The 57,671-nt window shown below is 41.5% G+C and carries 40 protein-coding genes and 5 pseudogenes (1 of these 45 running past the window's edge); 18 read left to right on the top strand and 27 right to left on the bottom strand.

Annotation, left to right across the window (positions count from 1 at the left end):
• The first annotated feature begins 151 nt into the window (after window positions 1-151).
• Window positions 152-838: a PHP domain-containing protein gene (locus tag ACX27_RS01235; protein ID WP_062287345.1), complete on the top strand. Its 687-nt coding sequence runs from the start codon at window positions 152-154 to the stop codon at window positions 836-838.
• 517 nt (window positions 839-1,355) lie between these two features.
• Window positions 1,356-4,133 (top strand): zinc-dependent metalloprotease, encoded by a 2,778-nt coding sequence (locus tag ACX27_RS01230; protein WP_062287343.1) that lies wholly within the window; start codon window positions 1,356-1,358, stop codon window positions 4,131-4,133.
• Here ACX27_RS01230 and ACX27_RS01225 read toward each other — a convergent pair.
• The 4 genes from ACX27_RS01225 to ACX27_RS01210 form a co-directional block, all read right to left on the bottom strand.
• The gene (locus ACX27_RS01225) at window positions 4,127-10,201 is read right to left on the bottom strand and encodes an nSTAND1 domain-containing NTPase (protein ID WP_062287340.1); all 6,075 of its coding nucleotides are present in this window, start codon (window positions 10,199-10,201) and stop codon (window positions 4,127-4,129) included. The two genes, ACX27_RS01230 and ACX27_RS01225, sit on opposite strands and share 7 nt — an antisense overlap.
• Window positions 10,202-10,460: 259 nt before the next feature.
• Complete coding sequence (locus ACX27_RS01220; protein ID WP_062287338.1) at window positions 10,461-12,140, bottom strand: C25 family cysteine peptidase; 1,680 nt, start codon at window positions 12,138-12,140, stop codon at window positions 10,461-10,463.
• Window positions 12,141-12,171: 31 nt separating this feature from the next.
• Complete coding sequence (locus ACX27_RS01215) at window positions 12,172-13,551, bottom strand: hypothetical protein (protein WP_062287336.1); 1,380 nt, start codon at window positions 13,549-13,551, stop codon at window positions 12,172-12,174.
• A gap of 388 nt (window positions 13,552-13,939) precedes the next feature.
• A complete protein-coding gene (locus ACX27_RS01210) occupies window positions 13,940-14,512 on the bottom strand; it encodes a DUF981 family protein (RefSeq protein WP_083468642.1) in 573 nt (190 codons plus the stop codon).
• A gap of 400 nt (window positions 14,513-14,912) precedes the next feature.
• Between ACX27_RS01210 and glpX the strand changes: the two genes are divergently transcribed.
• Both glpX and ACX27_RS01200 read left to right on the top strand, forming a co-directional pair.
• On the top strand, window positions 14,913-15,950 hold the full coding sequence (gene glpX / locus ACX27_RS01205) for a class II fructose-bisphosphatase (RefSeq protein ID WP_062287330.1): 1,038 nt from the start codon (window positions 14,913-14,915) through the stop codon (window positions 15,948-15,950).
• Window positions 15,951-16,095: 145 nt separating this feature from the next.
• Window positions 16,096-17,382, top strand: coding sequence for a glutamyl-tRNA reductase (locus ACX27_RS01200; protein ID WP_062287327.1), 1,287 nt, complete (start codon window positions 16,096-16,098; stop codon window positions 17,380-17,382).
• 122 nt (window positions 17,383-17,504) lie between these two features.
• On the opposite strand, the gene ACX27_RS01195 is transcribed toward ACX27_RS01200, so the two are convergent.
• Together ACX27_RS01195 and ACX27_RS01190 are read right to left on the bottom strand one after the other, a co-directional pair.
• The gene (locus ACX27_RS01195; RefSeq protein WP_062287324.1) at window positions 17,505-18,152 is read right to left on the bottom strand and encodes a Uma2 family endonuclease; all 648 of its coding nucleotides are present in this window, start codon (window positions 18,150-18,152) and stop codon (window positions 17,505-17,507) included.
• 312 nt (window positions 18,153-18,464) lie between these two features.
• A complete protein-coding gene (locus ACX27_RS01190; protein ID WP_062287321.1) occupies window positions 18,465-18,680 on the bottom strand; it encodes a helix-turn-helix domain-containing protein in 216 nt (71 codons plus the stop codon).
• A gap of 174 nt (window positions 18,681-18,854) precedes the next feature.
• Between ACX27_RS01190 and ACX27_RS01185 the strand changes: the two genes are divergently transcribed.
• On the top strand, window positions 18,855-19,451 hold the full coding sequence (locus ACX27_RS01185) for a DUF2087 domain-containing protein (RefSeq protein ID WP_062287318.1): 597 nt from the start codon (window positions 18,855-18,857) through the stop codon (window positions 19,449-19,451).
• Window positions 19,452-19,513: 62 nt separating this feature from the next.
• Here ACX27_RS01185 and ACX27_RS32720 read toward each other — a convergent pair whose 3' ends face one another.
• From ACX27_RS32720 to menA, 4 genes are all read right to left on the bottom strand, one after another.
• Window positions 19,514-19,768 (bottom strand): hypothetical protein, encoded by a 255-nt coding sequence (locus ACX27_RS32720; RefSeq protein WP_200929894.1) that lies wholly within the window; start codon window positions 19,766-19,768, stop codon window positions 19,514-19,516.
• Between the two features lie 220 nt (window positions 19,769-19,988).
• Window positions 19,989-21,395, bottom strand: coding sequence for a 2-succinylbenzoate--CoA ligase (locus ACX27_RS01175; protein ID WP_062287315.1), 1,407 nt, complete (start codon window positions 21,393-21,395; stop codon window positions 19,989-19,991).
• Window positions 21,380-22,423, bottom strand: a complete 1,044-nt coding sequence (locus tag ACX27_RS01170) for an o-succinylbenzoate synthase (protein ID WP_062287312.1) — start codon at window positions 22,421-22,423, stop codon at window positions 21,380-21,382. Before ACX27_RS01170 ends, ACX27_RS01175 begins: the two co-directional genes overlap by 16 nt.
• Before the next feature lie 52 nt (window positions 22,424-22,475).
• Window positions 22,476-23,375 carry a 2-carboxy-1,4-naphthoquinone phytyltransferase gene (gene menA / locus ACX27_RS01165; RefSeq protein WP_062287308.1) on the bottom strand — a complete coding sequence of 300 codons (900 nt, stop codon included), beginning with the start codon at window positions 23,373-23,375 and terminating at the stop codon, window positions 22,476-22,478.
• Between the two features lie 751 nt (window positions 23,376-24,126).
• Here menA and ACX27_RS01160 point away from each other — a divergent pair.
• A complete protein-coding gene (locus ACX27_RS01160; protein WP_062287306.1) occupies window positions 24,127-25,542 on the top strand; it encodes an isochorismate synthase in 1,416 nt (471 codons plus the stop codon).
• Window positions 25,543-26,018: 476 nt separating this feature from the next.
• Here the strand turns inward: ACX27_RS01160 and ACX27_RS33165 are convergent, their stop codons facing one another.
• Both ACX27_RS33165 and ACX27_RS33160 read right to left on the bottom strand, forming a co-directional pair.
• Window positions 26,019-28,295 (bottom strand): tetratricopeptide repeat protein, encoded by a 2,277-nt coding sequence (locus ACX27_RS33165; RefSeq protein WP_235526444.1) that lies wholly within the window; start codon window positions 28,293-28,295, stop codon window positions 26,019-26,021.
• A gap of 47 nt (window positions 28,296-28,342) precedes the next feature.
• The gene (locus ACX27_RS33160) at window positions 28,343-29,593 is read right to left on the bottom strand and encodes a CHAT domain-containing protein (protein WP_235526443.1); all 1,251 of its coding nucleotides are present in this window, start codon (window positions 29,591-29,593) and stop codon (window positions 28,343-28,345) included.
• A 170-nt stretch (window positions 29,594-29,763) separates the two neighbouring features.
• On the opposite strand from ACX27_RS33160, the gene ACX27_RS01150 reads away from it, so the two are divergent.
• The 3 genes from ACX27_RS01150 to ACX27_RS01145 are packed head-to-tail and all read left to right on the top strand — an operon-like array spanning window position 29,764 to window position 30,564.
• Window positions 29,764-30,021: a type II toxin-antitoxin system HicB family antitoxin gene (locus tag ACX27_RS01150; RefSeq protein ID WP_235526442.1), complete on the top strand. Its 258-nt coding sequence runs from the start codon at window positions 29,764-29,766 to the stop codon at window positions 30,019-30,021.
• Complete coding sequence (locus tag ACX27_RS33155) at window positions 30,005-30,142, top strand: hypothetical protein (protein ID WP_235526441.1); 138 nt, start codon at window positions 30,005-30,007, stop codon at window positions 30,140-30,142. Before ACX27_RS01150 ends, ACX27_RS33155 begins: the two co-directional genes overlap by 17 nt.
• Window positions 30,139-30,564: a type II toxin-antitoxin system VapC family toxin gene (locus tag ACX27_RS01145; protein ID WP_062287301.1), complete on the top strand. Its 426-nt coding sequence runs from the start codon at window positions 30,139-30,141 to the stop codon at window positions 30,562-30,564. Before ACX27_RS33155 ends, ACX27_RS01145 begins: the two co-directional genes overlap by 4 nt.
• A gap of 132 nt (window positions 30,565-30,696) precedes the next feature.
• On the opposite strand, the gene ACX27_RS01140 is transcribed toward ACX27_RS01145, so the two are convergent.
• The 3 genes from ACX27_RS01140 to ACX27_RS01130 form a co-directional block, all read right to left on the bottom strand.
• The gene (locus tag ACX27_RS01140) at window positions 30,697-31,320 is read right to left on the bottom strand and encodes a cytochrome c oxidase subunit 3 (protein ID WP_062287299.1); all 624 of its coding nucleotides are present in this window, start codon (window positions 31,318-31,320) and stop codon (window positions 30,697-30,699) included.
• A gap of 89 nt (window positions 31,321-31,409) precedes the next feature.
• Window positions 31,410-33,170 carry a cytochrome c oxidase subunit I gene (ctaD, locus tag ACX27_RS01135; protein ID WP_062287296.1) on the bottom strand — a complete coding sequence of 587 codons (1,761 nt, stop codon included), beginning with the start codon at window positions 33,168-33,170 and terminating at the stop codon, window positions 31,410-31,412.
• Between the two features lie 78 nt (window positions 33,171-33,248).
• Window positions 33,249-34,319, bottom strand: a complete 1,071-nt coding sequence (locus ACX27_RS01130) for a cytochrome c oxidase subunit II (protein ID WP_062287293.1) — start codon at window positions 34,317-34,319, stop codon at window positions 33,249-33,251.
• Between the two features lie 408 nt (window positions 34,320-34,727).
• On the opposite strand from ACX27_RS01130, the gene ACX27_RS01125 reads away from it, so the two are divergent.
• Window positions 34,728-35,684: a COX15/CtaA family protein gene (locus ACX27_RS01125; RefSeq protein ID WP_062287289.1), complete on the top strand. Its 957-nt coding sequence runs from the start codon at window positions 34,728-34,730 to the stop codon at window positions 35,682-35,684.
• Window positions 35,685-36,094: 410 nt separating this feature from the next.
• Window positions 36,095-37,048, top strand: coding sequence for a heme o synthase (locus tag ACX27_RS01120; protein WP_062287287.1), 954 nt, complete (start codon window positions 36,095-36,097; stop codon window positions 37,046-37,048).
• A 90-nt stretch (window positions 37,049-37,138) separates the two neighbouring features.
• Here the strand turns inward: ACX27_RS01120 and ACX27_RS01115 are convergent, their stop codons facing one another.
• The 4 genes from ACX27_RS01115 to ACX27_RS01100 form a co-directional block, all read right to left on the bottom strand.
• On the bottom strand, window positions 37,139-37,471 hold the full coding sequence (locus ACX27_RS01115) for a type II toxin-antitoxin system RelE/ParE family toxin (RefSeq protein ID WP_062287285.1): 333 nt from the start codon (window positions 37,469-37,471) through the stop codon (window positions 37,139-37,141).
• Window positions 37,455-37,742, bottom strand: a complete 288-nt coding sequence (locus tag ACX27_RS01110; protein WP_062287283.1) for a type II toxin-antitoxin system Phd/YefM family antitoxin — start codon at window positions 37,740-37,742, stop codon at window positions 37,455-37,457. Before ACX27_RS01110 ends, ACX27_RS01115 begins: the two co-directional genes overlap by 17 nt.
• Window positions 37,743-37,825: 83 nt before the next feature.
• The gene (locus tag ACX27_RS01105) at window positions 37,826-38,689 is read right to left on the bottom strand and encodes a CPBP family intramembrane glutamic endopeptidase (RefSeq protein WP_235526440.1); all 864 of its coding nucleotides are present in this window, start codon (window positions 38,687-38,689) and stop codon (window positions 37,826-37,828) included.
• Between the two features lie 170 nt (window positions 38,690-38,859).
• Complete coding sequence (locus tag ACX27_RS01100; RefSeq protein WP_062287281.1) at window positions 38,860-39,291, bottom strand: AbrB family transcriptional regulator; 432 nt, start codon at window positions 39,289-39,291, stop codon at window positions 38,860-38,862.
• A 1,422-nt stretch (window positions 39,292-40,713) separates the two neighbouring features.
• On the opposite strand from ACX27_RS01100, the pseudogene ACX27_RS30530 reads away from it, so the two are divergent.
• The 3 genes and pseudogenes from ACX27_RS30530 to psbC all read left to right on the top strand — a co-directional run.
• Window positions 40,714-40,923: pseudogene (locus tag ACX27_RS30530) on the top strand (2Fe-2S iron-sulfur cluster-binding protein); the annotation flags it as partial.
• Window positions 40,863-41,402 (top strand): annotated as a pseudogene (locus ACX27_RS01095) (photosynthetic reaction center family protein); the annotation flags it as partial. The pseudogenes ACX27_RS30530 and ACX27_RS01095, both read left to right, overlap by 61 nt.
• On the top strand, window positions 41,386-42,774 hold the full coding sequence (gene psbC, locus ACX27_RS01090) for a photosystem II reaction center protein CP43 (RefSeq protein WP_062287279.1): 1,389 nt from the start codon (window positions 41,386-41,388) through the stop codon (window positions 42,772-42,774). The pseudogene ACX27_RS01095 and the gene psbC, both read left to right, overlap by 17 nt.
• Before the next feature lie 178 nt (window positions 42,775-42,952).
• Here psbC and ACX27_RS01085 read toward each other — a convergent pair whose 3' ends face one another.
• From ACX27_RS01085 to ACX27_RS01075, 3 genes are read right to left on the bottom strand one after another with little or no spacing between them, the layout of a single operon-like run.
• Complete coding sequence (locus ACX27_RS01085) at window positions 42,953-43,255, bottom strand: CU044_2847 family protein (protein WP_062287277.1); 303 nt, start codon at window positions 43,253-43,255, stop codon at window positions 42,953-42,955.
• 41 nt (window positions 43,256-43,296) lie between these two features.
• Window positions 43,297-44,133, bottom strand: a complete 837-nt coding sequence (locus tag ACX27_RS01080) for an SWIM zinc finger family protein (protein ID WP_062287273.1) — start codon at window positions 44,131-44,133, stop codon at window positions 43,297-43,299.
• Between the two features lie 38 nt (window positions 44,134-44,171).
• A complete protein-coding gene (locus tag ACX27_RS01075; RefSeq protein WP_062287271.1) occupies window positions 44,172-47,387 on the bottom strand; it encodes a DEAD/DEAH box helicase in 3,216 nt (1,071 codons plus the stop codon).
• 648 nt (window positions 47,388-48,035) lie between these two features.
• On the opposite strand from ACX27_RS01075, the gene ACX27_RS01070 reads away from it, so the two are divergent.
• Window positions 48,036-50,192 carry a polyribonucleotide nucleotidyltransferase gene (locus ACX27_RS01070; protein WP_062287268.1) on the top strand — a complete coding sequence of 719 codons (2,157 nt, stop codon included), beginning with the start codon at window positions 48,036-48,038 and terminating at the stop codon, window positions 50,190-50,192.
• Window positions 50,193-50,407: 215 nt separating this feature from the next.
• On the opposite strand, the pseudogene tnpA reads toward ACX27_RS01070, so the two are convergent.
• Window positions 50,408-50,798 (bottom strand): annotated as a pseudogene (gene tnpA / locus ACX27_RS35960) (IS200/IS605 family transposase).
• A 285-nt stretch (window positions 50,799-51,083) separates the two neighbouring features.
• Here tnpA and ACX27_RS01065 point away from each other — a divergent pair.
• The gene (locus tag ACX27_RS01065) at window positions 51,084-51,347 is read left to right on the top strand and encodes a DUF3146 family protein (RefSeq protein ID WP_062287265.1); all 264 of its coding nucleotides are present in this window, start codon (window positions 51,084-51,086) and stop codon (window positions 51,345-51,347) included.
• Between the two features lie 27 nt (window positions 51,348-51,374).
• On the opposite strand, the gene ACX27_RS01060 is transcribed toward ACX27_RS01065, so the two are convergent.
• The 3 genes and pseudogenes from ACX27_RS01060 to ntcA form a co-directional block, all read right to left on the bottom strand.
• Window positions 51,375-51,827: a pre-16S rRNA-processing nuclease YqgF gene (locus ACX27_RS01060; RefSeq protein WP_062287262.1), complete on the bottom strand. Its 453-nt coding sequence runs from the start codon at window positions 51,825-51,827 to the stop codon at window positions 51,375-51,377.
• Window positions 51,828-51,899: 72 nt separating this feature from the next.
• Window positions 51,900-53,391 (bottom strand): annotated as a pseudogene (locus ACX27_RS01055) (DUF3084 domain-containing protein).
• A gap of 250 nt (window positions 53,392-53,641) precedes the next feature.
• Complete coding sequence (ntcA, locus tag ACX27_RS01045) at window positions 53,642-54,313, bottom strand: global nitrogen regulator NtcA (protein WP_015113299.1); 672 nt, start codon at window positions 54,311-54,313, stop codon at window positions 53,642-53,644.
• 742 nt (window positions 54,314-55,055) lie between these two features.
• Between ntcA and fabI the strand changes: the two genes are divergently transcribed.
• Both fabI and hisB read left to right on the top strand, forming a co-directional pair.
• Entirely contained in the window at window positions 55,056-55,832 is a 777-nt protein-coding gene (gene fabI, locus ACX27_RS01040) for an enoyl-ACP reductase FabI (protein ID WP_062287254.1), read from the top strand.
• Between the two features lie 96 nt (window positions 55,833-55,928).
• Window positions 55,929-56,577: pseudogene (gene hisB / locus ACX27_RS01035) on the top strand (imidazoleglycerol-phosphate dehydratase HisB).
• Between the two features lie 180 nt (window positions 56,578-56,757).
• Here hisB and egtD read toward each other — a convergent pair.
• Window positions 56,758-57,671, bottom strand: partial view of an L-histidine N(alpha)-methyltransferase gene (gene egtD, locus ACX27_RS01030; RefSeq protein WP_062287251.1) — the 3' portion only. The gene runs 124 nt beyond the window's last position; 914 of the gene's 1,038 nt are visible here — the last part of the coding sequence; its start codon lies off the right edge, out of view; it ends in the stop codon at window positions 56,758-56,760.

Below are 57,671 nucleotides of genomic sequence, written 5' to 3'. Positions count from 1 at the left end.
TTGCTAACGTAGTCTTAACATATTGCAAAATTAAGCTGAGTAAGCTAATTGAATACTTGCTAGTACCGATTATCTGGGCTGGTGATTTCTTATCTATAGGTGTGGCGTTTGAGTGTGTGAATAACTGCGTATATTTGTGCAGAGGATATTTATGGTGATGAATTGTACGCGGACATCGACTTCTTGCGAACTTTTAAAACAAGTATTCCAGAGGATTGATGCCCAAAGTTGTCCGAGATTCTTTAATTTTCACATGCACACTGTCTATTCTGACGGGAAGTTAGAGCCGAGTGCATTAATGGAACAAGCGATCGCAATTGGCTTAAAAGGATTAGCGATTACTGATCATCATAATATTGGTGGTTATTTAGCCGCAAAAACTTGGTTAGAAGACTGGAAGTGGAACAATCCTGATAGTAATATTCCTGATTTGTGGAGTGGTACAGAAATTAATGCCAACCTCTTAGATAATGAGGTTCACATTTTGGCTTACGCCTTTGAACCAAATCACTCTAGTATCAAACCTTACTTGCAAAGACATGCTGTCACGGGTAGAGAATATGAAGCAATTAACGTGATTGCGGCGATTCATGAAGCTGGTGGATTAGCGGTTTTAGCACACCCCGCACGTTATCGGCGATCGCATTTTGATTTAATTGCGGCGGCGGCTGAACAAGGAATTGATGGTGTAGAAACTTTCTACGCTTATAATAACCCCAACCCTTGGAAACCAAGTCAAAAAGAATCAGAACAAGTGCAACAGTTAGCTAGTGAATATGGCTTGTTTAATACCTGTGGTACTGATACTCATGGTTTAAATTTACTCCAGCGATTGTAAATGTATATTTAATTGCTTTAACTACTCCTGGTTGAATCAGCCAGGGGACTATACCATTTTGGGTTTTGGATTGTGGAAGTCCAGATTAGTCAGCTTTTCAGGCTTTTATCTGTTGTAATCATTTTTCAAAACGGTGTTCTTCCATAACCAAGTTTTATCAAGCTAATATCTACATCTGCGGTTAATTTTATTCCAAAAAATCTATCAAATTCACTCAAAATAATTCACAGCTTTAAATCCTCGCCTTTTGAATCAAAGGTGGGGATTTTGTTATGGAAATACTGTAGCAAGACATACATTATTGCAACAGCTTTACAATATATAGTTCAAAAAAACATATACCTCTAGCTGTATATAACATCTACCTTAAGATACAATTAATTTCACTGAAACCAGAAAAATTCTTTGCCTGACTACAGTGAATTGACACAACTAGCCAGCCTTAAATATTGAGTAAATATCGGAAAATCACAGATTTTTCTCAGCAAATCACCACTGCACAAACAAAAGCTAAGGAATGAAACACTGGATCGCCAAGTTAGCAATCTGTACAATATTGCTATATAACTTTTTCTGTAATAATAGTTGGGCAATTGCAAATCAACTTTCAGGAAAAAGTCCTCAAGCAATAAACTCAATTCCTGGAGTAGAAAATTTAGCAGCTACTAGTGATTTTGGCGAAAATAAACAAGTAGAAACACAGCAATTCCAGCCCATAGTTAAAGGGATAATAAAACAAGCGGGACTATTCACAACTTATCAAGAAGTAGAATCTGGTAAAGTTTATTTGGCAATTAAGCCAGAACAGCTAAATAAAAGTTATTTGGCTACAATTACTTTAGAATCTGGAATTGGGGAAAGTGGGATTTATAGTGGATTACCTTTAGCTGATTTTCTGTTTTATTTGCGGCGCGTCAAGGATAATTTGCATTTTGTAGTTCAGAATGTCAAATTTCGGATAAAATCAGGTGAAGCCGAACAGCGATCGCTAACTCGTTCCTTTAGTGATTCAGTACTTTATTCTGTGGCAATTGATAGTATTGAACCAAGCACTAACAGTCTAGTTATTGACCTAGAAGAACTGTTAATGCAGGATTTTTCAGGGTTAGCACCTTTATTAAAATACTATTTACAAGCAGAATATCACTTCGATAAAACTAAATCTTATTTTGGTGATGTGCAGAGTTTTCTGAAAAATGTCGAAATTGATTCGATTTATGGTTTTTCCTCACCAGAAGGGGCAAATTTAATAACATTGCCAGACAGTCGCGCCCTGAGTTTAAAAGTACATTATAGTTTTTCCCAACTGCCAGAAAATAACGGCTATATTCCCAGAATTGCCGATGACCGAGTGGGTTATTTTATTACTGCATTTCAAGATTTTTCTCCAGATAATATTCAAGAACCATTTGTCCGGTACATTAATCGTTGGCATTTAGAAACATCTGACCCTAACGCACCTTTATCTCCACCCAAAAAACCGATTGTCTTTTGGATTGAAAATGCTGTTCCACCAATATACCGAGATGCCATTCGAGAAGGCGTTTTAATGTGGAATCAAGCCTTTGAAAAAGCCGGTTTTAAAAATGCTATTGAAGTGCGACAAATGCCAGATGATGCTAAATGGCATCCCGCAGATGTGCGTTACAACACTATTCGCTGGTTCAACTCTTTAGATGCGGGCTTTGCTAGAGGGCCGATGCGTGTAAATCCCCTCACAGGCGAAATCTTAGATGCAGATATTATTGTTGATGCCAACATGGTGCGCTCAGTTCAACAAGAATATCATGCACTGATCGAAGCTTCATCAATGTGTCAGGGAGAAGGCAGGAAGCAGGAGGCAGGAGGCAGGAGGCAGGAAGGTAGTTATGATAAAACTAACCTTTTACCCTACACCCCTAAACCCTTACCCCCCTACACCCATTTACAAGCCATATCTAGTTCTGAAATTTGTTACGGCACAGAGTCTACTGAACAAGTTGCTATGGGGGCATTAGCATTATCACTGCTGCAAAATACCAAGCCCAATAGTGAAACGATGAAGGAGTATGTTCATCAATACTTGCGTTCTGTTATTGCCCATGAGGTGGGACACACTCTGGGTTTGCGGCACAATTTTCATGGCAGTACAATGTTAGCGCCCCAAGAATTGAATAACCCGGAAATCACCCAAACCAAAGGTTTAGCAGGTTCAGTGATGGACTATTTACCTGTGAATATTGCCCCTCAAGGAGTGCCGCAAGGTGAGTATTTTCCGAGTGTGGTTGGCCCTTATGATGAATGGGCAATTGCGTATGGTTACAAAAAACTACCTGATGCAGAGGGTGAAATAGTTACGCCGGAAGCGGAAAAAAGCTTTTTAGAAGCAATTGCTTTAGCATCACCGCAACCTGAATTGTCTTACGCCACCGATGAAGATATCCGCGACATCAACCCATTGGCGAATGTTTGGGATATGAGTAGTGATGTGCTGGTGTATTCCCAATGGCAAATGGACAACGCCCGCATGATGTGGCAACGTCTGGATGAGGGTTATTTACCCAAGGGAGAAAGTTATAGTAGCTTACGGGTTTTGTTTAATCGAGTGCTGAGATATTATTTCCGCAATGCCAGCTTACTTTCTCAATATATTGGTGGGCAGTCATTTCGGCGGCTTCATGTTGGTGATGATAGTTCTTGGGCTTTTGTACCCGTTTCCCTAACTCAACAACGTCAAGCATTAGCCAAGTTGCAAGAATATGTGTTTGCGGAAGATGCTTTTAGTTTCTCACCGCAATTGTTAAATCAACTTGCACCGTCGCGCTGGCAACATTGGGGTAGTCCCATACTTCATACTCGTCTTGATTATCCGATTCACGATCGCATTCTCAGTTTCCAGAGTGCCATATTACGATCGCTGTTAGATAGCGATCGCATCAATCGTCTGCGGGATGTAGAATTAAAAACGTCACCTGGACAAGCACTGTCTTTACCAGAGTTATTTGATACCCTGCGAACAGGTATTTGGACAGAAATTTTCACCCCAGAACAACCAAAATCAATATCTAGCATTCGCCGTTCCTTGCAACAAGAACATCTGAATATCTTGTTAGAGATGCTTTTGCAGACTAATGATGAATTAGAAGATAGCCGCACACTAGCTTGGTATGAATTGCGACAACTGCAAACAGCCATTGATAACAAGCTAAAAGAATTTGGCGAAAAATTAGATATTTACACAATAGCTCATTTACAGTTTGCAGGCGATCGCATTAGCAAAGCCTTAAATTCTCAGTTGCTTTCCCAGAGTTATTGAGACAAGGAAATGTCATCACAAATTTTTTTGTCGTTTCCTTCTACATCATCGCTATTAGCCAAGTAATCTTTCACCCATTCACAAGCACTAGCCAGCAACCTATTTAAGTCAGTTTCTTCAACGTTCCACAATCGCACAGTATTATCCCAACTACCAGAAGCCAGAGTTTTGCCATCGGGACTAAAGGCTACTGTTGTGACGGTAGACTCATGTCCAAAATATGTATTTAAAAGGCGACCATCTAAATCCCAAAGTTTGACAGTTTTATCCTTACTACTAGAAGCTAAATTTTTACCATCAGGACTGAAAACTATACTTGTTACCTGAGATTCATGTCCTTTTAGGGTATGTAAGAGATTGCCATTTAAATCCCAGAGTTTGATATTTTTATCTTTACTAATAGAAGCGATGATTTTACCATCAGGGCTAAAGGCTAGTTGTGTAATTTCACCTTTATCTGAAAACGTTTTCAACAGCTTACCATTTAAATCCCAGAGTTTGATAGTTTTATCCTTACTACCAGAAGCTAGAATATTTTCCTTGGGACTAAATACAACTTGTGTAACTTCATTTGTATGTCCTTTAAGGGTGCGCTTAAAATTACCATTTAAATCCCAAAGTTTGATAGTTTTATCCTTACTACCAGAAGCCAAGATATGACCATCAAGATTAAAAGCTACTTGTGTAACTTCACCTTGATGTCCCTTAAGAGGAGGCTTAACCTTACCATTTACATCCCAAAGTCGGATAGTTTTATCGCTATTACCAGAGGCAACTGTTTTACCGTCAGGGCTGAGAGTAATGCTAGTCACTGTAACCGTATTATTATCACCTGACTTTAATTCTATTTCTTGTGGTTTTTCACCCTGTAAATTCCAGAAAATTATATCTTTTCCCTTAGTAGCCGCAATTAAATTTTTCCCATCAGGAGACAAGATTATTTTGGCAATATCATTTTCAAAATGGAATTCTTGCGGCTTTTCTTCCGTACCATCTAATGTCCTAAATTTAATGAATCGATCATAACCACCAGAAACTAAAGTTTTACCGTCCTGACTAAAAATCACACTTGTAACTGTGTCTGAATGATTGATAATTTGTCCAATTTTGTTCAGCTTCCAAACTTTAATAGTTTTATCTTTACTAGCACTAATCAGTATTCTTTTATAAGGATGAAAAATAGCACTAGTCACTGCGGCTTGATGTCCCCGAAAAGTTTGCAGTAATGATCCTTTATCTAAGCTCCAATATTTAACTGTGTTGTCTTCGCTAGTAGAGGCAAAAGTGTTAGTTTTGCCATCTATAACAATACTTGTTACAGATGCTTGATGCGCTGTTAAAGTAAGTATATTTTTACCTTGTACATCCCAAATTTTAATAGTACCATTCGCACTTCCAAAGATAATCCTACTGTCATCAGGGCTAAAGACTACACTTGTAACAGTAGCCAAATTATATTGAGCTTTAATCAGTGATGGTGATAATTTATTCTGTACATTCCAAAGTTTCAGCGTGCCATCTTCGCTACCAGAAGCCAAAATTTTATCATTGTGGCTAAAAGCAATGTTTGTAACGGCTGCTTGATGACCTTTAATAGTTTGTAGCAATTCGCCTTGAAAATTCCAGAGTTTAATGGTTTTGTCTTTGCTGGCTGTAGCGATAATTTTATTTTTGTGACTGAAGACAATACTAGTAATTGCATATTTATGACCTTTGAGGATGTGCTGTAAATTACCATCTACACCCCAAAGATTAATAGTATTATCACTACCAGCAGAAGCTAAGATAAAACCACCAGGACTATAGACAATTTTCGTCAGTGAATAGTTATTTTTTGTCAGTTTATGTAATAATGTACCATCTAAGTTCCAGAGAATGATTGTATTATCATTACTGGTAGAAGCTAAAGTTTGATTATCAGGACTAAAAGCAATATTTGTGACTCCATATTTGTGGCCTGTTAGTGTATGTAAAAGTTTGCCATTTAAGTCCCAGAGTTTGACTGTATTATCATCACTGGCAGAAGCTAAAATTTGACCATTAGGACTGAGAGTCAGACGATTAATGGCTGCTTCATGTCCTGTAAGAGTATTTAAGAGTTTGCCATCTAAATTCCACAGAATAATAGTATTGTCTCCGCCTGCTGAGGCTAATATTCCACCATTAGGGCTAAAAGCAACACTAGAGATATCAGCTTGATGACCATTTAAACTAGTTTGTAATTTTTGAGTACTTACATTCCATAGTTTAACAGTTTTGTTATTACCATAAGCCAGAGTTTGTCCATCTGGATTGAAGGCTAATAAGTCTAGAGATATATTAATATCTTCACTTTTATCCTGATTATCAGTTGGTAGCTTGAAGGTTTTTGGTTGCTTCTTATTTAACTGCTTTAAATCCCAAATTTTCACTACATTATCAATACTGGCAGTAGCTAAAGTTTTATTATCAGGACTAAAAACTATACTTGCAATTGTATTTTTCTGGGCTGCAACAAATTGAGTAAATTTTTTGGGTTCATTGTCTAAACTCCAAAGTTCAATAGTACTATCTTTCAGAGGACTACCATCGAAACTAAAATTTTCATTCTTTGCCTTGGCGATCGCTAATATCTTACCATCTGAGCGTAAAGATAAACTTGTAATAACTTCATCTCTTGCATCTTCTATTAGAGGTGTTCCTTCGTCATCAGTCTTTTTTAAATCCTTGATTTTGACATCAAATAACCCAGCAATAATTAATTTATTACCATCAGGAGTAAAGATAATTTTTGTCACAATATATTCTGGTGGTAAAGTTTGATTTGAAATTAAATTCTTATTTTTATCATCAATATTTTTCAGATTCCAGATTTTCACCTCGCCATCGTCACTAGCCGATGCAAGAGTTTTACTATCGGGGCTAAATGCAAGACTTGTAATACTAGCTTGATGTTCTATGAGAACTTTTAACTCTTTACCGTGTAAATCCCAAAGTCTTATCGTTTTATCAGCACTACCAGAGGCGATAATCTGTCCATTTGGGCTAAAGGCAATTGTTTGAACAGTAGCCTCATGTTTAATTAAACGATTGCGTTCTTTAATTTGATATACTGCTTTTTGCAAAGCTTCTATAACTCTAGGCTGTGATTGATCGAGTTTTTGTTTGCTCTTGCCGACATTGATTTTTTCTAGGATATCTTTTAATGGTTCTGGAGGATGAATTAGTGATAATGGTTCGGAGAATAACAGTTTAATGTTATTTTGTGTCTGTCGTTTTTTGCCTGCCTTAATTGCTAAGATGACTGATTGTAACTCCTGATGAGAGTTAAAAGTTGCCAAAGAATTTAAACTACTAGCATTGATTTCATTAAATTCTCCTTTGCGCCATAGTTCTAATGATTTTAATAATAACCCTGTAATACTCAAGGTTATTATTGTACCGCCACTCATGATGAGGATTGCTGTAATATCACGACGGCGACGATTGATTTTTTCTTTTTCTTGACGTAAGTGAAATGCTGCACAAGTAGAGATATATTCTGATTCGAGTTGATTTAAAAAGCCCGATTGTTTTAAAAGTTCTTGGGATTCTTTTAATCTACCGCCGCGATGAATTAGATAATTTTCGTCTTTTTGTTGTTTTTCCCATTCAAAGGCTGCTTGACGAATTGTTTCGCGCAGTTGCAAACTCACGCGATTTTCATCTAACCAATTAATTAACCTTGGCCAATGGCGAATTAAGGCTTCGTGGGCGACTTCGACTTCTTCTTGAAATGTGGCTGAGTTAACACTAACTACTATCAGTCGCGCACCTTCACCAGCTAACCGCTTGAGGAGATTTTTGGTTAATGCTTGCTTGTCACCGGCGGGAATTAATTCTTCTAACCCCACGCGGCGGCGTGTATCTCTGCGCCTTTCACCTTGGACGGCGTTTTCGTCTAAGCGAGTTAACCGCACAAAGATGTTTTTGACTTGTTCTTGTTCGTCGGCTGACAAACTATTGTAAACTTCATCGGCAGTTTGGGCGATCGCTTTCTGCACACCCCCAATTGCTTCATATTCTGTAACCCGCAACCATCGCCCATGTCGCCGTTTCCATAACTCTAACAAGGCGTGTTGCAATAAGGGCATTGCCCCTGGTTCGCCTTGCACATCATCTAAAATGGTATTGCTCAACCCAGCTTCAAACCTTAACCCTACTTGTGCGGCTTGTAATTCCATTGCTTTTCGTAATTCCGCCGCGTCCATCGCCCCGATTAATTTTTGGTGAGACTCCATCAACTCTTTGAGTGGGCGATAAGTTGCACATTCACCCCAAAAATCTGCCCGCATAGTGACAATTACAGGCTGTTGCTGAGTCAAACTCAATAATTTTTGAATAAACTCTTGGCGCTGAGTTTCGTCACTACACAGGGTGAATAGTTCTTCAAATTGGTCAACCACAATTATTGATGGTTGATTCTGCACCGCCGATAAACTGGCTTGCAGTTGTTCGCTGGGGTTAGTGTTGGGGGTGAGATATGCTAAGGCTAAATCAGGCTGTTTTTCTTGCAAAGTGGGAATTAACCCCGCCAAGACGACGGATGATTTACCACTCCCCGACGCACCCAACACCGCCAAAAAGTTATGTTCTGCTAGTTTTTGTTGTAGTTGGGTAATTAATTGTTCTCGTCCAAAAAAGAACTCGCGGTTTTGTTGGCGGAAAGGATACAAACCCAAAAATGGACAGCGACTATCGTAGGCTGGTAATTGCTTATTCAGCGCCACCGCATTAAAACTCAAGTCCAGAACTTCCAGCGCCAAGTTATTGACTTCGATTAACGCTTGTTCCCGTTCTTGTTTCGCTTGGGGACTTAAAGTGGTGATATCTGTGCCGAAAGTCTCGGTTAATTTTTGAGACTGGTTGTGCAGCTTGGGGTATATTATGGGCGATCGCTCTAACAATAATTTCTCTAATTGTTTCAGACCAAACTCAATTTCTGCGGCTGTCAAATCTCTATCTAGTTGGTCACTAAATAGTGGTCTACCACCCAAACGACTAAACAAAGCCGGCACTGTCACATCATACCTTTCAGCCAAGGAAGCCGCCGCCTCTTGTAGCGCCTTGTCAACTTCCCCAGACTCGTGCAGTTGTTTATAAAAATGTTCTGCTAAAGCTTGGGCGGTTTTAACCGAAACTTTTTCTGTCATGGCGACAACCGCCGGCATTCCCAAATCTCGCACCAAACGCTGTCCCAAACCACCTAATCCCGCCTCTGCATCTGGATGGGCGCTTTCACAAGTACAAAGAAAGGTAAAATGCGGAAGTCCCTTTGCGCCACGTAATAACCGCAGTCTATCTAACAATCGCGTTGCTGTCACTGGCTCAACTGTATTATCAGCCTTTGACCAATAAAGCACCGTCTCGCCATTGTCGAGTAATTTACCGTGGCTGACAAAGTGTAATAATGTATACTGTTTGGTTCTATCTGTTAAATGGGTGCAGAGTTCATCTAAAGTCGGTAAACCCATTGCCCCATCAACAGTTGCTAACACATCACTGGGAATATCACCCAAAGCCGATCGCACACTTTTGACAGTACCTTCCACATCAAACAAATCTAATTGATACTTCTGGGAATCCGAGGGACTGGCGACTAAGATTAAGGCGCGTAAATCTCTGCGTCCAATGGGGGGAAAGCGTCGGTCGGTGGTGGCGGGAATATATAGAGAAAAAGGCACTCGCTGATCAAGTGCTAACATTTGCCAACCTTCATCTAAAGGGGCGCACAACCTTTCCCAACGTAGAGTTCTGAGTTCTTTATCGACAGCCTCGATGAACAGCAAAACCCGCAAACAATCTTCACTCTCCCGAATGGCGGCGGTAAAAGCATCACGGATTTCATCTTGGAATAAAGCTTTACCCAAGAGTGTGCCGTATTTTTGTGGTTGTCCCAATAAACTAATTTGTTCTTGTAAATCTGTTTCTTTTAGTTGGAGATGACCTTCCGCACGCAATGGTAAAAGTGTTCCCGGCCGACTATACTCGACCACAATCGGCCAGCTATCTCCTGATTTGCGTTGGATGATAATCTCGAAGGTATTCATAAGTGGTGAGTAGGGAGTAGGGAATGGGGAGTAGGGATAGTTTAATTAACGCGATGTGCAACTTATTCTTGAAACCCCTCTCCAAACCTCTCCCCGAAGCGGAGAGAGGCTTTGAATCTTGCTCCCCCTTCCCTACGAGGGAAGGGGTTGGGGTTAGGTTTGAGAGAAAGTTGCACACGGCGTTAATCAGGAAAAGCTAGAGACAAAGGAAACAAGTCCCTAGCCTCTAGCCTCTAGCCCCTAAGTTTTAATTTCTGAATTAACCTAATTTTTTGAGAGTCTCTAGTAAACTCACCACAGTAGAAACTGTGACTTGGAGTTTTTGGGAGCGATCGCCAGAAGTTTGATCAACAGCCTTGACAAACTGTTCTAGTGCTTGGGTTAAGTTTGCTTGGGCTTGTTGAATTGCAGGTGTATCAGCAGATGTCTGCGGTGTTGCGGGTGCTGTGGGTAATTTGATCGATTCAATCACAGGGCGATCGCCTGTGGAACTATTACCAACAACCAACTTCACGGCGGGGTCGCCAATAATCGCATAACTGCGAGCATCGTTATTCGCCGTCCACATTCCTGATAAAGTAATGGGATTAGCCATTGCCCCATATTTAATTTCTTCTAATTCTGTACTTAAATCAGAAGATAATTCTGCATAGCGTTCGTTGAAATATTCTACGGCTGACCCGACTGGATGTCCGTCAAGTAATCTCTTCAAGGTACTTTGAAAAACTGCTAATTGTTTACCAGTTTTTTCCCACACAAAAGAACAACCCCAAGCTCGTTCGACGTGACCGATAACCGCCAAAGCCCCACCATTAGGATGACTCAGCAACCGTCGGGGTAGAGGTGCAATGAAAGACTTAGGTGCGATCGCTAATCTTTCATTCGAGTTTTTCTGATGAGCAAATTCATCCAGTTTGGGAGTCCCCGCACCGTAACAAGCAAAGTGAAAGGCAATTAACCCTAATAACTTGGCATCACTACCAATATCATCAGCCGAAAAGTAAAAATCTTCGGGAATTGCTTCACGCCATGTCAACGGGCCTGGCCAGTCTTGACATAATAACGCTCCTTGGTGGCGGAGTTGCTTTTCATGACCATTGGGAAAGCCCATACCATGACTAGCAGTAAACAACAATGCTGGTGTTTCTTCCCCGCCCAATAATCTGCCTAAACGAGCTTTAGTAGCTTCTTCTGCCAGAATACTGTTAACTGTCCACTCGTTGTCTTTCTGCTCATTCAGCATCCAGTCAGCTAAAGGCCGAATCAAGTTTTCTGCACTAAGTTGGGTGGCTTGGTCTGCGGCGTTACGTACTCCAAAAAAGCTGGCACGGCGGGGTAGTGCTAAATTGCTGGTTTCGGCTTGCACCACACTCCGCGCATACTGAGCATATTCTTCTGGCGTATCAAAGTAAATCCGACCCACCGCATACTGCACATCAAGTTGATATTGAAAACGATAGGGAATTGTTTCTGGATCACCCACAATCAACAGGTAGTATGGCATTTTATCTGGGTCAGCTGGGCCTGGGCCAACACCATGACGGGATAAAAATCCACCTTTTGATTCCCCTGGACGATAACCTTTAGGGCCTATGTATTCTTTATAATAATGCTCATGTTTTTTCGTCGCTTGTCTTTGACGATGCTCTAATAATTCTTTGAGTGCTTCTTTAATTGCTGGGTCAGCATTAAAAGCAAAAATTACGCCCCAGCCTGTTTCGGCTAGGTTTTTTGGGTCTACCCCTTCCATCGGGGCAAAATGACCCTGTTGATAGCGCGGATCTTTTTGCTTAAGTTCATCGAGTTCTTCAGGGTCAAACTCTTCACCCTGAGCAATTCTCGCTACCTGTTCAGCTGTTAATGGCGGCAATAAATAGCTACCAGAAGCACCATCAATCCCGTTGAAATGTAGTTCTTCGGTTAGTTGTTCTACGACCATATTTAATACACCCTGTGATTTTTTTGTTTAATTAACTACCAAAAGCCGCAGCCCAAACAGCATGAGCGACTTCCTTCTTGTCAATGCTGTTGTGAGCATCTTCATCTTTACCAGTCTTGCTGTTGATATTACGGATAAACTCGCTGCTTTCTAAGTTGTAAACTTTACCTGCTTGGAAATTATATTCTTTGTTACAGGAGTACATTTTGAGGCTGGTACTTTCGTTGATCCCTTGAATACCAAAAGTACCAATACTGCCATATTCAGGAAATTCTGATTGAGTCTCAGCAAAGTTAATATCTTGATTTTGGAATCTACCCAGTACACTGGCAGCAGGATACAGTTTAGTGACAGAACTATCGTGAATAGACCGAGTAGTGACAATTGGGCCTGTAACTTTACGGGCTTTGAGGATGGAGGAAAAACAACCAGCTAAATTTTTGCGGCGGGGAATATCAGGACAGTAAGACCAAAGTGATAAAGCGCCTTGAATCAATACTAAAGAATCAACTGGGCGGACTAACTGACTCTTGTCTTTTCCAGCCACAATCGAAGAAACTACAATACATCCAAAACTATGTCCTACTAAATGAAATCGGACTGTTTTAGCCGCTGCTTTTTGCAGTTGAGTTAATAACTTAAAACCACTAGTACTACCAATTTCCCGCGCCCGTTCTTTCATCTTCCAATAGGAGAGATAACCTAAAACATCCAAAAATGGATTAGTTTTAGCTTGGAAAAAATCACCAATTCCAAAACTGATTTCTTGGGTTTCTGGTTCCTCTGCTATCAGAGATTGATAAATATTTGCTGGGTTTAAGTTTAAAGATGCGCCATCTTCTTCATATCCGTTGAGAGAGGCTTCCTTGATTAGCACCTCATAAGCTTGGTTCACTTGCTGCGGTAATGTTTCTGGCGGATTAGCATATTCTATGGAAGCTGCAAAAATTGTTCTCAGTGCATCACGGGCTGCTTCTGTATCAGCTACATCTTGAGCATATTCGTCAATTAAATTATTTAACTCTGACCCTGATGTGTCGTAGGATGTGGGTTTAGCGTTTAAGTCTTCATTTCCCCAAGGTTTACTCGGCCAATGCAACCCAATTAATAAGGGGCGAAATTCCTGATTTTGTGACTGGCGTAATTTTTTGATTGTTTGGATATCAGCAGAGTTCTGCCCCATAGCTGTTATCCATTTGGTGTATTGTTCTTTGGCGGCGGGAATGTCACCCATCCATCCGTGGCTAATCAAAAATACGTCTGTTATGGGTTCAGTGGCTAGTATATCTACTAATTTTTGGCTGATGAAACCAGTAGGTTCCAGACGTTCATTGCCGTTAGCATCAAAAGCAACGAGATAATATGTTGACGGTAAGGCAGTGGTAGTAATGTTTACAGTTTCAATTGGCATGTAAAAATTTTGGTGTGGGTGTAATTTTGATATGCTGCACCAAGAAATTTCGTGAGCGATCGCTCACTCTCAATACAGCTTCATAAGTGGTAGATGCACTGCATAATTAGCATTGCAATACTCATCAAGTTTTTAAATTCGTCATCACATATACTTAGTTATGCCTACACACTTAAATACACCTTAACCGTAAAAAAACGGTGAATCCTCAGTGATAATACTTGGTTTTTACGGAAGTATTTGCAAAAAAATTATTATTTTTAGTTACGATTTATACAATAAATTATTTAGTCAGAGTAAAATCATCGTCAGAGTACTTAGGCAGTTCTATAAAATTATGCAATGATTCTAAGATTTTCATCATCATCCTCTAAATTACTTGCATAAGTTAGCGCATAAGTACTGGAACCCATTTTTGGAAGCTTTCAAGATGATTCCAGAATGCCAGATATCCAATAAATGCCCAAATTAAAGCAGCAATAATCAAGATAGCAGCGCCAGTTAACCGCCAAGTACGGTTAGCTTTCCAATATAAAGCAGGTGCAGCACAGATACCGCCCAAGCCAGTGAGAATAAAACCTATGCCTGTTAGTACTGGTGTTCTTGTAAGATTTAAATTGATGATGCGGATACCGACAACCAGCGCCACTAAGCCTGCAAAGAAAGCGTAAATTGCTACTGTCCACAAATCCCAATCAAAAGCTAACGCGATCGCATCTGCTATAAATAAAACCCCAAAGAGGACGGTTGTTTCCCCAAACGCAATGTTAAAGCTACCACGCACAGGCCAAGTAAATGTCATGTGTAGTCCTGTTGTTAAGGCTATTCCGCCTGTTATCCCAAACCCAGGAATCCATTGTTTCTGATTGGTGCTAACTAAGCCTCGGTTCACATAATCAGCTAGGAGAACTAATCCAGCAACCATATTGATCAACATAAGTGTGATGTAGTCAATAAACACGCTTTACCTCCTCCTGCTTTTTGGATTAGGCCAATTTTTTTTCGTAAACTTATACGCAGTTTTCTTGACTATATCTAGTTAGATGCACACACCACAAAAACCCATTTATTATACTGACCGAATAATTTATGAATCATATTAAAATTGATCAGTTTGCCTTAAAGTCTTTTGCAGCAATCACTTGAGTGATTTTATCTATTCACTGTAATACTCAAATGTTAATAGTACAAAAGAACTGTCATTTTTGCCTTACTGGTATAGATTTACATCACTCAGCAGCAAAAATTAACAATTGTGTGAGTCAATACTATTTTCCATAGGTATCAGCACTTTGGTAGACTTGAAAACTGAAATGGCTAGATGAAATAACGCAATAGAGAGCAGTTGAGAGGGGGACTCTGTGGAAAATACGCTTGGGTTAGAAATTATTGAGGTAGTAGAACAAGCCGCGATCGCATCTGCAAAGTGGATGGGTAAAGGCGAAAAGAATACAGCTGACCAAGTAGCAGTAGAAGCTATGCGGGAGCGTATGAACAAAATCTACATGCGCGGTCGCATTGTGATTGGGGAAGGGGAACGTGATGACGCTCCTATGTTGTACATCGGTGAAGAAGTAGGTATCTGCGCTCGTCCCGATGCAAAGGACTTCTGTAACCCAGATGAATTAATCGAAATTGACATCGCCGTAGACCCCTGCGAAGGTACAAACTTGGTTGCTTATGGACAGCCTGGTTCAATGGCTGTGTTGGCAATTTCTGAAAAAGGTGGTTTGTTTGCTGCACCAGACTTCTACATGAAGAAACTTGCAGCACCCCCAGCCGCTAAAGGCAAGGTAGACATCAACAAGTCAGCCACCGAAAACCTCAAAATTCTCTCCGAGTGTCTAGATCGCTCAATTGATGAACTCGTAGTAGTTGTAATGAAGCGCGAACGCCATAACGACTTGATTAAAGAAATCCGTGATGCTGGCGCTAGAGTCCAACTCATCTCTGATGGTGACGTGGGTGCGGCTATATCTTGTGGTTTTGCAGGAACTAATATTCATGCACTCATGGGTATTGGTGCTGCACCTGAAGGTGTGATTTCTGCTGCGGCTATGCGGGCTATGGGTGGACATTTCCAAGGCCAATTGATCTACGATCCAGCTGTAGTGAAAACAGGTCTAATTGGGGAAAGCAAAGAAGCAAACATTGAGCGTTTGCAATCTATGAATATCACTGACCCCGATAAGGTCTACGATGCTCATGAACTTGCTTCTGGCGAAAATGTGCTATTTGCTGCTTGCGGTATTACCTCCGGTAACTTAATGCAAGGTGTCCGGTTCTTCCACGGTGGTGCGAGAACTCAAAGCTTGGTTATTTCTAGCCAGTCTAAGACAGCTAGATTTGTCGATACAATCCACATGTTCGACCAGCCTAAGACTCTGCAATTGCACTAAAAACTCAGGGAGTAGGGAGAGAGATTCATTAAGTCAAAAGTAAAAAGTAAAAAGTAAAAAATACTTTTGTTTTTTACTTTTGCCTTTTGACTTTTTACTTCCACTCCCCAATTGTTAATAACCCATTATTAATTGTTGATAAGAAATGAATATTGCAGTGGTGGGGTTAAGCCATAAAACAGCCCCAGTCGAAGTTAGAGAAAAGCTGAGTATTCCAGAACCACAAACTGAAAGTGCGATCGCTAATTTAACTACTTATCCCCACATTGACGAAGTAGCCATACTCAGCACTTGCAACCGTCTGGAAATTTACATTGTTGCCAGCGAAACTGACCAAGGTGTGCGCGAAGTTACTCAGTTTCTTTCAGAACACAGCAAATTACCTGTAGCTTCTTTGAGACAACACTTGTTTGTATTGCTGCACGAAGATGCTGTGATGCACGTTATGCGAGTCGCCGCAGGTTTAGATAGTTTAGTCCTCGGCGAAGGTCAAATTCTGGCTCAGGTGAAGAATACGCACAAACTGGGGCAGCAATACAACGGTATAAAAACAATTTTGAATCGGTTATTTAAACAAGCAATTACAGCTGGTAAGCGAGTCCGCACCGAAACCAGTATTGGTACTGGTGCAGTCTCTATTAGTTCGGCGGCTGTGGAATTGGCACAAATCAAAGTGGCTAATTTGGCAGCTTGTCGCGTGGCAATTCTCGGTGCTGGCAAAATGTCGCGGTTGCTGGTACAACATTTAGTTTCTAAAGGTGCGACACAAATTAGTATTGTGAATCGTTCCCGCGATCGCGCCCAAGAATTAGCACAGCAGTTCTCAGAACACCCCATCCGCACTCATTTACTTGGGGAAATGATGACTGTAATTGCCGAAAGTGATTTAGTATTTACAAGCACATCTGCAACCGAGCCAATACTTGACCGTGCCAAGTTAGAAGTAGTCTTAGAACCTGGCCGTCCTTTGATGTTATTTGATATTTCTGTGCCGCGTAACGTTCACTCCGACGTAAATGAATTGGTGCATGTCCAAGCGTTTAATGTTGATGATTTAAAAGCTGTCGTTGCACAGAACTACGAAAGCCGCCGCAAAATGGCTCAAGAAGCCGAAAAACTTTTAGATGAAGAAGTAGAAGCTTTTGATGTGTGGTGGCGCAGTTTAGAAACTGTAACTACTATTAGCTGTCTGCGAAATAAAATCGAAACCATCCGCGAGCAAGAATTGGAAAAAGCTTTATCGCGCTTAGGTTCGGAATTTGGTGACAAACATCAAGAAGTCATTGAGGCTTTAACACGAGGCATCGTTAACAAAATTTTACATGATCCGATGGTGCAATTACGAGCGCAGCAGGATGTAGAGGCCAGAAGGCGCTGTATGCAAACACTGCAAATGTTGTTTAACTTGGATGTTGAACAGCAGTTTGGTTAATAAATTGAGGGTGTAGGGGTTTAGGGGTGAAAGAAGCATTGCTGAATGAAAAAACCTACGCCCTTACACCCTTGCACCCTCACACCCAGCCTCAATAGATAATTCATATTTGTACTGGAGTGTCATCTGTTTGCGATCGCCACTTCAAATTCCTCTAATGCTTGCAGATTACCAACTTGCCAAGCACGTTCCACAAAAGTAGGAATGACTTGCTTGATTGGGATCTCTCCAAACAGAGGACTATAGTCAGAAACTAAATAAATTCCATCACGCAATATATAAATTTTTAGTGTGCCGTTATCATAAACCCAAAGTTCCGGCACGCCAACTGCGGCATAAGCATCCAGTTTAGTTTTAGAAGTGACATCCGATTGAATTGCTAAATCGGGTGGTGGGTCGTCTGGTTCCAACCGACGACGACCAATCATACGCTGATAATTTTGGATGTAAAAGCAAGCGTCGGGTTCAACTCCAGCTATACCTTCCCTTTTGAAAGTAGTGGAACCAAAAGGTTCATATCTTCTGCCTTGAAATTTGACTAAAGCTTTGACAATATCTGAAAGCAAGTCTTTGGGTATTTCATGGTCAGGTAAAGGAACCATACTTTCTAAAGTACCCTGGATATAAGCTACTCTGGAACGCCGCTTGTGTCCTAATTCCGCCAAAATCGCTTCAAACTCTGACCAACTGACATCAGGTATCGTCACTGTACTACCGGGTGCTAGTTGCATCTTGCTAACGGGCTTTGCTACGGGAATAACAACCGTCATAATTTCAACAAGGCAAGTCTGATATCTTACATTATCAACTAAATTCTACTACCTGACTTTTGGTGGAGCGATCGCTAAGTCTAGCTGACAAAAAATCAACTAAAAATATGTACAAAAAACTATCTGTGTTTTATTAAAATATAGTTTCCTACAAAAACATTGTGTATCTACACAAATTTGTATTTGTTATATTGAATTTGTTTCTCTTACGCTAGACTATAATTCTATGTCAATTAATCATTCACATTGTCTAGGCGATCGCTACTCAATATCGGTGAAATTTTAATTTCTAATCATTACTATTTCAATTACTTATAAGAGAGGTCTTATCCTCGCTTGATAATCCATTAAAGCTCCTTGACTAATCACAGTCCTGCCATTTCTAGTGGTTGTGGGAATTTGCCCTTTTTGCAGAGCCACATACAAGGTACTCTGGTCTACGCCTAGAAATTTAGCCGCTTGTACAAGAGAAGTACCTTGTTTAATTGTCCTGTTTCTGATTTTTCTAGCTAATGAATGTTTCAGCATAACGAAATGTAAAGAACAACTTAAGAAAATTCATTTTTTTTCTAAACAAATCGCAAAATTGACATTAATAAAAAAATTAACCAATAGGAGATTCTTACTGCATCTTAGGAGGGCAGTATAACTAATTCGATTTCTTTCTAATTAGATCGTGATCGAATTGATTATAACAAACTTATGGGAAAAGAACAGTTTCAGACCCTACTACAGTTTTTTAAAGTATTGGCTGACGAAAGTCGATTGAAGATAGTAGGTATTTTGGCAAATCAAGAGTGTAGTGTGGAAGAATTAGCTGTACTCATGCAACTTAAAGAACCGACCGTATCTCACCATTTAGCGAAACTTAAAGAAGTAAATTTAGTGACCATGCGCCCTGATGGTAACAGCCGTTTGTATCAGTTAGATAATGAAGCTTTAGAAAACATCAGTAAGGAAATTTTTACGCCAGGAAGGATAGCATCTTTAATTGAAAATATAGATACTGAAGCTTGGGAAAACAAAGTTCTGCACAGTTATCTAGAAAGTAATTCCAACAACTCAGATGGCTTTCAGCACCTTAAGGAAATTCCTGTGAGTCGTAAAAAACGCTTAGTCATTCTTAAATGGCTTTCTAAAAAGTTTGAGCCAGGAGTTAAATATTCTGAACAGATGGTGAATGAAATTCTCAGTCGTTATTATCCTGATTACATGACATTGCGACGTGATTTAATTAGCCACAAATTCATTCAGCGAGAAGACGAGATTTATTTACGTAATCTCCAAGATGGAAAATGATCCAAGACTGACGCAAAACACCCGTCAAACTCTCATTTCTCCGCTACCTACCCTACCGAAAGTTACCTAAGAAAAGTAGCGACTGTCTTAACTGAACGGTATTGTTTTATAGCCGAGCCAGTGCGTTGGGGAGACAGCGCCGTGGGCGGGTTTCCCACGCCAGTCGCTACAACGGAGGGAACCTCGGCAACGCGCTGGCTTGACTTGAGGCGACTTTCGTCGGCTTTGCCGACTCCCTCACTGGCGTGCGAATTCCATTCAGCGGGGCTAGGTGCAAAATATGTAGTAAGGTTCCTGACGAACGCTATCTCATCCATAGAGAACCTTAACTCATTTGTAACGAACGACGTAAGGTTTCTTATTAACCTTACCTCATCCATAGAGAACCTTAACTCATTTGTAACGAACGACGTAATGTTTCTTATTAACCTTACCTCATCCATAGAGAACCTTAACTCATTTGTAACGAACGACGTAAGGTTTCTTATTAACCTTATCTCATTCATCGAGAACCTTAACTCGTTTGTCATCAACGGGTTAATGGTGCAGAAATTCTGCGGCTATTTGTTGTAGTGCTTGACGGTTAACCTTACCTTGGGTGTTACGGGGTAAATCTTCCAGACAAATCCAATGTTTAGGAATTTTGAATTTACTGAGTTGATTTTTTAGTAAACTTTCGATTTCTAAATGAGAAATATGAGTATTTTGAGGAATATATATAGCTGTTAAGGCTTGTCCCCAATGTTTATCGGGTACACCAATTACACAAACATCAACAACTAATTGAGTTGCGCGGATGGCTGCTTCAATTTCGGACGGGTAAACATTTTCGCCACCTGTAATGATTTTGTCGCTGTTGCGTCCGATGATATTCAGATAACCTTGATTATCCAAAAAGCCTAAATCATCTACTTGTAAATAATCTTGGTTATCCCAATGATGAGGATAATAACCAAGGGCTAAAGATTTGGCTTGAATAGTAATATTCCCAATTTGATTAGGTGGTAAAACTTCACCTTGTTGATTGCTAATTATTACCTGAGCATGAGGTAAAATTTTCCCACTGTTAATTTTACCTTGAAGAAAATCATCAGGTTTGAGGGTAGCAATTTGCGAGGCGGTTTCTGTCATCCCATAGGTTGGAGCTAATCTAATGTTATGAAATCTGGCTTTTTCTAATAATTCTTGCCAAGCTGGTGCGCCGCCTAGCATAACAGTTTGAAATTGGGCTAACCATTGGGTTAATTCTGGATTTTGTAAAAGACGTTGTAATTGAGTTGGTACTAAAGAAATGAAATATTCTAATGGTTGAATTGTAGGGATTTGTCCAGTTTCTAAATTTTTGAATGGCAGAATAGTTAGTTGACCGCCTGTTGTAAAAGAACGGATAAATTGCATTAACCCACTGACATGATAAAGGGGTAATACACAAAAAGAATTCACTTGGTTTAACTGAAAATATTCTGTAAATCCTTGTACAGATGCGGTGAGGGTTTGCCAAGTGTGGATGGCGAATTTAATGTTACCCGATGAACCGCCTGTGGGAATCATGATTTGGGGGGAGTAGGGAGTTGGGAGTGGGGAGTTGGGAGTGGTGGTTCGGCTTCGCTCACCAACCGGGAGTGGGGAGTGGGAATTAAAATTGATTCCTAAGATAATATCTGGTTGGACTAATTCAAATACTTGTTGCCATTCTTGGGTTCCCCAGTCGGGGTTACAGAGAAATACTGGACAATTGGCTGCACAAGCGGCAAGAAAGCTGGCTAAAAATTTGACTGGTTCGCGTTCAGCTAAGATAATTTTTGGTGGTGTCTGGTGTTGTTTTAATATTTCTGTAAGTTCTAAATATAATTGTTTTGCTATTGCTGAAAATTGATGGCTGTTGTTAGTAATTAACCAATTAGATTGAGGTAAATTTTGCAGATAAGTTAAAGGTTGTTCCATAAACTTTCAGGATTTGTTGCTGCTGCTTGGGCAAAAAAATGATCAACACCAAAACCAACGGCTCTGTTTTTGCGAGATAATTCTGCTGCTAGGTTAAGTGCAGCTTGTCTACCGATAACAGTCTCAAATACAGAGGAAAATACAGCATCAATTTCATGTTGTTGGCAAAACTGACGCAGTTTTGATGGTGAACCGAGAATTCCGGGTTTAAGGACAAAAATTCCTCGCCAGCCTTGTTGATAACAACTGATGAGTTGCTGGAGTGTGGCGACAGATTCATCTAATGCGATCGCAGTTCGGTAAAATTTACTTAACTCCAACATCCCTGCCAATTCGTTCACAGGTAGGGGTTGTTCTAAAAATTCAATTTCTGCGGCGACTTCACCCTGAATTTTGTCACACGTCTCTAGCCATAATTTCGCTGCTTCATAGCTGAGTCCGCCGTTAGCATCGAGGCGCAGTTTAGCTGAGGCGGGTAAGCTACGACATAGATTATCAAAAATTGCGAGTTCTTTGGCGATCGCATCAACACCAATTTTCCATTTAAATGTACGATATCCTTCTTCCCACAGCTGTTGCCATTGTTGTAAAGCCACCTCACCCGCAGCCAGTAACCCACTACAACTCAAGTTTTCCCCCACTTCCCACTGTCTACTCCCCATTCCTGTCAAAGCTGACTCAAACCCAAATTGACAAGCGGGTAAATCATCAGGAATGGAAACAATAGTTTCAGATGTAATTTCTGTGGGTAGTTGGCGACAAAAATCTAAAGCTTGTTCTAAAGTTTCCGAACCAAACCAACTAATAGGCGCGATTTCTCCCCAGCCAACTTTCCCAGTTTCATCAACTAGACGCAGGATAATTCCCTCGCGGATATCCCAAACACCATGATGCGTAGTAAGTGGACGCGCAAATTTTCGCTGGTAAGGACGAAATGTAAAAAGTGCTGAGTGCTGAGTGCTGAGTGATTTACACTGAGAGACTTGTACTGAGCGTGAGTGTTGAGGTACAAATTTATCTGCGTCCATCTGCGTGCGTCCATCTGCGGTTAATTATTCTTTTCGTACCTCTTACAACTCATCAACCGATAAAAAATCCTACACCCAAGAACAAACAACTCCAGAAATGTATAGCCACCGCGATAAATTTACAGTTGCTAACTTTGTCTGGATAGTTGTGATTTTCTTGGACGTGGCGACATAATTTGAAGGCAAATGGTAGACTTAACCAACTCAATAATGTCCAGACTGGGAAGATTCCCAAAATCACCAACAATAAAGACAAAGGATAGATACTAGCGGTAAACCAAACTAAAACTTTCGCACCGTTGGCTGTACCTAAACGCACAATTGGCGATCGCTTTCCTGCGGCTATGTCATCCTTAACTTGGTGAAAGTGTGAACAAAACAAAATTAAGCTAGTCACAATCCCAACAATCACCGAAGCTGCAAAACTAGCAACTGACCAAGTTTGAGTTTGGCTGTAATATACTGCTGGCACTAACAAAGGCCCAAAGGCAAAAAAGCAGAGAATTTCGCCTAATCCTTGGTATCCTAGCCGAAAGGGCGGCCCTTGGTACATATAACCCAAACTACAAGCCACTAACACCATAATGATCACAGTTGGGTCTTGTTGCCAAGTGGCGATCGCGAGTATTCCTAACAACCCAATTACCAAACACAGATTTGCTAACCAAAATATTAGCGACTTCTTCCCTGTTAAATTCACTAAGGAATGATGTTTATTTTTATCAATTCCTGTTTCAGAATCAAACACATCATTACTCAAGTTTTCCCATGCCAGAATTAATATTGCTGCTACTAAAAAAGTTAAAAACACTGTTGTATTCAAAATCTTCTTTTCGGCAAAAGCAATTGCTGTTCCTATCCATATAGGCATAATCGCCACACTGTACATTGGTGGTTTAATTGCCGCCATCCACAGCTTATTTTTGGAATGTGAAATCTGCTTGGTAGTCATTAGTTAATATTGATTGCTTATCAAAATAGAATTCAGCCTATATCCCAATACAGTTCAGTTAGTAATTTTCTCTTCCTTTGCGCTCTTTGCGCCCTTTGTGGTTCGTTAAGAAATGACTTTAACAAATAATTTTATTCTTATACCAATTTAATGTGAACCTGCACTCAATGAAATTCTAAATCCTTGGCGTTCTTGGCGCTCTTGGCGGTTCGTTTCTTAAGATTTTGTGCATTTTCATACATAATTAGTCTTAACTGAACTGTATTTGCCTATAGCCATCTTAAATGATTTACAAACATCTCTCTACCTTGTCTACCCTCTCCTCCTTGTCTCCCTTGTCTCGATTGTTCACACATCAAATAAATCTGCTATATCTTGGGGCATGAATCAATAATTTTAACCCACAATAAATCTCAAAACTAGTCGTCTAAAATTAATGACTGGCTTGCATTCCCAACCACTAATTCTGCCTCCTGAATCCTGACTTCTGAATTCTTCTTTAAGTATTTTACTCAGCAATTAGCTCTGAATAGTCAGCACTTTTTTGAACTGATTAACCATATCCTTAGTAAAACTTATTTTTTACTTGCAGGCTGAAACTGAGCATAGATTGTCAGCGTTTGGTAATACCTAAAACAAAGCAAACTATACTCTGGTGAAATGTCGTCTGAATATGATACCTGTAGAAATAGACCATGATTAATTACACTTTAGGAAGATTACTTAAAAAAAATTTACTATTCCTAGATCCATGACAGTTTCACCATGTCGTAACAACTTCTTTGTAACGCACAAAGACATATACCAATTTCTGTTAGCGGTTCAAGAAAATTGCCTCACAAATAATTGTCGGCAAATTGTGAGTATTTCCCTAGAACTCGACTGGGTTGATCCTTTAGTTGTATTGGATAAATTAGCGCAAGCAAATGAAATAAATTTTTACTTTGAGAATAGAGGTAAAGGCGAAGCGATCGCCGCGATTGATGCTGTCACAAAATTACAAATTAATGGGCAAGACCGATTTAATCAAGCTGAATATTTTATCAAAAGTTGTCTAAAAAATATAATTCCTTTTGGAGATATTCACAAACCTTTAGCCGTCCCCCGCTTTTTTTGTTACTTTAGTTTTTTTAACCAAAATATTCAAACAGATTATCCTTTTCCTTCCGCGACGATATTTTTACCGCGCTGGCAAATAGCTGTAAAAAATCAGCACTGTATCTTAGTCGCTAACCTATTAATCACAGCCAACACCAATTTAGATAAAATCTGGCATGATTTATGGAGTAAAATCGAACTAATTAATTCTTTAGAATATTTCTCACCTAAACTAGACTTTTTCTCAACCCACTTGAGTAAACAATCTGTAACCCAAGGTACAGCATTTAAGCGTTCTGTTGTTTCGGCTTTAGAAAAAATCCAAGCTAGTCATCTCAGCAAAATTGTCCTCGCAGATGCTTTAGATGTAAAGGCAAATCATCAGTTTAATTTATATAAATCATTAAATAATCTCCGACAAATTCATCCTAATTGTTATGTTTTTTCCACCAGTAATGGTAAAGGGCAAAACTTTATCGGTGCAAGTCCAGAAAGATTAATTTGTATTCAAAATCAACAATTAATCACCGATGCTTTAGCGGGTTCTGCGCCACGGGGTAAAACACCAGCCGAAGACGCGGCGAATGCAAATCGGTTACTCAACAGTGAAAAAGAAAGACACGAACACTCATTAGTCATTGATTTTATAACTCAACGCTTATCACAACTAGGATTATCCCCCCAAACATTACCGCCACGTTTACGACAGCTATCTAACATCCAACATTTATGGACACCCATTAGCGCCACCGTTCCCCCTAACGTCCACCCCTTAAAAATTGTGGCGCAACTGCATCCCACACCAGCCGTTGCTGGCGCAGCGCGAGACGTGGCTTGTGCAGAAATTCGGCGTTACGAAAGCTTTGAGAGGGGTTTATATGCTGCACCTCTAGGTTGGATAGACTCACAAAGTAACTGCGAGTTTATTGTAGGGATTCGTTCGGCATTAATTGATGGCGATCGCGCTAGACTTTACGCAGGTGCAGGTATCGTCGCCGGTTCTGATCCCGATAAAGAATTTGCTGAAGTGCAACTCAAACTCCAGGCGTTATTGAAAGCGTTAGTTTAGTAAAAGTTCTTAATACCAATTTAATGTGAAGCTGCACATATTTTGATCCCCCTAAATCCCCCTTAAAAAGGGGGACTTTGATATATGGTATTAGCTATAGCGGTTCTCGGTTGGATGAGGTACATTTCAACCCCACCCCCCAACCCCTCCCCGCAAGCGGGGAGGGGAGCGTTTGCGTAAGCAAATGCGGGGGTGGGTTCCTACTGTATTACAAGCAAGTAAGAATCGCTATAGTAGTGGTTTTGACGGTAGCCGCGACTCGACGATCAATACATTTCGGTTAACATCTCTATCTTGTTCAAATCCCCCCAACCCCTCTTAAAAATGGGGGCTAATAACTGTCTTCTACCCCCTTTTTAAGGGGGTCGCCGTAGGCGGGGGGATCTAAATCTAGGATGAGTAAAGCTTTATCCGAAAAGTATTGACTCGACGATTAGATCCCCGACTTCTTAAAGAAGTCGGGGATCTGGAAAAACTCAAAATCGCTCAAATAACCACTCATCCCCAACAATCGCCTCTAGCAGTTGCACCAAACGCGGGATAAAATAATCAGGATCATTTAACCGTTGCTGCACAAACCAAGTAGCCAAAGCTTCCAGTGTTTCAATACCTTGAGCAGCAGCCGCACCTGCTAAAATCTTGAAACTGCGCTGTTGCAACTCCTCTAACTGCGGATGCTGATCACCGCCAACTTGACAGAAATACATTGCGACTGCACCTAGTAAAGCTTCCATCTCATCGCCTTGGGGTACGCTATTGTACATATACCAAAGTGTATTTACAGTATCATCCAAAGGCACTTGCACTAGCAGACACAGCCACACAGCTTGAGCAAGGTAAATAATTCCATTGCTTTCGACAGTTAAACCTAAGTTACTCAAAACAGTACGCAAATCAATATAAGCACGGACTTGTCCGAGTAATTGCGCTGCTTGTAAGTTTAGTTCTAACTGCTTTGCTTTATTTCCCCTTTCACCTTCACAATAAGCCATATTCATCAGTGTCATGGCTTTCCCTTGGACATCGTTAATGCTTTCCTTGATATCCAAAGATTGCTGATAAAGTGCGATCGCTCCTACAACATCTCCCTGTTGGGCTTTTAACCCTGCCATTTGGTGTAGCGTCGCCGCTTTTCCTTGGACATCGTTAATGCTGTCTGTGATATCCAAAGATTGCTGATAAAGTGCGATCGCTCCTACAACATCTCCCTGTTGGGCTTTTAACCCTGCCATTTGGTGTAGCGTCGCCGCTTTACCTCTGACATTGTTAATGCTGTCTGTGATATCCAAAGATTGCTGATAAAGTGCGATCGCTCCTACAACATCTCCCTGTTGGGCTTTTAACCCTGCCATGTTGTGTAGCGTCGCCGCTTTTCCTTGGACATCGTTAATGCTTTCCTTGATATCCAAAGATTGCTGGTAAAGTGCGATCGCTCCTGCAACATCTCCCTGTTGGGCTTTTAACCCTGCCATGTTGTGTAGCGTCGCCGCTTTTTCTTGTGTATCATCCTCTGGACACAACTCTAAAGCTTGTTCGTAATGCGTCATTGCTGACTTGACAAAACCTAAAGTTTCTTCTGCTCTAGCAATAGTACCTAAAATCCGGTAATCTTCACTTAATTCCAGAATTTCTTGGCATAATTCCCGCGCCTCCACATATCGGCTACTATTCACCCAATTGTTTGCGATGTTATCTCCCACACTCACAGCGATGTCTTTTTCCTGCGCCAACACCGCCAGCCTCACGATTTCTCGTGCTTGTTCTTCATTCTTGTTATCTGCTTCTTTCCACCAACTGCGGTAAATTATCCGCGTCGCTGCTTTTTGCGTGGTTTGCCATTCTTCTTCAGTTAATAGTGGTTGCAGCAACGGCGCTAAAATTGTCGTCACTCGATATTCTGGCGTTTGCTTGGCGTAAGTCGTCCCTGATTCCACTAGGCTGAGGCTGGTTAACTTGGGGAGTGGGGAGTGGGGAGTGGGGAGTAGGGGAGAAAGGGAGTTAATTACATCCTCTGTCACCGGCAAACGAAACACACTCAACTGAGCGAGAAACTTTTTCTCCTCATCCTCCAAAGCATCTAACAGCGTTGCTGCCAAAATATTCTCTCGAAACTTAAGCTGTACACCCTCCAACTTTGTCAACAATTCTTCTTCTGCTACATCTGGTAACTGCACCACCTCCACCAACCACTTCAACAAGCGGGGATTTCCATCAGCAATTCTGAGAAGGCGCTGCTTTTTCACTTGCAACCGCACATCTCCATCTAATTGCCAGTAAATTTTATTAATATCCGCCTCACCCATCTTCACTAAACTTTCCAAATGCAGACGATGGGGAGGTAAAGTATTTTCTTCCAAATAACGACAGGTAACAATCAACCGACTTTCTGCTTGATTTTCAGCCAACGCCGCACACAACGCCGCTAACACATCATAAGCAGCCGTTGTCATCCGCAAACTACCATCAGCCACATTCTCTTGGGGGATATTCTGCTCAAAGTCATCCAAAACCAACAACACAGGTTTATCGTGTTCGTCTTCTATGGCTTCAAAAAAGTTCTGCAACCGCCCTTTAAAAGAAATTCCCGGTTGATTTAACAAAGCTGGTACACCTGCAAACCGTTCATACTTACTTGCCAGCTTGTTAATTAACCCTACCTCATCCACCACCCCAATCAACACCACCCGTTCAAAATTGGGGCGTTGCGCTTGCACCCGCGTACACAACCTCGCCGCCAGGGAACTCTTACCCAAACCCCCCATCCCCGCAATAAACACGCCGATATCATCGCCAGTTTGTTTTACGCCCGCATTCCCAGTTGTAATGCTTTTCGTCGCCCGACAAATTCCCCATGACTAGCAACTTTGACGATGTTATTTTCATCCAAAAATTCACTTTCAGGCGGTGTAAACTTCAACTTCTCCCGCTTTTTAGTATTTAGCGGTGTTACTAACTCCCCAATAACGCGACTATCCCGATAAATTCGTAATAAATGCCAATCGCTGCATTCTTGAGCAATCATCTCTTGCTGTGCAGCTTTGACAGCATCTTCCACCGTCGCCCCAGTTGCCAAAGCGTGATAAAGTGCCTGAGCCGCAATAATACCAGTTCTATCAAACACCGGACGCGCCCAACCCAAAACTACACCCGCACCCGCTTTCACTAAAGCTTGCGCCATTGAAGGGACTGTTCCTTGATTGGCAATTTGCCCAGTATGACAGCCAGAGAGAAACACCACACGCGGAAAGCGATTCTGAAAAGCTTTTGCTAAATCATCAACAGTAGTAAATTCTACTTTCCCCTCATCATCTTCTGTAATGAAGCATGGTGTATAATCCTTAATTTTGCGACCTTTAGGCAAATAGCGCCCTAACTCTGCCTCTGTATAAATTACACCATGTCCTGTTAAATGGAACACATCAAAATAATCTTTTGCTTCCGACTGAACTAAATTCCCCAATTCAATAACAGAGCCACTTTCCTCGACAATCAACGCCAAAGGCTGCTCGGTTGTGGCTGTGAGGATGTTTTTTTCTTCTTGTTCAAATTGTAGTGGCGCAATGCCTGGGTGTTCTGGTGATGTCGCCATAAACAACAGCCGCAATGGGCGATTTTGGACATCCAAAACACTAGTATTTCTTTGCTGCACAGTCCGCACAGGCACAGGTGCATTATGTCTTTGCAGTAAAAACACTGTGCCATCATGTAACAATTCCCAAGGCAAATGTGCTAAACCTAACGCCACTTTCTGCGTTTGGGCGTTTAAACTTTGTGCTTCACTGGTTTGAATTAAATCTAGATATATACGCCCTTCATCTGTCTCATCTAACGCCCTCCGTAGCCATCCTTCCTTACCATCCAGCCAAGAATACAGTTCACGCCCAATATTCCGCAATTGTGCGGTGTCATCCAGCCTTTGAGCATAATATTTTTCTTCACACAGATTAATTAAACTCGCTAACTTATCAGTATCTAGACGGCGTGTACCGTAATTGCAGCGCAATTCAAAAGTTTGATTTTGGCTAAGAGTAAAGGCGAAGGTGAAAGCCACGGTTACTTAAGTAGTGACTATAGTTACTGTTGCTATGATATCGCGCGATTTTAGAAAGTTGCAGCAGAATATGGTACAAAAATAAGCTCCTCGACTTCTTGGAGAAGTCAGGGAGCTAAATTAAAATTAAAACAAAAATTCCCTCACTCTACATGATTCGGGAAAACTGTATGACTACTAATTTAAACAGCAATGAAGTCAATAACTCATCCAAACTCAATTATTCTGTATTAGTGGAAGCAAAAAACAATGGATATCAAGCCACGGTTTGGGGTTTACCAGATTGTCAGGTATTTGCAGCCACGCGGGAAGATGCACTAAATAATTTACATACACTGGTGAATAGTCGCTTAAAAAAATGTCGAAATAGTTACTCAAGAAATAGAAACGCCAACATCAGAACATCCTTGGATGAAATTTGCAGGTAAATATAAAGATGACCCACAATTTGATGATATGCTGGCGGATATTGCAGAATATCGACGCGAATTAGATGCAGAAATGGCAGAATATTACCGCCAATTGGATTCTGAGGAAGAAGTCAAGTGAATCTGTGGATACTTGATACTGATACTTTTTCACTTTTTCAAAGAGCGCACCCATTAGTCAGCCAACGTATAAATGCAATATCCACAGAACAATTAGCTACAACAGTTATTACATTTGAAGAACAAATGTATGGAAGATTAAATCGCATTAGAAAAGCTAACTCGCCAGAATCACTAGTATTTGCTTACATACAATTACGTGAAGCGTTGGCAGATTTTAAAACTATCAATGTACTCGATTTTAATAAAGAAGCGGCTAATTGCTACGCGCGATTTTTGCAGCAGAAAATTCGGATTGGTACACAAGATTTAAGAATCGCAGCAATTGTAATTGCGAATGATGCGATTTTAGTAACGCGAAATCAGCGTGATTTTTATCGTGTCCCTGGGTTGCGATTTGAAGATTGGACATTGGGACATTAGAGCGATCGCACAAATTAATCAAGTTACAGAATGCGATCGCTTCGTCTACATCTCCTCAGTCATTAAAAAAACCCCCAATGGGGGTTGATTTTTAAGTTATTCGCGTGGAGTGAACAACTTGCTAATTAATACCTACAGAAGATACAGCAATCCGAATAAAATAATCCAGATTACGTCTACAAAGTGCCAGTAGATTTCTGCGGCTTCAATACCGAAGTGTTTTTCATTACTATAGTGACCGGGAACGCGCGATCGCCACAATACTGCCAAAATTGCTAAAACACCAATAGTAACGTGCAGTCCGTGGAAACCAGTCAACACATAAAAGGCACTAGCAAATAAATTAGTAGTTAAACCAAATTCTAGGTGCGTATATTCATATACCTGCCCCACCAAGAAAATTGCCCCCATTGCGGCGGTGATGGCTAACCAAATTCGCGCCCCCCGCGCATCATTCTTTTTAATCGCCGTATCAGCATTGTGCATGACAAAACTGCTGGCAATTAGATTCACAGTGTTGACTCCAGGCAGCAATAATTCTAACTCTGGAGTACCCGCAGGAGGCCACACAGGTAAGGTGGAACGAAAAGCTAAATAGGCTCCGAACAAGCCCATAAAAATCATCCCTTCAGCCACCAAGAAGACAAACAAACCAAACAAGCGATGATCTGGATGTGCTTCGTGATGATCAACTGTGGCTGTACTGTGATGATGATTAAGTTCGGTTTTAGCTGGGTCAATAGTTTGACTTTGCATGAATTTTTTGAAGTATGAAGTATGAAAAATACAGTTTGGCTGCTAGATCCCCGACTTCTTAGAGAAGTCGGGGATCTGACCACTAGCCTCTAATCCTTAGTCCCAGAAACACGTTGTTCCAAGTCAGACTCAATGGTGGGATATGGCTCATCAGGATCAGCACGCAGTACTGAATTGGGGCCAGCCGATAATAAAGGATTGCTATCGGATAATGGCACACCTTCGTTAGCTCTTTCTAAGCCGTAGTCGTAAGGCCCTGTAGCTAATACGGGGTATCCCTCAAAATTCTCAATTGCTGGTGGGGAAGTTGTCATCCACTCTAGGGTAAGCGCCCGCCAAGGATTATTACCAGCCTTCTCGCCGTATAGCCAACTCCAAATCACATTAATAATGAATGGAAAGGTGGAAACAGCAAGTATGTAAGCGCCGTATGTACAAATTTCATTCAGCAGTGTGAATTTAGGATCATACTGGGCGACGCGGCGGTTCATCCCCATCATCCCTAGCTTGTGCATTGGTAAGAAGGTCATATTCAGACCAACAATGGTCAGCGCAAAATGTACCTTACCCCAAAATTCGTTGACCATGCGTCCCGTCATCTTCGGGAACCAGTGATAAATAGCGGCAAAAATCCCTAACACGCTCCCACCAAACAACACATAGTGGAGGTGAGCCACAACAAAATAAGTATCGTGGACGTGAATATCAAAGGGTACAGCCGCCAACATTACACCACTGATACCACCAATTACGAAGGTGCCAACAAAACCAATGGCAAATAACATGGCAGAGTTGAGTTGGATTTTGCCGCCCCACATGGTTGCTAACCAACTGAAAATTTTGATCCCTGTGGGTACAGCGATGATCATCGTTGTGATCATAAAGAACATCCGCAACCAACCAGGAATACCACTGGTAAACATGTGGTGCGCCCAAACTATCAATCCCAAAAAGCTAATTGCGAGGGATGAGTAGGCGATCGCTTTATAGCCGAAAATTGGTTTACGAGAATGTACGGGAATTACCTCAGAAATTGCCCCAAAGAACGGCAAAATCATGATGTACACCGCCGGATGGGAGTAAAACCAGAACATGTGCTGGTAAACTACGGGATCGCCGCCACCAGTCGGGTTAAAAAATGTTGTACCTGCTAACAAGTCAAAAGCCAGCAAAATCAAACCTGCGGCCAAAACAGGAGTGGACATCAACACCAGCGCGGAAGTCGCAAACATCGCCCAACAAAACAAGGGCATTTGATGTACTCCCATTCCTGGAGTCCGCATCTTCAATAAGGTGACGAGAAAATTAATCGCCCCCAAAATTGACGACGTACCCAGCAACAGCACACTCATAATCCAAATCCCTTCACCCACCTGGCCTGTCACCAAGCTCAGAGGCGGGTAGGAAGTCCAACCTGCATCCGGCGCATCACCTACAGCTAAACTCGCCACCAGCATTAAACCCCCAACAGGGATCATCCAAAAAGCTACAGCATTCAATCTGGGAAAAGCCATATCCTTAGCCCCAATCATCAGGGGAATCAAATAATTGGCAAAACCCGCACCAGCCGGCACAATCCACAAGAAGATCATGATTGTGGCGTGCAGTGTAAACAAGCTGTTATAAACTTCTGGGCTGACAAAATCGACTTCTGGTGTACGTAGTTCTGTCCGCACCAAGTCAGCTAAAACACCACCAATGCAGTAAAAAATGAAGGAAGTGACTAGGTATTGAATCCCAATCACCTTATGGTCTGTGTTGAAACTAAAGTAGTCTCGCCATTTTCGCTTCCCTGGCTCATCAATTAGAACCGGGATATTGGCAGTTTCTTGTATTTGGGCTTGTGTCATAGGAGTTAGTTGTTCAGTTATCAGTTGTCAGTTGTCAGTTATCAGCCTGTTTACTGATCACTGTTGACTGTTGACTGACTAATGGTGAATTTGATGTAAAATTTCTGGCTTAATTCCCATTTCCTTGGTATGTGGAGCGAGAAATTCATCGGGAGTCATATTTGCCGGATTTACGGCAATGGCTTGATTCAAGGTTTCATGACTTGCCACCAACTGTTCTTGCATCCATTTGTCAAAATTCTCTTGACTTTCCACAACCACTTGGGTTCGCATCGCGCCGTGGTAGGGGCCGCAAAGTTCTGCACAAATCAGGGCATAATCGCCGACTGTTTTGGGTGTGAAGCGAATTTCGCTTTGTCTACCGGGGATCGCATCTTGTTTCACGCGGAACTCTGGCACCCAAAAGGCATGAATCACATCGTTCGCGGTCATATTAATCTGCACTTCCCGCCCGATGGGAACGTGTAATTCGCCTGTGGTCACTCCGGTTTCGGGATAGGTAAAAATCCAGGCATATTGCATACCAGTGACATTGACGATTAAACTCGCTGGCTGACCTGCTTTGTCAGGACTAGCGCCCAGAGTTGGAGCCACACTACCAACACCAGGAGCATCAACCTTCTGGGGAATTTGATCAGCATTGCGGACGGCGGCGGTGGCTGGGTCTTGCATCGCCTCATCAGATTTTTCTTGATTACGGTTGGCAGGAGTTTCCGTCAAAGTGGCAGCTATAGCGGCTCCTGGCATATTCATTGAACTTTGATTCATCGGCGCTTCGTGAACAGCGTGGGGATCAAAGCCACCGATGTCGTTATAAACTTCAAAGCTATAGACAGAAATACCGATGACGATAATGGCGGGGATCGCCGTCCAGAGGATTTCTAGCGGTACATTACCTTCAACTGGCGGCCCGTCTTCTTGATCACCAGCACGTCTACGGTATTTAAATACAGAGTAGATTAAAACACCTTCAACAATCAAAAATATACCTACAGAAACGGTCATCATCGAGTTAAATAAACCATCGATTAAGATGGCTTCATCTGAGGCTGCTGTTGGCAACAGACCGTGATTTTGACCGTACCAAAGACTGGCTAACGTTAGCCCGATGCCAATCAGTAATGTCCAGATTGAACTTGGAATTTTCACGGCTTACCTAGAATTAATTGACTACGTTTTCTTAAAGCTGCCCACTTACTAAGGTAGTCTAGGCTATTAAACAAAAAGCCAAATGGTCTGAAATTTTTATTAATTTTTTCAGCCACTTTCCTATTTCTGAGTAAAAGAGATTTATTAGATACTGACAAGGATAAATAGCGATCGCTGGAAAAATTTAAGAAAAAAATTTAGGTTAGCAAAATTGTTTGTTAACTGTCTATTACACACATCTTGAAAAATACCTAAAGCTTCAGACTAAAACTATCTGAAGTGATTCAAAGTAATAAGTGAAACTCCATCTCGAAACCAAGTTGTATACGCTAGGGTGGAGATGGGTTGGTACGCAAAAATTAAACATTTTAAGAGAGCTACTACCAAGATCGGCAGAAGGAATCGTTCATGAACGAATTTGTCCTAAAACAACAAAATGATGCGGCAATCGAGCAGCAAAAGCCAAAGGAAATGATTCGTCGCTTGGTGTGGCGAATGGCTGTAGCCACGCTGATTTTAATGGCTATTGGCTCTGCCACGCGTGTAATGAATGCCGGACTTGCTTGCCCAGACTGGCCGTTATGCTACGGGGAACTGGTACCAGCCAAACAAATGAATCTCCAAGTGTTTTTGGAGTGGTTTCACCGCTTGGATGCCAGCTTGATTGGTGTGAGCGCGATCGCACTTGCTGGTTTATCTTGGTGGCACCGTCGTTCTTTGCCAGTCTGGTTGCCTTGGGCGGCGAGCTTTGCCCTGTTTCTAATCGTCTTTCAAGGCATCTTGGGCGGACTCACCGTCACCGAATTGCTGCGGTTTGATATCGTTACCGCCCACTTGGGAACAGCACTTTTGTTTTTCACCACCCTACTAGTCGTCGGTACAGCCATAGCTCCTTATCAGGGAACTGGCAATGTCGGTAAGTTGCCCTGGATTGGTTTAGCGGCGGCTATTTTGGTGTATGTCCAGAGTTTACTAGGTGCGGTTGTGGGTTCTCGTTGGGCGCTACACCAGTGTTTTGGTACGGCAGAACTCTGCTCTGTGATGTACAGCCATATTTTTGGTTTAGTCCCGCCAACTGTTGCCACCTTAGCAGTAGTGTTAATTTCCTGGCGTACACCAGCCTTGCATCCAGCTTTGCGGCGACTGGCAAATATGGCTGGTGGTTTGTTAGTTTTACAAATTTTGTTGGGAGTTGCTACTTTTCGCTTGCATCTGCAAGTCGAGCCGTTAACTGTCTCTCACCAAGCTGTAGGTGCGGCTTTGCTTGGTACTTTGGTGGGTTTTACGGTTCTGGCACTACGTGACTGGGCAGCAAACCGTGAAATCAACAGTTTGTCTAACCCAGCTATTAGCTCAAATCCCTAAATTACTCTTTTGGGGATAAACTGATGCGATCGCTACGATGACTCATGACTAATGGTGATAGGAAATTAGCCATTAGTCATTTACTAATTCACCGCATCTCCCATAACTAGAACTGCTGAAAGTCTAGACCTGGATTTCTCTCTTGTGAGAAATCTAGGGGTGTGGGAGGGGTGGGAGGTGTGGGAGATAGTGAAGAAATCTTTCCCCCCACACTCCCCTCTCTCCCCACACTCCCCTCACTCCCCACCCATACGTGAAAGATTCGGGTAGAGATACTTGGCTGTGCTTAAGTTTCTCAACCACTAGCAACTTTTGACGCTTCAAACAGAGAAATGGCAAGGTTAAAGATTTTTACCCAACAGAGCCAGAACTAGACACACATTGTTGACAATTAAGGAAATAGAACCAAGATGATTGAGACTAATGTCTCTCGCCACCACGAAACATTCCTCCAGGTAATTCAAAGCTATTACCAACTAACAAAACCTCGCATTATTCCTTTGCTTTTGATTACCACGGCTGGGAGTATGTGGGTGGCAGCTAAGGGACAAGTAGACCCGTTACTGTTGTTAGTCACTCTGACTGGTGGTACTTTGGCTGCGGCCAGCGCCCAGACAATTAACTGTATCTACGACAGAGATATTGATTATGAAATGGAACGGACGCGCCATCGTCCCATGCCTTCTGGCAGAGTCCAGCCAAGGGATGCACTGATTTTTGCAGCCGTCCTGGCTGTGCTTTCGTTTACGCTATTGACTGTGTTTGCTAACTTACTGGCAGCTTGTCTAGCATTCTCTGGGATTGTTTTTTATGTACTGATTTACACCCATTGGCTCAAGCGTCACAGCACACAAAATATTGTGATTGGTGGGGCGGCTGGCGCAATTCCGGCGTTGGTAGGTTGGGCGGCTGTGACAGATACTTTAAGCTGGGCAGCATGGTTAATTTTTGCCATTGTCTTTTTATGGACACCTCCCCATTTCTGGGCGCTGGCATTGATGATTCGTGATGACTACGCCAAGGTAGGCATACCAATGCTTCCGGTGATTGCAGGTGCAACAGCCACAGTCAAGCAAATTTGGTACTATACCTTAACTACAGTCATCGCCACGTTGTTGTTGTTTTATCCCCTGCACGCCAGTGGGATTATCTATGCAGCGATCGCAGCTGGTTTGGGTGGATTATTTATCCGCAAATCTTGGTGTTTATTGCAACAACCAGAAGACCGCACTGTAGCCAGAGAAATGTTCCTCTACTCCATCTCCTACATGATGCTGTTATGTTTAGCGATGGTGATTGATAGTCTACCCATTACCCATCATTTGGTGAGTACTGTTATTGCCCAGTTGCACTTGTTTAATTAAGGTAGACCAAAATAAATGCGATCGCACTAGGAGAATAAGGGGTGCGATCGTATTTTTCAACATTAAAATACTACTAAACAATAATTTTGATTATTCCCATAACTCCACATCATCTTTTGTCAAGTATTGTTGTGCAGTATGTCTAATTCGATAAATGTTCACTTCAGTTTCAGAGATTCCAAAAAGAATTCGGTAGCGGAATCTTTTCGATTTTCCGTAGAGCAATTGGCGAATCTCCATTCCTAACTCCTCACTTTCAGGAGCGACAGGACAACGAGCCGGAAAGCGTTCAAGCGAATCAATTGCATCCAGCAGTCCGTCAAACCACTTGTCTGCCAAATCAGAATCTTGCTCTCGAATCCAAAGATAGGCATTTTCCGCATCAGCTAATGCCAATGGAGAGATGTCAACGCGAAATTCCATGCTTTCTTCTTAAACCTTCTAGTGCTTCTTTAGCTGGAACTCCTTTTCCTTGCTCGATTTCCTGAATTCCTTGTCTGAGTGCAGCTACAGTTTCAGCATATTCTAAACGTTCCAAGAGCTTTTGATAGGCTTTAGCATCCTGGACAACAATTTGAGCAGCACCATTAACAGTCAGCACGATCGGTTTTTCGCTTTCTTCCATTTGCTGAATGTACTGTTTGGTGTTTCGCTGAAATTCGGAGAGTGAGTGAATGTTATTGAGGTCAATCATAGACTCAACATGAAATTAACTGTTAATTTGATGATATAACAATCAGCTTAACATGAATAAAGAAGCGATCGCGTTTACCAAATCTACAGACTACCTAAATAGAGTATTAGGCTAGTTCCCAGAACGCAAAAAACCCCTGCTATCCCAGCTAGGGGTTTTTTATATTTGCCAGTCCACCATTCTGGTACTTTACCTGTATAGGTGATGAGTTGGGCTGTATCTATAGTAGCGATCGCAAACACCAAAGCTGTATGTAATCCCCAAGCGATACCCAAACTGCCTTTATCTGCTATTCTAGCCATCACCAACATCATTCCCATCAGCCACAGTCCTGGTACTTGTGGTAGAGTTTCCTGCTGTTCCCAAACTAAATGCAAGATAGCAAATATGCAGCTAGAAATTGTTGCTGCTATCCATATTGGATAATTTTTTTCTAATTCAGTCAATAAAAACCCACGAAAAACTAATTCTTCCACCCCACCTACCAATAACGCTACTAATAAAATTGGCAGCAAAATAGATGGTAATACCTGAATATTATCCTTGGTCAATTCACACCAACCAAGCCCAAATTCTACAGCAAACATCACAGCAAGGCTGAATAATCCCAAGCCAAAACCTATCCCTATACCACCCACCAGGGCAAGATTTACTCCTAAGCCATACTCAGCAAAAGACCTACTAAACAACAAAATTACTCCCCACAGCACAAGGGGAGCTAATAAGTAAAGTGTCACAATCAATGGTAACTTCTGCTCTGGCTGTAAAGGCTTTGTTGGTTGCCAACCCATAAAAATAGCAGATATTACTGCCAATGGGAGCCAACATACTACCCAGCTAATAAAAAATGCCATCAAAACAACGCCTACTGGTGCATTTTCTTGCAATGACAGTAAGGTGTTGCCTGATGGCTGAAAAAAATTTGCTAAAACAAATAAAAAAAACACGATAGACTTCTTAGGTTGTCTTCAAGACTCTAGTAAAATTTTTGGCTTGAGCAATATGTCTCATCGTATCGTTTTATTAGTACAGAATTCTTAAACAGAGTTATTTGCTCTCGTAGTAGGGATATATTTTCTCAAAATTTCTTGAAAACTTCTCCCTACCACCCAAGAATTTACTCTTCTTCGTCTAAGTCTTCATCTACCTCATCTATGTCATCTGGGGAGATTTTTTTATCACTTTCACCCAGTTGAATCAGGTGAATATGTTTGTAACCTAGTCTAATTTCAAATTCATCTCCCGGTTTTAAACCCATTGCCTTGGTGTAAGTTGCACCAATGACAATTTGACCATTTTGATGAACACTAACCCGATATGTCGGTTCGCGGCCACGGCCATCTTTAGGTGCTTCTGGACTTAGGGGAATTCCTCTAGCCGATAGTAAAGCGTCATAAAAATCAGTGAGATTGACGCGCACCTGGTTATTCTTAGTAACAGTGTAATAGCCACACTGCTTCGCTCTTTCTCTTCTAGGTAAATTAGAAAGTTCTTTTACTTTAGCAAGCAGTGCTTTTCCCGTTAATGGTGCAGTTGCAGTTTCTGTCATTACGCTCAAATTATCCTTACTCTCTCCAAACTGATAAACTATGTAGTCTGACGGCAGTATTTAACTCTTGAGCCTCCGTAAAAAGATGCTCAAAATTTTAAGGGAAGGGTTAAATTGCTACTGATAGAGGAGCAACAAGCGCCTATATTATGCTTGCCTGCAACAGATTCAAGTCAGCGTTGTCACAGACATTTATTTTGGTGATTTTAGGACACTGTTAACCATGATTCGCCATTGAAAACGCAATAATTTTCTCTTTTGGCGCTACTGTAGCGGTGTAACTTTAAGCCACCTTTACAAATAAGGTTGTTTCTACTCCAAATAAGTAGTAGACCCAAGAAATTGCAGGTTTTCCACTTTCAGTACTTGCCTTTATTGCCCTTGAGTTGTAGGTTTTAACCGTTCTTCCTCTTAAGCTTAAGACAGCATAGTATTTGAATATGCTCTCCTAGACATACAACTTTTGCCTCAGATGTAGAGACACAAAATTTTCTGTCCCTAGGTTACGAAAAAAACAAAGTAGTGGTAATCGCGCTTATACGACGATTAAGACTAGTTTTGTTACTTCGTAATTTTATATTAAATACTAGCATGGACTAATAATAGCAAAATAATTGTTTATGTTTGAATTTAATTTACAGACAAACTTTTATTTCAATCATTTAGCTTAACGAGGTAACAAGCAGTCAGGATTTTCATCCGGGTTTATTAGCTACCATGCGTATTACGGCATCACTTTTATAAAAATTCATCTAAATTTAGATCGGTAGTTTTGAGCAAGTGCCATTCTTTGATATTAGAGATAGAGAAGAAACAAAAATATAAAGCGGTTTCACCTGCGCGTTTATCCTCACAAGACAAACCACCTCTCAACCATTTTGAGTGTCTGTCTATGGGAAGAATAAATATCTTGCACATCTGTCAAGTGCTTGATTACCGCCATCAGATGTTTATTATCAGCTTTTACACTTCCATATCAGCCAAAATTAACCGTTGGGAATTAGTTTCCTAATTTCTCCAATAAGTAGATTTTAGCTATGAGCCTGATGGATATAAAGATGTATTAAGCAGATGAAGTGTAGGAAATGGGAATATTATCGTTATGTAGATAATTAACTTGAGTTGGTCTCCCGAAAAACTCTTTTATTTATAACTCCTAAACAGGGAAGGTGAACAATTAGCTGCGATCGCCTGTTTGGTGCTAAAGCTCAGAGCTTAACATAAATCTCGGACATGGTGCTAATACAACTAAAATTCTAATGGTTATTCTGGAACTATAATAGTAGCTCTTTGCTCATCAGCCTTTTAACACTCGGCTTTGAATTAAGAGCAACAAGAGTATAGCTCAATTTTCGCACCTACTAGCCTTTAGTTATGATTTTTCAGGCTGGTAAAGCAATTTTAAGACCTTGGTTGGTGGCAATGGAAGTTATTTTTAAGGTTATTCGACAGCAACAAAATTCTCTACCTATGGTGCAAACTTACCCACTAGAGGTAGAACCTGGTAATACAATCCTCGACTGTCTAAATCGCATTAAATGGGAGCAAGATGGCACATTAGCATTTCGCAAAAAATTGCCGCAATTTTCCGCTTCTTGTTATTCTTGCAAGGGTTCCATAACTGGACACTCAACCCCTTCCACATGATGGGAGTCGCAGGTGTACTGGGTGGAGCATTATTGTGTGCTATTCACGGAGCCACCGTAGAAAACACCCTGTTTGAAGACGGTGAAGCAGCCAACACCTTCCGCGCCTTCAACCCCACCCAATCGGAAGAAACCTACTCAATGGTGACAGCAAACCGTTTCTGGTCACAGATTTTCGGGATTGCTTTCTCCAACAAACGCTGGTTGCACTTCTTCATGTTGTTTGTACCAGTCACAGGTTTGTGGATGAGTGCAGTGGGCATTGTTGGTCTCGCACTCAACTTGCGGGCGTATGACTTCGTGTCCCAAGAATTGCGGGCAGCTGAAGACCCAGAATTTGAAACTTTCTATACCAAAAACATTTTGCTGAACGAGGGTATCCGCGCTTGGATGGCTCCTCAAGACCAGCCCCACGAACAATTTATATTCCCTGAGGAGGTATTACCTCGTGGTAACGCTCTCTAATAGACCCGCAGTTATGGGTGGCGGTCGTGACCAAGAATCTACCGGTTTTGCTTGGTGGTCTGGTAACGCTCGTTTGATTAACCTGTCTGGTAAACTGCTAGGCGCTCACGTTGCTCATGCTGGCTTAATTGTCTTCTGGGCCGGAGCAATGACATTATTTGAAGTTGCTCACTTTGTCCCAGAAAAGCCTATGTACGAACAGGGCTTGATTCTGCTACCCCACCTCGCTACTTTAGGTTGGGGTGTAGGCCCTGGTGGTGAAGTAATTGACACCTTCCCTTACTTCGTAGTTGGCGTACTACACCTCATTTCTTCCGCAGTCCTGGGTTTTGGTGGTATCTATCACGCAGTTCGCGGCCCAGAAACCTTAGAAGAATATTCTTCCTTCTTTGGTTATGACTGGAAAGACAAAAACAAGATGACCAACATCATCGGCTTCCACCTAATCATCTTGGGTTGTGGAGCGTTGCTGTTAGTGCTGAAGGCTATGTTCTTCGGCGGTCTCTACGACACCTGGGCTCCTGGTGGTGGTGATGTGCGCGTCATTACTAACCCAACACTCAACCCAGCAGTGATCTTTGGCTATCTCATCAAAGCTCCTTTCGGTGGCGAAGGTTGGATTGTAAGCGTTAATAACCTAGAAGACGTAGTTGGTGGTCACATCTGGGTTGCTTTACTATGTATTTCTGGTGGTATTTGGCATATTTTCACCAAGCCTTTTGCATGGGCGCGTCGCGCGTTTATCTGGTCTGGTGAAGCTTACCTCTCCTACAGCTTGGGCGCTCTGTCCTTGATGGGCTTTATCGCTTCTTGTATGGTTTGGTACAACAACACCGTTTACCCCAGCGAATTCTTTGGCCCAACTGGCCCTGAAGCTTCTCAAGCTCAAGCTTTAACCTTCTTGATTCGTGACCAACGCTTAGGTGCTAACGTTGGTTCTGCTCAAGGCCCCACCGGTCTAGGTAAATACTTGATGCGCTCTCCTTCTGGTGAAATCATCTTCGGTGGTGAAACCATGCGCTTCTGGGATTTCCAAGGCCCCTGGTTAGAACCTCTACGTGGCCCCAACGGTCTTGACCTAGACAAAATCAAGAATGATATTCAGCCTTGGCAAGCTCGTCGCGCTGCTGAATACATGACTCACGCTCCTCTGGGTTCTTTGAACTCTGTAGGTGGTGTAGCAACTGAAATCAACTCCTTCAACTACGTATCTCCCCGTGCGTGGCTGTCTACTTCTCACTTCGTATTAGGTTTCTTCTTCCTAATAGGTCACTTGTGGCACGCGGGTCGCGCTCGTGCTGCTGCTGGTGGTTTCGAGAAAGGTATCGACCGTGAGAACGAACCAGTAATGTTCATGAACGAACTCGACTAAGTTGAAATCTTTTTTTCATCACTGACAATCGAATTTTTAAAAGGCTCTTGTTTTAGAACAAGAGCCTTTTTCTTTGAGTTAGGACTTTACGCACAAAGATTGTCCCTGGAGACTGGGTGTAGGGTGACAGGGTTTTGAATAAGTACACACCTGTACCCTCACACCCTTATACCTATTCTCAACAGTGGTTCCATTCTAAAGTGATCTCCAGATTACCTGTATTGTTACCTTTCACCAATACAGGTGTGAGCTTCCCTGATTCAATGCCAATATCTATGCCAAATTTGACACTAGCTTTGTCGGGCTTAACTTTATTTAATACTTCGGCAATTTCTGTAACAAGAACTTCTAAGGGGGTTGTGACTTCGCTAAACGGTCTAACTTGAATATTTGGTTTGCGATCGCCTATTGGTGTAGCTTCAACTTTAATATTTGTACCATCGGCAAGTTCTACTGTAATAATTCTGCTTTGAATTTCCATGTGAGTTTAAATACATATCCATGCTGTAATAACATACAACCTTAAGCACCTCCCACATTCATCGCCGCTAACATAGCTTTTTGGCTAACATCTTTGTAAACACCATCTAAATATTTCATGACCACATCACCAGCATTTAAACTGACTGCATCATCTTCAGTTTTAGCTAAGGGAATTGCACCTAAAACATCTAAGACTGTCTCACTCATACTAGGCGCAATCACTACTAAAGATGAATCTAAAGGCTCATGATATTCCCAAAAAGCATTAAGATTAACTGCGGGTTGCTTAGGAGTAATTGCTTGCTGAATCTCTGATGTTAGAGGTGTATTTGCTTTTTGGTTAGCGCCTCGTAGCTGGCGTAAATCATTAATAATTTGTTCTTTAGTCCGACCGCGTAATTGAAACAACACAAAAGGATCTTCGCTGAACCTGTCGCCTAATTGATAGTAAATTGCCCCAATGTGTTTACAAGGGTTCGCTTTATCTGGACAAGAACATTTACTGTGGACATCACCCAAGGTAAAGGGAAATAACGAAAGACCGTTAGCTGTAAAAACTTCTTCAATATTTTGGGGCATTTCTCCTGCTAATAATTTGGCAGCGAATAATGCTTTTTTAGACATGGTTTCAATGACATAACCCCACTCTTCATCACTAAAAGAGTTAAGAGAAAGAGAAACCGTATAAGGTTCAACTTCACTACCTTGAACTTTAGCTAATACTTTCGCACATTTAAATTCAATGTTGAGAACATTACCTTGCCGCGCATAATTTCGCGCCCGTTCTAACCGCTTTTTAAACCGATAAGAATCGAGTAACTCTAGCCATCTTTGTGACCACCATTCCCGGCTTGCTTGTAATGTGTAACTAGTCATCATTCATCTCTAGCAATTAATTTCAAAAATATTCGACTTTATTCTGCATCTTCGTCAATCAAAGCACTGCGGTCAAGAATGAGTAAATTACGCAGTTGGTCTGTATCTAACTCAGTTAACCACTCTTCACCAGCACTCACGACTTGTTCGGCTAATTGCTTTTTGCTTTCTATCATGTCGTGAATTTTTTCTTCTAAAGTGCCAGTGCAGACAAATTTATGTACCTGCACATTCCGCGTTTGACCAATGCGAAATACTCGGTCTGTGGCTTGGTTTTCAATCGCTGGGTTCCACCATCTATCAAAGTGAAATACATGATTTGCACGGGTTAAATTCAAACCGACACCACCCGCTTTTAACGAAAGAATCATAATTGGCGGCCCTTGTGGGTCATGTTGGAAACGGTCTACCATTTCCTCACGTTGCTTTTTGCTGGTGCTGCCATATAAAAAGAAAACTTCTCTACCTAATTGCTGTTCTAAATGAGGTTTGAGTAACTTACCCCATTCCGCAAATTGAGTAAAGATTAACGCCCTGTCTCCTTCGGCAATTGCCACATCTAACATTTCTTCTAGACGTTGCAATTTACCCGAATTATGTTGTCCTAATATTGTTTCTTTTAAATATTGGGAAGGGTGATTACAGATTTGTTTGAGTTTAGTTAATAAAGCTAAAATCATGCCTCTGCGTTGCAATCCTTCGGCAGATTCTATTTCTACTAAGGATGTGTCTACTGCTTGTTGATAAAGTGTAGCTTGTTCTGTAGTTAAACCACAAAATACTGTCATTTCTTGCTTATCTGGCAAGTCTTGAATAATTTCTTTGTCAATTTTCAGCCGTCTTAAGATAAATGGTTGGACTAAGGAACGCAACTGAGTTAAAGAAGCCGCATCACCATACTTTTCAATCGGCATCGCAAACCGCCGTTGAAAGAATTGTTTATTACCCAAATAACCAGGGTTGAGAAAATCTAAAATCGACCATAATTCTTGCAGTCGATTTTCTACGGGTGTGCCTGTTAAAGCGATACGAAATGTTGCTTCTATTTGTCTAATTGCCTGGGACTGTTTAGCATCAGGATTTTTCACATTCTGGGCTTCATCTAAGACAATTATCTGCCAAGCAACAGTCTGCAATAATTTCACATCTCTGTGAATTAAGGAATAACTTGTAATAATTAAATTATACTTATTTACGGCTTCAACAAATGCTTTACCTTTGGGGCGTTTGTCACCGTGATACTGCATTACTTTCAGGCTGGGCGCAAATTTTTTCACTTCCCGTTCCCAGTTGCCTAACACAGAAGTGGGGCAAACTAATAATATGGGTTTTTCTAGTAAATCCTGTTCTTTGAGATGTAAAAGAAAGGCGATAAACTGGATCGTTTTTCCCAATCCCATATCGTCGGCGAGACATGCACCTAAACCCCAACGTTCCAAAAAAGCCAGCCAAGCTGCACCTCGTTCTTGATAGGGACGCAATTTTCCGTGGAAACTGGCGGGTGTGGGTAAAGGTGCGATCGCCTGATTATTTGTCAACGCCCCAATTAACTCTTGTAACGCCCCCGATGCTTCAAAGCTAACAACTGGTAATTTTTCAATTACCTGGGTATCCCCTGTACTGAGGCGTAAGGCATCTTCTAAAGAAAGTGCCATTTGTTCTTTACGGGAAGCAAAAAATGTCTGGGCTGTTTTGATATCTTGGGGACGTAACTCCACCCACTCGCCGTTAATTTCTACCAACGGACTATTTAAAGCTACTAGTTTGTCAAACTCTGCTTTAGAAATTGTCTGTCCCCCGATCGCCAATTGCCATTGAAAATTCAACAAACTTTGTAAACCCAAGCGTTCTTTTTGTTTTTTGGGCGTTTCGGCGGTAATTTTCAACCCTAAACGGTTCGCCCAGCCTTCGCGGTTAGTCAAACTAGGGGGAAGAATTACACCCAAACCGCTATCTTCCAATCTCCAAGCTACAGATTTGATAAATTCATAAGCTTGGATGGGGTTAAGTTGGCAAGATTGGGGATATTCTGTTTCTAGGCTGGGTGCGATCGCTCCATAGAGTCGAGAAGCTAAACCCAAACCGCGTAAGAAAGTTTCTTGGGGTTTTTCAATGGTGCGGTTTTGATAAATTAATTCTTCAACGGGATTTTGCCAAATTGTTGCTGCATCAACTAAAAACTCTGGATCATCGGCAGCCTGGAGAAAGTACGCCAGTTTCCATTCTGTTTCGCCCACTTCTGGGGAAGATAGTTGAAAACAAGTGCGAAATAACGGCTTTCCTGTGAGTTGATGTTGCAGGGGCAAAGTCCAAGCTTTCAAGGCGGCTTCTAAGCGTTCTACACCAATTGCATCTGCAACCACTGTATTAGATGCACCAGTTAAAGCTTGCAACCACTGGCGAATTGCTGATGGTAAAGCCGCCATCACTCTGGTTTCGATGATGGGTTGAGTACCCACCATTTCCCGCACTTGCATATCTATCGTGCTGTTGAGGAAATCTAAAATTAATGCTTGTGCAGGTTCGGGTAAGTTTACATATATACCCGCACTCCCTAATTCCCGATAAGTCCGACAACCCAGGGGCATTTTCGCGGCAAACTTTTCTAAGCGAGTCCCATCCACAGCACTGTCTAACAGCACTTGCCAGTTAGCAACTGTAGTAGTATCTGCTTGGTGTTGAATATTCGGTAAAAATTTAGAACGTGAAATTAAATCTAAACTCCAACGGGCTACCTGTGACCAAAATCTTAAATCTCCAGCTAAAAAAGCATCTTCACCATGAGTAATGTTGAGAGGAAGAGATTGGAGAAATTTAATTGCTTCGCTGGTATTGAGGCAAAAACCTGTAACTTGCCAAGGTTGGAGATATGGTGCAGCATCGGAATTGAAATCTTGGCTAGCAGAATGTAAAGGTAATAAGTTGAAGCTTTGATCTTCCTTGGTTTCGCTAATCTGAGTTGGTAAAGCGATAATTTGTGAATGGCTTGGTAAGCTGATTTCTGGCGGTTTTGTAGTTTTGCGCGATCGCCCCCCTGAAGATGGTGCTGGCTGTTGCTGAGTACTGGTAATTGTCAAATTCCGTGCTGCTAACCACTCACTCAACTCCACTGCTGTCATTGCTAATGGATGTGGTGGGATTTCTAAAGATTGATTTACATCCCAAGTTACTTGCGGCGATCGCCAAGTTTCTCCCCAGATAAATAAACAACTGTTTTGATTTTTTCTTACCCAACTACCATGTAAAATCGCCATTTTGAATTACTCGAATTATTCCCAGACTAGATTATTGAAAATTTTAAGTTTTTAGGTATTATTTTTATTTTTGCTATATCAAATCAGCAAATTAATTTTAATTATATTTAGCAAATTAATTAACATTCTAAATTATCAAATTATTGCTTAGTTTAGAAAAAATCGCAATTTAAATATCTGCTTAAAGTCAAATTACTATTGATGAATAATGTGAATTAATATTTATTTCGTTGAGGCTAGTGCCGCCATGTTTGCAACGTTGGTACTATTGTACAACCAGGGCTACATACTGGGGTGAGATTGTTTTTATCTAATTTAATGATGATTTAAGAAATATCGGATTCCGTTGCAGACTTGTAAAAAAATCTACTTTGTATACCTTGCCTCCACCAGTATTTGATCAATTCCAGAGATGGCCATACATGCAATTTCTCAAACTTTTGAGTATGATTAGGCATATTCTACCTGTGGAAATCCTCAAAGATAGCCAAGCCGTCGAATTTACTGCCGCTTGATAGGCAAATATGTAATAGATTTGGCAGGGAATCACTTGTTTATCTTTGTATGTAACAGAAGCCAGCCAGAGTGCATAAATGTTAGGATTGCCACAGAGAGAGAATAGCGTGCATAGAAGGAAAAAAAAACTGAATGGCAGAAGTTGAAAAGTCAATATCCTTTGATGGACGGGATATTCGACTGAAGTTAGGCCTACTAGCTCCCCAAGCTGGTGGGTCGGTTTTGATAGAATCAGGGGATACAGCTGTTTTGGTAACAGCTACGCGAGCAGAAGCCAGAGAAGGCATTGATTTTCTGCCCCTTACCGTAGACTACGAAGAAAGACTTTATGCAGCAGGTAGAATTCCTGGCGGGATTATGCGCCGGGAAGGTCGTCCACCGGAAAAAGCAATTCTCACCAGCCGTCTTATAGACCGTCCTCTGCGTCCTTTGTTCCCTTCATGGTTGCGGGATGACCTGCAAATTGTGGCTTTAACATTATCAATGGATGAGTTAGTGCCACCCGATGTTTTAGCAGTTACTGGTGCTTCGATAGCTACCTTAATTGCCCAAATTCCCTTTAACGGGCCAATGGCAGCCGTGCGGGTAGGTTTAGTAGGAGATGATTTTATTATCAATCCTACTTATGCGGAAATTGAAGCTGGAGACCTGGACTTGATCGTAGCTGGTTCGCCAGAAGGCGTAATCATGATTGAGGCAGGAGCCAATCAGCTGCCAGAGCGAGATATTATCGAAGCAATTGATTTTGGCTACGAAGCAGTACGTGATTTAATTAAAGCCCAGCAAGATATCATTGCTGATTTGGGTTTGCAAATCATTCAGCAAGCACCACCAGAGGTAGACCAAACCCTGGAAAATTATATTCGCGATCACGCCAATGACGAGATTAAGAAAATTCTGTCTCAATTTGAATTTACTAAAACTGAGCGTGATACTGCTTTAGATGCAGTTAAAGATACCATCCAAACTGCGATCGCTGAATTACCAGAAGAAGATCCAGTTCGTGTAGCTGCTACTACCGACCCCAAAGCACTTGGTAAAACTTTTAAAGAAATCACCAAATATTTCATGCGCCGTCAAATCGTTGAAGACAACGTGCGCGTTGATGGTCGCAAACTCGATGAAGTCCGTCCGGTTTCTTGTCAAGTTAGTGTCTTACCAAAACGAGTCCACGGTAGCGGTTTATTTAATCGCGGACTCACTCAGGTATTATCCAATTGTACCCTTGGTACTCCCGGAGATGCCCAAAACCTCAACGACGACCTCCAAACCGACCAATCTAAACGTTACCTCCACCATTACAACTTCCCGCCCTTCTCCGTCGGCGAAACCAAACCATTACGCGCCCCTGGTAGACGGGAAATTGGTCACGGCGCTTTAGCAGAACGCGCAATTTTACCCGTTCTGCCACCCAAAGAACAATTTCCTTATGTAATTCGGGTTGTTTCCGAAGTACTTTCTTCCAACGGTTCCACCTCAATGGGTTCGGTTTGCGGTTCTACCCTCGCCCTGATGGATGCTGGTGTACCAATTATCAAACCCGTTAGCGGTGCAGCAATGGGTCTGATTAAAGAAGGTGATGAAGTCCGGGTTTTGACTGATATTCAGGGCATTGAAGACTTTTTAGGTGATATGGACTTCAAAGTTGCTGGAACAGATACCGGGATTACAGCCTTACAAATGGATATGAAAATCTCTGGTCTGCCTTTGGAAACTATTGCCCAAGCCATTCACCAAGCTAAAGAAGCGCGGTTGCACATTTTAGATAAAATGCTGCAAACCATCGACCAAGCACGCACCGAAACATCACCCTACGCACCACGTCTGCTGACTATCAAGATTGACCCAGACATGATTGGTTTAGTCATCGGCCCTGGTGGTAAGACAATTAAAGGCATTACTGAAGAGACTGGTGCCAAAATTGACATTGAAGATGATGGTACAGTGACTATCTCTGCCGTCGATGAAAGCAAAGCCAAGAAAGCGCGGAACATCATCCAAGGTATGACTCGCAAGCTGCATGAAGGGGATGTCTACGTAGGACGTGTAACTCGCATTATCCCAATTGGTGCTTTCGTGGAGTTCTTACCCGGTAAGGAAGGAATGATCCACATTTCTCAACTGGCTGATTACCGCGTCGGCAAAGTCGAAGATGAAGTTGCAGTTGGTGATGAAGTGATTGTCAAAGTGCGTGAGATTGACGGCAAAGGACGAATTAATCTCACACGTTTGGGTATCCATCCAGACCAAGCAGCTGCGGCAAGGGAAGCTGCGGCAGTAAATCGATAAATCGATTTGGGATTTTAGAGACTGTCTAAAATCCGCGATGCCTTTGTTGTAGGCATCGCCGTAGCTTTTTAACAATATATTTGTTATGTAAATCAGCCGAACGACTAAAGTCGCGGCTATCAGAACAAAGCCTGCCTTCGCAGGCTCGATCAGATTCAATTATCTTTTACGAATAAAGTCACGGCTATATTAACGCCTTCGCAGGCTAGACATAATTACAATATTTCCCAGTCTGGAATTAAAGATTTTTGTTGATGGTGTGTGGCTTGGTGATGAATGTAGTTAGCTATTTACTCAAGATGATGGTGACTAACTGTAAATGCCCCATAGCCACCTTGCCATTTAAAAAATTCCTGGGGCTTAATTTCATGAGTAATTAAGTGGGATGAACTGCCTTTAGTTTTTTGCATCAACTCGGATATGGTCAAGTTGGGCGGGTAGCCAACGAGTAAATGAACGTGAACAACTATGCCACCAATAGCAATTACTTTACATCCTAACTATCGCTGAATAAATAATCTCTTGAATATCCGGTGTTACCAAAGATAATCTATCCCAAGTCCCCCATACACAATGTATGTACAACTGTGTAAAATTTTTGTGCATTTGTTACTTTATTTAGTATGAAAGCCTGCGTAGGCAGGCTTCGTTCTTATAGCCGCGACTTCAGTCTGCTGCTGCTCATTATGGATTACTTTCTTAGATAAATCTTCATTCTTTGCCTATATCTGACAGCATCGCTTTGAATGTTAATTCATCATTTCAGCCGTTTGACTATTCAAAAAAGTGTTAAAGCCACCTTTTGTTAGTTTGTCGATCGCAGCGAAGTTTGGTAAATAAAAGAAATAGACTGCATTGTTTGCTTTTATCCCAAATTTTATCTAAAGCATTGTGAGTGCAAAACGTTTGCCAGAAACTACTGCCCATGTTAGAATTACGCGCCAATCGTGGCAACATGGTTTTCTTGAGGGCGAAGTCAGCGCCGGAGATTTTGAATGGCATTTCCAATGGCATTTCCGCCGTGGAGAACTGTCGGTGAAACCCTCCCAAGGTCGCGCTTTAATTAAAGAACCTCTTGGTCGCTTTTTAGAAAAACAAGATTATCAGCTAGAACCAGGAGGAGATTATGCTTTTACTATCCGAGCAGAGTTGTGAAGAAACGAGGGACAAGGGAGAGATTCACTATTGACTATTAACAGTTGATTCTGTCAGACGATTTAAATATCTTTCAATTAATAAGATAGCCACAATGTCATCTATTGGTCTTGGTGGTTGGCGCATTCCTTTTGGTAATAGTTTGGTTAGTCCTTGGGGTGGATACATCTGCCAATAGCGATCGCGTGCTTCTAAAGTAGAATATCGCTCATCTACTAACATGATATTTAATGGCTGTAACAATTCTTGTTGTAATTTTTGTTTCCACTGCTTGGCTGTGGTTTGATTACCCATGACGAGTAAAGAAACAGGGTATTTTTGTCTGAGTGTTTCTATACTAGCGATCGCTTCCGATGCAGGGACAACTTGATGATAATGCAGCTGTCTGTCTAATCCCATCACAGCTAAACCACACTTATCTTTACCAGGGTCAAAGCCAAGAATCACTGGTTGAGTTGGTGAGAATTCATTTAAATTCATATTCAATCAGCTTTAATTTTTAACTTTAACTGAACTATTCTTATTCTGACTTTTGACTTCTGACAAAAAATCTTAAGTACTAAAAATCACTTTGCCGTTTTGAACAGCTAATAATTTCACGCGCAGAGGCCCGGCTGTATATGTATCTTCTGCGGCGATCGCTTTAATATCTACAGGCTGATCATATTGTCTTAGCTGGTTAATAAAGCGCAAAAATGTGCCATCTACTTGCACACCTTCTACAATGCCGGCATTTCTGGCGCGAAATTGGGAAGCAGAAATCAGCAAATCTAATCTTTGGCGTAACTGATAAGATGTCATGGTTTTGGGATCAGCACTGGTGCTTGCCAAAACCTCTCCTCCCGTAAAGACTAAGATATTGCGTGCAGCATCTGCAAAAAATTCTATCTGTTTTTCGCCCCGGACGTAATTACCTGCGGAGAAAATTCGCACGACATATTCCCTACCATCGCTGATTTGTCTAATCAACTGCTCAATTCGTTCGGGAGTGACGCGCAATATTTGGGTATTTTCTGGTGTTGCACTCGGTTCAGTTAATTGAAAGATGGCATTTTGGTTAGCATCGCCTAACAGTTGCAACACCGCCTGACGCGCCGCCGAGGCTTGACTCACTTGAATTACCGCACCAGCCAAAATTTGACCACGCACTAACGCCAACTTGCCTAAACGCAAGTCTTGATAAGACTGATAGTATTTTTCGAGTCTGGCTACTTCCTGTTCTAAATAATCCTGTTGTCTTTCTAATTCTTTGAGGCGAGATTCTCTGGTGGCAATTACCTGTTCTCTGGCGGTAATTTCTAAATTGCGATTTTGAATGAGTTTATCTAATTGAGCGATTTTGCGATCGCGCTGTTCAATAATTTCTTGACGATTGGCGAGTTCGCGATCACGTTTGGAAATGGCTGTTTTCGCTTCATCAATCGCCTTTTTTTGCCTCTGCGTACAATCTTTGTTGTTCTGCCTTTAATTGTCCTACAGCTACTTGTAAGGCTTTTCTTTGGTTATAAACGTTTTCTAATTCTGACCGCGCTTGCTGATATTGAGTTGCAACTTGATTTAAGCGCCCTTGAGTGCTTTGTAACTGCCCTTGGATTTTTGCTTGGCGGCTCAAAGTTTGATTGAGTTTTGCTTGTGTTTCCCGTTGTTTAGCGTTGGCCGCTTGCAAAGATTTATTAATTCTTTGTAAGTCTTGTTGCGCTTGGGTTTGTTCTTTTCTGGCTTGGCTTAATTCTGTTTCGACTTGGCTTTTTTGGGCTTCGGCGGTTTTGAGTTGTTCTCGTTTGTTTCTCAGGTCTTTTTGAATATCTTCTAATTCAAAGACTCCCTTACGCAAGCCCTCATCCGCAGCAAACAAAATTCCCAAGGTTGATGCTGAAATCAAGCCCCCAGTAAAAATTGTCACCACCACCGCCGTATTTTTGGGACGAAGCTTAAAGAGTGAGAGGCGAGCTTTGCCAACCCGTGTGCCAATGCGATCGCCCACAGTGGCTATTACGCCTCCCAAAATTAAAATTGCTGCAATGAGGATGTACCCGGTGGTCATCTTCAGCTACCGAAATGGTTCCAGATACAGCCTACTACTTTCGACCATTGTCTGTGGAGGGTAGGAAATTGGCAATAGCGAAGATTTATCAATTTATGATTTGCCTCCTGCTATGGGTATTATCTGCAAAAACACCACCATATTTGCCAACTCCATTACCTCCAATTACTTTCAACCAAAAACAATGCCAGAGTCAGAAAGCCCAAATTCAGAGTAAATCACGTTTTGATTCTGACTTCTGACTTCTGCTTTAAGTGAACTGTCTACTTAAGCTAACAGGTTTATGCACAGTAATCTTCTTTTTATGAATAGAAATCATTTTCTTTTCGCGTAAATCACCAAGTAACCTAGTGACTGTGACACGAGTCGAACCAATTGCCTCTGCGATCGCTTGATGAGATAGCTTCAGATCAATTGTGATTCCATCTGCACAAGGAACACCAAAATCACGACAAAGAATTAATAAAAAACTCACCAATCTAGAACCCATATCTCGGTGAGCGAGGGTTTCAATCATCATCTCTGTCTGTAAAATCCGCGAAGATAGACCCCGCAGCATTAACATAGACAATTCTGGATTTTCCTTAAGTGCTTGCTCTACTTGCTCGATTGGTGCTGATAGCAATTCTACAGGTGTAAATGCAACAGCATGGTAAAACCGATCTGACTTATTTCCAGTCAGCAAAGACAAAACACCAAAAACACTATTTTCCCGTAACAGTGCTACCGTTATTTCTTCTCCTGCTTCGTATACCCTGGAAAGTTTTACAGCACCCTTAAGAAGAAAATAAACTCGTTCAGCAGGATCGCCCGGAAAAAAGATCGTTTTGTTGCGTTCAAACGTTTCCACAACAGGTGGAAACGCCCCAGTTGCCATCTGACGAAAAACATTTGCTAGGGCTTTATCTTGTGTCACGATCATCTCCCTTCCCCTACCCAATGCCGGAAAAACAAATAAACTGATTACCTAAGAATACACCTGAAAAATCAATAAATCACCGTCAACCTTTCTGTACTTTCCTATACTCAAAAGCCAAACTTCAGACTTATTTGTTCATAATGATACATAATTTTTCACCTTTTTAGCTAGTAGTTGTTATAAGTACTTACAAACTCCTATTCATCAGGTTTTTTGCGAAAAAATTCATTGTATCTTGAGAATATCTTCAGGAAGAGCAGACAATTTTTATGCAGCAAACACACCAATTGAATTAAAGAAAAATTCAGACAGCAGAATTGAAGACGCAAAATTAGTCAATGGAGAAAAACACTCACCACTTAATTTGCTGTGTTGCTTGTTTATTCATCTACTAGCCTCACAGAATTTAAGGCTCAATTCGGGCTTCTGGTTTCTTGATTCTGGCCTGTGAAACATGATTTTGATAAATCAAGAAAAACAGGCCTCAGTTTCTAGTATCCTCCTAAGAGGATGTCTGAAAAAGTCCCAGGTGATACACTCAGCAGTTGAAGTATCCTCAATTCCCCTAAAAAATTTAGACTTCTGGCTGTAATTGCCTCTGAAAAAGAAAAGTGAACACAGCTACACAGCAGTCAAAAATAGCCATTGTGTTGCCAGACGGAATGCTGCACCTGCTTAGGGGAATCAAAAATAGTTGATACTGCTCAGACATCTTTTATCATGATTGATCCTGTTAATAATTTCTATGCTGAATCTGACTGGAAAAAACGCCCTCGTTACAGGTATTGCCAATAATCGCTCCATCGCTTGGGGTATCGCCCAACAACTGCACGCCGCCGGAGCTAATTTAGGTATTACTTACCTCCCTGATGAACGTGGCAAGATGGAGAAAAAAGTTGCGGAATTGGTAGAACCTCTTAATCCCAGCTTATTTGTTCCCTGTAATGTTCAAAACGACGAACAGATTCACTCTACCTTTGAAACGGTGCAAGAAAAGTGGGGTAGGTTAGATATCCTCATCCACTGTTTAGCTTTTGCGAATAAAGATGATTTGACTGGAGGCTTTAGCCAAACCTCCCGTTCGGGTTTCAATACAGCTTTAGAAATTAGTACCTATTCCCTAGTACAGTTAAGTGGTGCAGCGAAACCTTTAATGACCGAAGGCGGTAGCATTGTCACCTTGACATATTTAGGTGGTGTGCGAGCTGTGCCTAACTACAATGTGATGGGAGTCGCCAAAGCAGGTTTAGAAGCGAGTGTGCGTTATCTCGCAGCAGAACTCGGCCCGGAAAATATTCGGGTTAATGCAATTTCGGCTGGGCCAATTCGGACTTTGGCTTCTTCGGCTGTTGGGGGAATTTTAGATATGATTCACCATGTAGAACAGGTAGCCCCTTTGCGACGTACAGTAACTCAACAAGAAGTGGGCAATACTGCGGCTTTTTTGTGCAGTGACTTAGCCAGTGGTATTACCGGGCAAGTGCTGTACGTGGATGCAGGATATGAAATTATGGGAATGTAATAGTATTACTCAAGTCAAAAGTTAAAAGTAAAAAGGTAAAAGAATTATTTTTTACTTTTGCTTTTTTACTTTTTACATATTACACCCTAATTAACTATGCAAATCAGCGATACTTCCAGTAAAGACTCTATTCTGCACCAAGTTTCCCTAACCACAGCGCGTATTGCTTCGGTTCACCGTGTGACTGGTGAAACTGATGTGCAAGTAACTGTCAATTTAGATGGCACAGGAAAATGTCATGCAGCGACTGGTATTCCCTTTTTAGACCACATGTTGCATCAAATTTCCTCTCACGGTTTGATTGATTTGGATGTCAAAGCCAAAGGAGATTGGGAAATTGATGATCATCACACTAATGAAGATGTTGGGATTACTTTAGGTCAAGCTTTGCATCAAGCTTTGGGTGATAGAAAAGGAATAGTCCGCTTTGGTAATTTTTTAGCACCATTAGATGAAGCGTTGATTCAGGTGGCGTTAGATTTTTCGGGAAGACCTCACCTCAGTTATGGCTTAGAAATTCCCACCCAAAGAGTTGGTACTTATGACACTCAGCTAGTGCGGGAATTTTTTTGTCGCATTGGTGAACCATAGCCAAATGACACTGCACATTCGGCAATTAGATGGTATTAATTCCCATCACATTATTGAAGCGACATTTAAGGCTTTTGCGAGAGCTATGCGAATGGCTACGGAAGTTGATCCCCGTCGCGCTGGGACAATTCCTAGTTCTAAAGGTGTTTTATAACAAGAGGCAGGAGGCAGGAGGCAGAAGGCAGGAGGTAAAAATCTTACTCTGCCTGCCATTTGTGCTTTTTAAATGCCCTACCCTATGCTTCGACTGCTATATTTTAGATGTGTTTCAAGGCTAATAAGATAGCGGTTTGAAGACAGCCACTTATTTGATTCTGACTTCTAAAATTCTTCTTCAATTAGATTGCAACTGACATAACAACAAACCAAACCATTGATTTGCATCAGTCCATGTTTGAATCGGAACTAAACCACGGCTTTGGAGTTGTTGTTTAATGGTGTTGAGGTTAAATTTGCGAGATATTTCGGTCAGGATGGTTTCGCCTGGGGCAAAGTTAACAGTGAGGTTGAGAGATTTTAATTGTACAGTTTGCGATCGCATACTCCGCAAGTGCATTTCAATTTGATGTGCGGTTTCATTATAAAATGCCCAATGTTCAAATTGTGTTGTATCAAAATTGCCTTCAAATCTGCGATTTAAATGCTCCAGCATATTGATATTAAATGCTGCTGTTACACCTTGGCGATCGTTATAAGCTGGTTCTAAAATTTCTTTTGGTTTTTGTAAATCGATTCCTAGTAGGAAATATTCACCGGCTTGCAGTGCATTGGTAATTTGGGAAAAGAAAGCATCACACTCTTGGGTAGTCATATTTCCCAAAGAACTACCAATAAAACCAATCATCCTACTTGGAGACTGTTTTGGTGGGAGTTGTGCTAAAGCCATTTCATAAGTTCCCGCCAGGGCGTAAACTTGCAGTGAGGGATATTCTTGGAGTAACTTTCTTGCGCTATTTTCCAACATTCCTGCACTCACATCTATTGGCAAGTAGCACTGAAGATACCCTAACTTTTGATAAGCATCCAGCAAAATTCGGGTTTTTGTCGAACTCCCACTACCCAGTTCCACTAATTCGCAAGCACCTGTGATTTGAGCAATTTCACCTGCATACTGTTGTAAAATTGCTGTTTCTGTACGAGTTAGATAATATTCCGGCAAGTCACAGATTTGTTCAAATAAATCAGAGCCTTGGTCATCATAAAAGTAGTATGGGGGTAAATATTTGGGGTTGTGCGTTAATCCTTTGG

This window comes from Nostoc piscinale CENA21 (genome assembly GCF_001298445.1).
Classification (GTDB): domain Bacteria; phylum Cyanobacteriota; class Cyanobacteriia; order Cyanobacteriales; family Nostocaceae; genus Nostoc_B; species Nostoc_B piscinale_A.
The sequence above is the reverse complement of the archived record's forward strand: the minus strand, read 5'-3'. Positions and strand labels throughout refer to the sequence as shown.

What these genes read in the sequence shown, in the direction of transcription:
- ACX27_RS01225 (WP_062287340.1), bottom strand. Translation starts at nt 10,201, where the DNA reads ATGAATACCTTCGAGATTATCATCCAACGCAAATCAGGAGATAGCTGG.
- ACX27_RS33155 (WP_235526441.1), top strand. Translation starts at nt 30,005, where the DNA reads ATGAAATTTGCAGGTAAATATAAAGATGACCCACAATTTGATGATATG.
- ACX27_RS01125 (WP_062287289.1), top strand. Translation starts at nt 34,728, where the DNA reads ATGAACGAATTTGTCCTAAAACAACAAAATGATGCGGCAATCGAGCAG.
- ACX27_RS01160 (WP_062287306.1), top strand. Translation starts at nt 24,127, where the DNA reads ATGACAGTTTCACCATGTCGTAACAACTTCTTTGTAACGCACAAAGAC.
- ACX27_RS32720 (WP_200929894.1), bottom strand. Translation starts at nt 19,768, where the DNA reads ATGGATGAGATAGCGTTCGTCAGGAACCTTACTACATATTTTGCACCT.
- ACX27_RS01110 (WP_062287283.1), bottom strand. Translation starts at nt 37,742, where the DNA reads ATGATTGACCTCAATAACATTCACTCACTCTCCGAATTTCAGCGAAAC.
- fabI (WP_062287254.1), top strand. Translation starts at nt 55,056, where the DNA reads ATGCTGAATCTGACTGGAAAAAACGCCCTCGTTACAGGTATTGCCAAT.
- ACX27_RS01185 (WP_062287318.1), top strand. Translation starts at nt 18,855, where the DNA reads ATGGGAAAAGAACAGTTTCAGACCCTACTACAGTTTTTTAAAGTATTG.
- ACX27_RS01195 (WP_062287324.1), bottom strand. Translation starts at nt 18,152, where the DNA reads ATGACGGTTGTTATTCCCGTAGCAAAGCCCGTTAGCAAGATGCAACTA.
- ACX27_RS01075 (WP_062287271.1), bottom strand. Translation starts at nt 47,387, where the DNA reads ATGGCGATTTTACATGGTAGTTGGGTAAGAAAAAATCAAAACAGTTGT.
- ACX27_RS01120 (WP_062287287.1), top strand. Translation starts at nt 36,095, where the DNA reads ATGATTGAGACTAATGTCTCTCGCCACCACGAAACATTCCTCCAGGTA.
- ACX27_RS01215 (WP_062287336.1), bottom strand. Translation starts at nt 13,551, where the DNA reads ATGCCAATTGAAACTGTAAACATTACTACCACTGCCTTACCGTCAACA.
- ACX27_RS01150 (WP_235526442.1), top strand. Translation starts at nt 29,764, where the DNA reads ATGACTACTAATTTAAACAGCAATGAAGTCAATAACTCATCCAAACTC.
- ACX27_RS01170 (WP_062287312.1), bottom strand. Translation starts at nt 22,423, where the DNA reads ATGGACGCAGATAAATTTGTACCTCAACACTCACGCTCAGTACAAGTC.
- ACX27_RS01220 (WP_062287338.1), bottom strand. Translation starts at nt 12,140, where the DNA reads ATGGTCGTAGAACAACTAACCGAAGAACTACATTTCAACGGGATTGAT.
- ACX27_RS01190 (WP_062287321.1), bottom strand. Translation starts at nt 18,680, where the DNA reads ATGCTGAAACATTCATTAGCTAGAAAAATCAGAAACAGGACAATTAAA.
- ACX27_RS01070 (WP_062287268.1), top strand. Translation starts at nt 48,036, where the DNA reads ATGGCAGAAGTTGAAAAGTCAATATCCTTTGATGGACGGGATATTCGA.
- ACX27_RS01080 (WP_062287273.1), bottom strand. Translation starts at nt 44,133, where the DNA reads ATGACTAGTTACACATTACAAGCAAGCCGGGAATGGTGGTCACAAAGA.
- ctaD (WP_062287296.1), bottom strand. Translation starts at nt 33,170, where the DNA reads ATGACACAAGCCCAAATACAAGAAACTGCCAATATCCCGGTTCTAATT.
- ACX27_RS01230 (WP_062287343.1), top strand. Translation starts at nt 1,356, where the DNA reads ATGAAACACTGGATCGCCAAGTTAGCAATCTGTACAATATTGCTATAT.
- ntcA (WP_015113299.1), bottom strand. Translation starts at nt 54,313, where the DNA reads ATGATCGTGACACAAGATAAAGCCCTAGCAAATGTTTTTCGTCAGATG.
- ACX27_RS01085 (WP_062287277.1), bottom strand. Translation starts at nt 43,255, where the DNA reads ATGGAAATTCAAAGCAGAATTATTACAGTAGAACTTGCCGATGGTACA.
- ACX27_RS01140 (WP_062287299.1), bottom strand. Translation starts at nt 31,320, where the DNA reads ATGCAAAGTCAAACTATTGACCCAGCTAAAACCGAACTTAATCATCAT.
- ACX27_RS01175 (WP_062287315.1), bottom strand. Translation starts at nt 21,395, where the DNA reads ATGGAACAACCTTTAACTTATCTGCAAAATTTACCTCAATCTAATTGG.
- ACX27_RS01200 (WP_062287327.1), top strand. Translation starts at nt 16,096, where the DNA reads ATGAATATTGCAGTGGTGGGGTTAAGCCATAAAACAGCCCCAGTCGAA.
- menA (WP_062287308.1), bottom strand. Translation starts at nt 23,375, where the DNA reads ATGACTACCAAGCAGATTTCACATTCCAAAAATAAGCTGTGGATGGCG.
- ACX27_RS01235 (WP_062287345.1), top strand. Translation starts at nt 152, where the DNA reads ATGGTGATGAATTGTACGCGGACATCGACTTCTTGCGAACTTTTAAAA.
- ACX27_RS01100 (WP_062287281.1), bottom strand. Translation starts at nt 39,291, where the DNA reads ATGACAGAAACTGCAACTGCACCATTAACGGGAAAAGCACTGCTTGCT.
- ACX27_RS01060 (WP_062287262.1), bottom strand. Translation starts at nt 51,827, where the DNA reads ATGAATTTAAATGAATTCTCACCAACTCAACCAGTGATTCTTGGCTTT.
- ACX27_RS01115 (WP_062287285.1), bottom strand. Translation starts at nt 37,471, where the DNA reads ATGGAATTTCGCGTTGACATCTCTCCATTGGCATTAGCTGATGCGGAA.